Source organism: Sphingobacterium puteale (assembly GCF_050986225.1).
Lineage (GTDB): Bacteria > Bacteroidota > Bacteroidia > Sphingobacteriales > Sphingobacteriaceae > Sphingobacterium > Sphingobacterium puteale.
Genome location: NZ_CP158959.1, coordinates 1,614,798 through 1,672,468 on the forward strand (window position 1 = coordinate 1,614,798; position 57,671 = coordinate 1,672,468).

Here is a 57,671-nt window from a genome sequence, read left to right on the forward strand (position 1 = left end):
TATAGTGAAAAAGAAAAGTAATGATGCAATATACCTACTCCCTGATCCTATTTTTTACAGTATTTATCTGCTTTATAGCTTCATTTGATAAGCGAATCCGATTTGATCGAGCGTTTGCCCCTTTTTTAAAAGCATCAATAATTGTGGGGATATTTTTTATTGCTTGGGACGTGTGGTTTACCCATCGTGGTGTTTGGTGGTTCGATACTCGGTATACGGTGGGATTAATTATTGCGGGATTACCATTGGAGGAATGGTTGTTTTTTATCTTTATTCCTTTTTCCTGCATATTTACTTATTTCTGTATCGATAAATTTTTCGAGTTGAAAGTTCTCAGTGCGTTCAACAATATTGTGGTTTTTGTAAGCATTATCGTTTGTGCCGTTGTTGCACTTCGGTACAGCGATCGCATATATACGTTAGTCACCGCCTTGGTTACCATATTGACGTTGTTGGTTTTCCATTTTTTCCTTCGAGTACAATGGATTAGTCAGGCCTCATTAGTCTTTACAGTTCTTATGCTGGGATTTTTACCCGTTAATGGCATTCTCACTGGAACTGGATTGGAATCGCCTATCGTTAATTATAATCCAGCCGATTTTATAGGCTTTCGGGTATTTACCATACCCATTGAGGATGCCGTATATGGATACACGCAGTTTTTACTGGTTCTTTATTTCTTTAAAAAATTTCAAAACAACGCTCATGTTCAAAATGCATAAATGGTGGATAACCATTATAATGATTGGTTTTACCTTGGTGATTATGGTCGCATGTTCTTCTATTCCTCCCAATACTCATCCCGTTAAGAAATTTGATCTGAATCGTTATCTTGGCGCATGGTATGAGATCGCACGATTGGACTCACGTTTTGAAAAAGATCTCAATAATGTTTCTGCCCAATATAGTTTAAATACCGATCGTAATGTTGTGGTATTGAATAGTGGATATAATACGGTCAAGAAAGAGTGGGTAAAAGCGGATGGACTGGCGAAATTCAGAGGCAATCAAAGCGAAGCAGCTCTGAAAGTTAGTTTTTTTGGTCCTTTCTACGCAGGTTATAATGTCGTTGCTTTAGACACGAACTATCGCTATGCTTTAGTTGCGGGAAAGGATTTAAATTACCTATGGATATTATCAAGAGACAAAACCATTCCTGAAGATGTAAAAACAAATTACCTGAAAATTGCGCACGAGATTGGCTACAATACCTCGAAACTGATCTGGGTGAAACATGATCGGAAAGACAATCCGTTTCTTCCTCAATAGGAGCGATGGGGGCGCAAATATTTATTCCACCTATTACACCAAATCTACACTTGTGAATAGGGATAATTCATCTGAATAGGGATAATTCATCCGAAATGTTACTCAGGAATTAATAAGAATCTGTCAAAACATAAATTTTCAAAAAAATATAGGAAGAAACAAATCCGTTTAAGCTTATACTTTATTTCCTGTTAATGCACTGAATTTATTTCCGTGTTTGTCTTTATAAAAATCTCCATCTTTTTTAAAGCTTGAAGCATCTACGTCTTTGAGTAGCTGTTTTTGATAGTAGACATTTCTTGTATCTTTTCCAAAATCACTGCCAATGAGGATAAATGTCTTCACGTCAGCGCCAGGAACTACCTCCTGATTATAGTATACATTGTTCTTGTCCTTTGAATATGGGTTACCTGTATAGAAATCAGTTTTTTCATCAGCAGTAAATAGCTGAAAGGAGGGAACATCGACGTGATCATATTTAAAATTTTTGCCCCGGACTAATACGGTTTTATTGTTTACGCAAATCACATCTAGATCAAGTACCCGAATTGTCTGTATGCTATTAAATGATTTTGTTACACTAGCCGAATCCTGTTGAAAAGGAGGATAATAAATTGTGTTCCCGATTCTCATGTAATACTTGTTGATGGCTTCGACATTTCCCGGATTAGCTACAACCGACTTAAAGTTTCCGATATTTGGAGAAATATAAACGGAATCTTTATCCTTTAGAAAGTAGTCATTGACGAAGCTAAAAGTTTGTCGATCAGCATGTATCATGTCATCCGCGTAGAAATAATGATCTTTGTCCCGAGCCCAATTCGTGTGATTTTTTATGAGTTCATATGTCTTTGGGTCCGCTCCAGTTATGATATTGAAGCCCAAGACCTGATCAATATAATAGACGTGAAAGCGATCTTTAGGAATCTGATTGTCGACATAGAAGGAAGCCTTGTCTACCAGCTTTTGGGGCATTCCACGAAAGTATACCGCGTTTTTGTCCTTTGCAATATCCTCTGCCAATACCTCAAAAGATTCCACATCGGCCTGCATTTGCGATACACCCAGACTAAACCAATTCCCATTCTGACAATAAACAATTTGTCCTTTTGAATCTATAAAATAAGAGCTCGATTTTTGTTTATTGACCAGTTTACCAATATCCCGGCAAGAGATAAAAAAACTGAGTAAAACACAAGCCAGAAAAAAAGTATATTTTTTCATTTTTATACCAGGGCGAAGTTGTAAAATATCCTTTGTAGCGCGCATATATAAATTTACGCTGTCAAAGTTAAAAAAGGGAATTTTCTTGTAAAATAGTAAATCGTCTTATCCCCACATTTTGCATCTTTACATTTGCTGTTGACTTTTTTCAGGAAAGAAGAGATGGACATTCGAGCTCGGTTGTACGGATACCCAGTTCAAGGAATGTAGGCAATGACAAACTTACTTATGCAGAATATAATATTTTTAATGGCCTGTATGTCCATTTTTTGATAATATATCTTTCGGCTGGCGATTTAGGAACCGTTATCTCCGTCATCAACGATTTTTAAATTTTTGGCTTAGATTTTTTACCCAGTTTATGGCTATTTTGATCGGAGCTGAAGACTCTGAAGGCGTTAGAAAGTGTCCCATTTCAGGAAATAGACAATATTCAAACGGTTTTCCTTCAATTTTAAGTAAATTAAGATGATCAATAGATAAGCCGACAGGAACTTGCACATCTTGTCCGCCAAAAAGCCAGAGTCCCCGTGCCGTTGTTTTGCTAAGAACCAGCTGAGGGTCCGTTGTAATAAATTTATATTTATCTGGGGCATTTAAAATATGCGTCCTTACTTCTTTCTCGGTATGATTCGTCCAGAAATCTACCTTTCCTTCAGTGAAAAACTGAAAACGGAGCTGTTCTCTGGTTGGAACCACTGCCCCACTAAATATGACCATAAAATCCACTTCTTTTGACTTATTTGAAGCCAAAGGAATAATCCATCCAGCCTGACTGAACCCTAAGAGACCAGTATGGGTTAATTTATGTCCGAAATAATTTTTGAGCGCTAAAATTGCTTCCTTAGCATCCTCAGCCAGGAGATCGAGATTTGCTGAGTCAATATTATTTGTGCCTACTTCCGGACCCGCATATTTCCCCCCGGATTTACCAACACCCCGCTTATCATAAGTTAATACAGATATTCCATTTTTTGCCAGCAAAGTTGCAAATGCATTCAATCTGAGCTCCTGTCCGGATCCATGCACTATTACAATTCCGATTTTTGAATTTGGAGCGCTAAAGATTGTCCCTGCCAACTCTACCCCTTTACTTTTAAATTTTATATCTTTTGTTGCACATTCCGTAGTTTGAGCTATTATATTGGTCGTGAATACTAAAAAAAGTAATGACAAAATTGCTTTTATATGTAATCTTTCTTTAACCCTTTGATATGCGGGCTTATTGCAAGAATATGCTATACTTAAATGTTTTTTCATCAGATTCAATTTTCAAAGTTAGGGCGCTTAAATGCTGTTGCGGTAATTTTATTTTCAGCATCTAACTTAAATAATTTTTGGAACTCATCCTGATGTTATTTAGGTGAAGTGCTTGTTTTTATCGGTGAAAGTGCTAACGGATCGGTAAAAAAATAACATACTTTTTCTTTTCTTAAAAAGAGCAAGCATATTTTTCTGTTTGGTAAATTAGTACAATTCATCATAGTTTATCTTTATGCTTTTACTTATCGGAGCAGAAACACAGGCTAAGATTAAACCTTGTCGGAGGTGAACCTCTGACAGTACAAAATTCCTTCTTAACCGTACCTCTCCTTCCTCTAATTTGCATACACAAGTGCCGCAGTTGCCCCTGCAGCAGGAGTACGGAACGTCAACTCCAGCATTGAGCATAGCATCGAGCAGAGGTATCTGTTTGTTCCATTGGATATTTTTTGTATTGCCGTTCAATGTCAATGTTACATGTACATAATCCGATTTCTCAGCTTCGGTGGGAGGTGTTTTTTCTTTCATGTTCATATGTTTTTGGATTTATTTAAATTATTGCTGAAACATTTATGCTTAAAGCCCGAAGCTTATATTGCTTTGGGCTTTGATATTGTGTCTAAACGGCCAATTCACTTTGTATTGCAGAAAGTATTCTGTCCAGTTCCGCTATTTCGTTTTCACCAAGTGGTTTTAGTGGGCTTTTAAAGCCACCTCCACCTACTTTTAGTATGTCCAAACCGGCCTTTATAGAACGCGGAAGACCTTTTGCTACGATGAATTTCAGCAAATCGACCTGTTTGTAAAATATTCTTTGTGCCTTCTCGAGATCATTTTCCTGTACGGCATCGTAAAGTGCAATATTAAGTTCGGGTATCAGGTTCGGAGCGGCTGTACACCAGCCTCTGGCACCAGCCGAAAATGCGGATAGGGCGAGCGGATTGGAACCATTAAAAAACGCGACGCCTTCGCCTAGCTCTTTTCTCAAATAATGCATACGTTGAATATCGCCCGTGCTTTCCTTTATCATCGTTACATTCGGAATTTCCAATAAGCGTTTCAGCAAGGCGGGCGACATATCGACACCAGCGGTAGCAGGATTATTATAAGCCATGATTGGAATCGAAATTTTGGAAGCCACCGTGTCGTAATGTTTTACAATTTCGTCATCGGTCAATTTCCAATAGCTCATCGGGATAATCATTACCGCTGTTGCGCCTGCTTTTTCGGCAAATTGTGCGTGGTAAACAGTTCTTTCCGTGGTCAGGTTTGAAACACCCACCAATGTGGGTACCCTGCCGTCCACCTGCTGCATGGTGGCTTCAGCCAATGCTTCTTTTTCTGTGTCGTTAAGATAAGGCATTACCCCCGTACTTCCCAATGGTGCAATACCATGAGAGCCTGATGTGACTAGGCGCTCTAACTGTTTTTTGAATAACGGAATGTCGATGTTTTCGTTGTTGTCAAATGGTGTAACCGGATAAGCGATTACACCTTTAAAAGGGACTTGATTCATAGATACTGTTGCTTTTAAATATTAAAAATCTCTACCTTCTTCTTCACGCAATGCGACCCCCAGGTTTTGCAGTTGTGGGGCATTTTCACAAGCGATGTATTTCGCAGGTTCGTTCTCACTGCGGTTCTGGTGCTGGTGCCAAGCCCAAGAAGGGATATAAACGGCGTCACCTGCTTCCCATTCCACAATTTCATCTTCTACCCTGGTCCAGCCTTTGCCTTCAATGACATACAATACAGTTTCATAGGTATGGCGGTGAAGGTGAGTCTTCTGCCCCGGCAACAGACCGCCGATGGTTAAACTGACATTTTTACTGGGTAAATCCACGAAGAAGACAGGATGCTTTCTTTCTTCTGAAAATTGATTATGTACACCTGAATTTTCAACGTTTTTGTGGATAAGGTGCGCGGGTTTTATGTACATTGGTCTTGCAAATGTTTGATGGAAGTCTTTAGAGCTGAATTGTTTTTGCTCTGCATGAATTGATTTTTTAACTTCTGTAGGTGATTCCAATTTTGACATAACTGATTTTTTTATTGTTTTTTGCACTATTGCATTACAAAAGTATGGTATCTTTGGACTATTAAAATAATACAGTTTTTATAAAAACAAATAGTCCAGATGTTAAGGGATTGGAATTTTGAAATACAGTTAGATGAACAATCAGATAAAGCTATTTATCTGCAAATAGCGGATGCTATAATAAAAGATATCCATTCGGGTAGATTAAAGCCGGGCGACGCGCTACCCGGCAGCAGAAACCTTGCGCAATTGCTGAAAATAAATCGAAATACGGTTGTGGAGGCCCTTAATGTGCTGCTTATTGAGGGCTGGCTGATTTCCAAAGAAAGGCAAGGTACTTTTGTCGCAGACACATTACCTGATTTCAACGATATCCAAGAAAGCAACCTTATCACTTCTATAGCAGAAAGTACTTTAGATAGGTACTGTCACTTACAGTTTGATGACGGATATCCTGACAGTAAAATTGCACCCATTACAGAACTTGCAAGGGCATACCGCCAAATATTCAGCCAAAAAGCGAGGTGGCAGATGATGGGTTATGGCAATGAGCTGGGCGATCTGGAATTTAGGAGAACTATCGTTCAAATGCTCAACCATCAACGAGGGATGCAGGTCGATGAGCAAAGTATTTGTATCACTCGTGGGAGCCAAATGGCCATGTACCTGACAGCACAACAGTTATTTACTGATGGTGATCATGTGATCATTGAAAACCCTGGGTATGCACCAGCATGGAGAGCCTTTGAAAGTGCAGGGGCTACACTATTGCCTGCAGCTGTGGATAAGGATGGTTTGCTGATTGAGGATGTTATTTCTTATTTGCAATCTGGAAAAAAGATTAAGGCAATTTATGTTACACCACATCGCCAATACCCGACTACCGTAACGATGAGCCTGAAAAGAAGATTGGAATTAATACGGCTTTCTAATGAATATGGTTTTACCATTATGGAAGACGACTATGATAATGAGTTTCATTTTGGATATCGTCCTGTCTTACCTTTATCAAGTTTTACTGAACTGAAAAATTACGTTTACATTGGCACTATGAGCAAGGTTGTCGCACCGGCTTTACGTGTTGGTTATTTGGCGAGCAACGACCGAATACTGCTTAAGAAAGTAGGGGATCTACGGAAGATTATTGATGTGCAGGGGGATAATATTATGGAACAGGCTGTTTTGCAACTTATCAAAGAAGGTACAATTAAGCGGCATATAAAAAAGGCAACAAATTACTATAGAGCCAAGAGGGATTTTACGGCAAACGTGTTAAACAAATATATCAAAGATAAAGCAAGATATACTCTTCCCGATGGTGGTTTAGCTTTTTGGCTCGTACCCAATAAGCCCGTGGATTGGTTTCATATTTCCAAAAGGTTGCAAGATAAGGGGATCAAAATCATCAATCCCGATGTTTATAGTTTTGATGAAACCGTTAATGGTTTAAGATTTGGCTATGGATCGCTTTCTGAAAAAGATCTGGAGGAAGGTATTATCGCTTTGGCAGAAATGATTTGATAACAAGTATTCTATGTTGAGCTATATCAAAGACTTTAAGAATGGACTAGCTTCTGAAGTGTAGAATATGGGGGCAGTCGTTTAAAAACATTTGTTTTCATAGTGGATGTGAATTTGTGATTAGCCAAATATTCAGATATCTTTATAAAATGAAATCTGTTTTTCCTGCTACTTATTCTACACTTTGTCCAGTTGCATTGTCTGCGCTGATATCGGTGAGATATAAACTGGAAAATGTGCGGTGTAAGTTTTTGGTTCGTGGTGTTGGCGATACGTACGTGGTAGAAGCATCTGGAACTCAGTTTATACTACGAGTCTATCGTTCCACACATCGGAGTTTACTACATATAATAGGAGAGATCAAATTATTGCAAGCTCTAAAGGAGGCCAAGGTCTCCATATCCTATCCGATTACAGATAGTTTGGGAGAAGCGATACAGAAACTTGAAGCCGTAGAAGGAGAGCGGTATGCTGTACTTTTCAGTTTTGCACATGGTCGGGTCATTCGATCATTGAATGAAAATCAACTTCGCGTTTTGGGAAATGAAATGGCGCGTTTTCACAATATCTCATCTACGATTAAGTTAGAAGAAGAAAGGTGGAATTTCGATCTTGATACAACAGTCTTTAAACCGTTAGCACAATTAAGATCCGCCTTTAAAGAAAATGTCGAAGAATATACGTGGCTGTGTGAAATGGCCTACCATGTTGAAAAAAAAATGTCACAAGTTAATACATCAGAATTTTCGAAAGGCTACTGTCATTTTGATTTTCTCCCCAAAAATTTTCATTTCGACAATGATACGGTGACTTTCTTTGATTTTGATTTCATGGGATATGGTTGGCTGGTCAATGATATAATGTCCTTTTGGCAGCATCTCATGTTAGATGTATATACCGGAAGAACTACACAGCAGGCTGCTGATGACTCCTACCGCATTTTTTTGGAAGGATATCGTTTAAATCGTGCTATAAGAGAGCAGGAATTAGCGGTAATACCCTATCTTTCATTGGGATTTTGGCTTTTCTACATGGGATTTCATACCACTCATGATCAATTTTCCGTATTTAGCCAGCCTCCACATTTAAATTTCTATATCGGATTTTTGAAGCATATCACAGAGAAGTATTACTCCGAGTAATGAGTTTTCTTAAGGTCATTTTACGATCTCATAAATTTTATCATCTCAAAATAAAAGGCTACTATTTCCTAGAAAATATCCTAATCCAGTGTTCTTAGTACTTTTGAATTCTGTAATAAAAATACAGATTGAAAATAATATGCCGTATGTGCTTGTCGCTGGGTATAATATGTTCACAAGACATCCGTGACTTCACCGTTATCAGATCTCGGGAATCTGAGTGCGGTAAAGTCTGGGCGTCAAGTTTAAATAATGTAATGCAATAGCTGTTTTGACAATGTAAAAGATAGTAAAAATAGATTTTATTGTTCCTTTACAAACTTCATTTCAAAACCGTTTTCTCGCCTTATCACCTGTTTCAAATGTGGATTAAATTGCCATTCTATTCCAAGACCCATTTTGAAAAGATCGTTCCCGACATAATCTAGGTGGGTGGTATCTTGATCAGAAGTCTGTAAAATTAATTTCCCATCTTGTTGAATGAAGTTCAGTTTAACTGTCGGGGATATTTCAGCTGTGTACACCCCTAAATACCGTTCAATATTTTCGATGGCTTGTTTTTTCTTCTCGTAAGGTTCTATTGTTGCAATTCCCTCTAGGTTTTCCAACCTCGCAATTATTCCCCAGCCATAAAAGTCATTGGATACACCTATTAATAGTTGATTTTCGCCTTTCTTGAGCTTTAATTTAGTGCTTCCGTTTTGTAAAGATATCCTCCCGTCCGGATACTTTTTCATATTCTGTCTAAAAATATTTTTGTCTGTATAGGTGATCTGATCATTTAGATAAAGCCATATTTCATCTGAGAATCCCAGTTGAAGATTAGTCTGAGTAGCTTCTTTTGCATTGATTGTAGCTTTTAGCCAGACTATCCTACGTTTTTCGCTGCCACCAAAGCGTCGTGTTAAGTTGACGAGCCCATATCTTTCGGCTGCTATTTTTTCTACAAAAGAGTCATCTTTCGGTAGGTCGCTGACAGTGGTTGGCTCCCTTCCTTCGGCTAAAAGTGCGGGTTGAGCTACCGACCAGTTCCTGATATAATTTGCTTCGTGTCTGCTCAGGTCTGCGCCTTCAGTTTGCGCTAGATTTTCGGTCTGACCGGGTTTTATCTCGATATTGCTAATATATGAGTCACCATCGAAGGCGATACTTCCTGAGCGTTCACGCCCTTCCAATTTAGGGATTGTCAGCCTAAGGCTATTATTGACAAAGACCTGCATTTGCATACCGGAAATGACCAGCTTAATATGATTCCATTCGTCTGTTTTGGCGTGTGCAGCAGTCTGATATTGCGGATACATGTCCCACATATTTATACCGTCTAAAATTGGGCAATACTGAATGCCTTCATTGGCGAACGGATCAGTCATTTTGGGAACACGCAGATAGACGATTTCCTGCTCTTTCTCATTTTTTCGATGGAAATAGATTGCACTCGCAAATTCTGTTTTTGCCGGAATTACATCATATTCGATGATGCCATCTGTGAAGATCAGATCTTTAATGACTATCGGTCCCGATGCCGGTGAAATTTTCATCGCATTACGTCCTTTGAACTTTAAGAAATCAACTTTTCCGGACTGAAATTCCCATTTTTCCGCGATTAGTGCAATGTTTTGTGTTCCGGGTATTTTACTTTTCTTTTCTTGGGCATAACTTTCGAACAATATCGCCAAAAGTGCAGCTACTATCAAAATTATTTTTTTCATGTTAATAAAGTTTTTTGATAAATTTAGTGCTTAGACATCTTGTCCCTGAAGTCAACCTAGTATCAAGTTTGTTCAAGTTTGTTCAAGATGGTTTTTTGTTTTTAAGTCATTTGTATATAGTGAATTATGATAAATGTAGACCAGTCTGAATTATTTCATTACCTTAAAGAATCAATTCAAAATCAACTTGAATGGGGCGAAACTTCGACATGGAGTACCGTTGATTTTGAAAAGCTTTCGGGTAAAGTTCAGGAGAGAACGGGAGTAATGCTTAGCATCTCTACCCTAAAAAGGATTTTTGGAAGGGTCGACTATCAAAGCGCGCCATCGCTGACGACCCTGAATACCTTGTCACAGTTTATCGGTTATGAAGACTGGCGGGCATTTCGCAATACATATTCTCAAAAGCGGCCAACAAAAATGGATGTCCCGAAGGAAGCTGTTTCTGAAAGTTTTGAGACTGCCCGAAAAAAAACTGGACATTTGTTTTTTAAGATTATTTTCCCTGTTCTAGGGCTGGTCCTGATGGGGTTTTTGACCCAAAAATTTGTCCTTAGTAGACATTCATTTCCTACTAGCGCTTTCCATTTCTCGTCGAAGACTATATTGACGCAAGGCTTACCCAATTCAGTCGTATTTGATTACAGTGCTTCAGAAGCGAATACGAAAGATACGATTTTCATTGCGCAAAGCTGGGATACCCGCCGTAAGGTCGCTGTAGATAAAAATGGTAAACATCACTCTTCTATATATTATTACCCCGGTTACTTTCGGGCCAAATTGATGGTCGGAAATAAAGTTGTCCGTGAACATGATATACAGATTAAAACTGATGGCTGGTTGGGGCTGATAGAGGCGGATTGGGGAAAAGAACCCCTGTATTTTAGAAAAGCTGATATTATAAAGCCGAATGAAATTGCGGTTGGCAAAGAGCTTTTAGAAAAATATAAAATTGACCTTTTGGCAGATGCTCCACCGGTCCGGCTTTACAACCAAAAGGATATAACCGGCGTAATGACGAATAATTTTAGTTTTGAAACGGAGTTAAAGACAAGAACGGCCAATGGGGTAAATAGTTGCCAGCGCGTGGAAGTGCTTTTGCAATCAAAAAATGATATCATTATCGTGCCACTTGTAAACCCCGCATGTATCGGTGATATCGCTCTTATTGCCGATGGTTTTTACACGGATAGTAAGCAGGATGATCTCAGTGGATTCGGCTGTGATCTCTCCAAATGGACGAAGCTGAAAATAGACTGTAAAAACCAGCAAATTAGATTTTGGATCAATGACAAACAGGCCTACATGGCCATGATCAAAAATGCGCCTACTGAAATTGTCGGTGTACAGTACCGTTTCAAAGGACCTGGTTTTGTCAGAAATACCCGTTTATGGGGATCGGGCAATAAAGAAATTGTTTTTTGATCTACATATATCACTTCCGGAGCAACAGCATCTTCTGACCTTATACAAAGATTATAGAATTCTAATTTTTATGATTTATAAGATCATCATCAACCGATTGGATATTTCGATATCCCGTATTTTGCCTTATAAGGTTTTAAATACAATAAACAAGATGTTCATTATCTTGGATCAATTATTTCTAAGCTTAATTCGTCAACTGTAATTTTCCGATAAAAGGCCGTTTGTCGATTGTATTAATAGCTTCTCGGATGGAATAACATAACTGGTAATTCTCGTTGAGCATTTTTTTGTTTGATTCGATTTTTTCATTGGCAATCTTGTCAAAGATCCATGTGGGATATAGCGGATCTGAATTGAACTTTGTAATTAATACAGTATACCCATCATTTTGAGCATCCTTTAACCTCTCTTTAGTTATATCTACCATTTTCATAGTGAGATAATATACGAAAAAAAATTAAGTGATTTTTGCGTAAAATGTGATATTTCCCCAACAAATGATTATCCCTTGGTCTTTCTAGGCTATTCCAGCCTTAATTTTCTAGTAGGTCATGGCTAGGGCGTTTGTTACAATTTATCCGCACTTTTAGCTTTTTACGGTAAATTTAATCGTAAAATACATTTGTTATAAGAGCCATACGCAATGAATATCAGGAAATCAAATGGCTTAAGCGGCCATATTCTCAGTTGGAGGTTTCCTGCTTGGTGTTGTTGTATACCTTCGAGAATAGAAACTCAGATGGTGTCCACAAGATAAAGCAATAAAGCTGTATTTCGAGCCTATCGCGAAGGCAGGGATACCATATTAGACGGAATCTTAGAATACAAAAGCTTTTTCCTATTTTGATCGAGACAGCATAAATGGATCGGCACCACCTTCCGCAATAGAGATTACAGGAACTGCTTGATTTTTATCTGTGTATCGATTGAAAAGATATCCGACGGCCAGGTCTCTATGATCCTGCTAATCCATAGGAAAAGCGTGATCCCAGGTTGAAGAAGAAATTTATGTTGCCTGGGGTTCCTGCTTTGTGTTCAAATGGAGGGCTAATGTGCTTCTTCATGTACGCTTTATGCTGTATTATCCAGATAAGATTTTAATGTTGTATCATACTATATTTACTTGATGTAATCGCCCCCGCCGCGGGAAAAGACAGGCTACATCAACAGCACTTTCCATGCATCCATAACACGGCCAGATGCAAAACATATCGGTCGGGGGAGCAATGGCCGAGTGCAGATAACCTTGTATTTCTTTCGGTGTAGCTGATGACACATCAATTGTTTTTTATTTCATTCGAATTTTTATTAACGTGAGCTGGAAATGGAAAAGTACACAAAACCAAGCTAAGAGTATCGCATGCTTAGAAATGAAATTAAAGAAATTTTTATAAATAGCGTTTTTTAGGGAAAAGATTGCTTATAAACGTGTAAGAATCGTTTTTTATATAGTTAAAATACTATTCATGTCGCGAATTGAAAATGCGCAACGTTTAAATATCTACTAAACACATAAATAAATTATGAAAAGTTGTCTAACAATGTTAATTCTGTCTATTGTTATTTTCATTACCTCATGTAAAGAGAAATTGGTGGCTTGCCTCGATATATATCATCCCATGGTAAGTAACATAAATTATAAAGATTCGAACGGAAAGGAGCTTATCTTTGCTGATACTCCACTCTACCCGGCAGCTGACATCAAAATTTATAAGATAGATATTAATGACCGGGAGACCCCTTTATCATTTACAATAAATAAAGAATCAAAATTTATTTCGATCAATTTGGATAAAGTTGAGAATGGCACTTTCTATATTCAACTTAAGTCCGATGTGCAGGACAAAATTACCTATACAGCTAAAATTGATGCGAATGATCCCTGTAGGGATTATAAACTTCAAGAAATCAAACAGAATGATATCATTGGTCAATATGATCCAAAGAATCAAATTTGGATATTAAAGAAATAAATTAATGCGGAGTTCAATCCTACATACTTTTGCTCGGAAATCTCCAACTGATCCTATGTCTCGGCCATGCGTTCTTTGTTAGGATTTCCTTCAAATATAGAAAATGGCAAATAATTATTTTTTAGCCAATAATTACAGCTAACTTATAGAATCGTTTTTGTTAGCTGTACACTAAAATTATAGTATTTTTTTGCGTGTTTCCATTATGCAATTTAAAACTGTCCCTGTCTAATAATCTGGCAACTAATTGAGGCTGTTTTTGAAAAAAGTGTCTAGATTTTATTCATAAATTAAAGACTGAACGAATACCGGAGAGTAGCCGGAAATCGACACCTATTATACGACGAAAGATTTTCGCTTTGTTTTACCGTAAATGTCCGCGGTTAGACAAAATGAAGCATATTATTATCGTGCAGATCCCAAAGTGATGCGCTATGTCCTGGATACCATTCTTTTATTAGCTGCAATAGTTCATCATTCTTTAACCTACTCAGTCTTTGACCTTCTCTATCAATAGACTGGTCTTTTCGATTTTTTTTTGGACATAACGTAGGATAGCAATTCTCCAGTTAAAATACAGTTTATTTCTTGATTATTTGTTTTTCCTGATCTGCTACTGGCTTTCGATATGTCAAATCCCTATTTTAATTAAAAATATCAATTCCCGTCCACAATAACTTCGATTAAGCTATCGAGCAATGAAATTTTGAGTTGCTGTCCAGTATAAACTTTACACTCATCATCTATATGCAATTCTTTTCCGTGCCATTCCATAGTTAAGCGGCTTGCTCTGATAGGCTTTATATGAAATATCACATTCTTTTTATTCAATAACCCATCTATATAAGCAACTAGTTTCTGGCGCTGATCGGCAGTTACCACTATGATATCAAACTGACCATCTCCCGGGTCAGCATCTTCAGCGAGTACCAATCTGGGGCCTATGCTCGAAATGTTCATGACTTCAACCATAATACAGTCTTTTTCAATGCTACCAGTAGCAGTTACTAGTTTGAGCGCTTTGGCTGGAAATGTCAGCGCTAGTTTTCGAAGTTGCTCGAGCGCGATCCTAATCTCATCATCAGCGCTATTGTCTTGCCTATTTTTTTTATCCATTTTTTCCATCAGTATAGGGAATACACCAAAACCAATCGATTCGATAAAATGCAAAGGCTTCCTCTCAGGCCAGTCACCATCCCTACGTCGAAATTTTTAAGCTTGAAATATTTCCACAGGCTCATGGCCTGTTTACAGTCCAACGGAATACCAAGAGAAATGGCTATGTTGTTTGCCGTACCTTGGGGCAAGATGGCTATCGGTCTTTTAAATCGTAGTTTTTTTTCCAGTAGCGCCATAATAGTCATTTTTACGGTTCCATCCCCGCCGGCTAAGGCAATGAGATCGGTCTCCGGATCTATCTTTTTGACTGCATCTTTTTTTGCTACCACCGTGCAATGGTGTCCCAGGTCTTCAATCAGCTGACAAAGTTCGTCTTTGTCGTCATTGTCTTCATTCCCAGCAGCTGGATTGTGTACTAATCGCACTTTTTTGCTCTGTTCTTTCATATCAGCTGAACAAACCCCGCTTGAGATTGGTTTTCTTAGAAAAGACACAACTATGAACATACTTATCACCAATGACGACGGTATCTATTCGCCCGGTATAGCAGCGCTAGCAAAGACGGCTAGGCAGTTTGGTACTGTTAGGATTGTTGCGCCAGATGTCGAACGGTCGTCGATGGGACATGCTATTACGCATTCTCGTCTCCTAAGCTATCGGAGTGCCCCTATTACCTTTGAAGGAATTGATGCGTTTCGGGTGAATGGGACACCTGCAGACTGTGTTGAGCTGGGCTTACACATGTTTCCCGATACGCAGGTTGTTCTTTCGGGCATTAATATGGGACCCAACTTAGGTAATTCCATGTGGCATTCAGGTACCCTCGCGGCCGCAAAACAGGCCATGCTTCTAGGTATTACCGGTATAGCTCTCAGTACACCAGTCGGAAAAACGGAACCGGATTTTGAAAGACTATCTCAATGGACAAGCGATGTACTCAAGATTTTACTCAACGATAAAGGTTCTGCGCTATATAATGTGAATCTTCCTCCAAAACCAGAAGGAATTTTATGGACAAGGCAATCGGTACGGCTTTATGATGGGAATGTAGTACCTAGCCAGGATCCCATGGGAAGAAAAAACTATTGGATAACAGTAATACCGCTTGAGCCGGCGGAGGAAGGGACGGATCGCTGGGCGGTACAAAATAAATTGGTATCCATTACGCCTCTACGTTTGGATCTGACTGCACACGATGAACTTTCAGCTAGACTGACAATCGAGAGGAAATGAGACTTATAGGACCGAGTATATGAAAAGAAGTGAATTTTTAGCAGATACAGCCCTTGTGGGTACAGCTCTCGCATTGAGTGCAGCAATACCTGATATTTTATTAACAACGTTAAAAGAACATAGAATGGCAACACCTCAAAATTTAACAGAAAAGATGCGATTCCGTCCCGCTGATAAAGCTGGATTTGGTGGAGTCGCATTGGGTAATGGATTCCAACAGAACACAGATCTTGAATGTCTGCAAGCTGTGGAGGCGGCATGGAACTCAGGGATACGATTATTTGATACCTCTCCGTGGTATGGTCTAGGGATAAGCGAGCGTAGAATGGGTCTGTTTTTAAAAGACCAACCGCGTGACAGTTTTACACTTTCGACCAAAATAGGGCGCCTGATGGAACCAAAAGAAAACTTTACGATGAAACAAATATTATGGAAGGGAAAACTAAATTTTGGCTATACGTATGACTACAGTGCGGCCGGTGTCAGGAGAAGTGTGGAGGATAGCTTGCAGCGTTTGGGCTTATCGTCTATTGATATTGTTTTTATCCATGATCTTTCGCCAGATAATGGCGATATGAAAGATAGTTATGCGCGCTATTTCGAGGAAGCAGCAAAAGGGGCGATGCCAGAACTTACTAAAATGAGAGCGGAGGGGATTATCAAAGGCTGGGGGCTAGGTGTCAATACCATTGAGCCTATACTGCAGACATTGGACGTTGCAGACCCCGATATCTTTCTGTCTGCCTGCCAATATTCATTGATTAAACATGATAATCTCAGCAATGTATTTCCGAAAGTAGCTAAAAGAGATATATCCATAGTCGTAGGAGCACCTTTATGTGCTGGATTTCTGTCAGGCAAAGACCGTTATCTGTATGATGGTAAGTTTCCTGCTGGAGTTAAGGAAAAACTGAGTGCTCTACAGCGCGTAGCAGAAAATCATGCGGTGGACCTACGTACAGCGGCTTTGCAATTTGCTGCTGCGCCAGACGAAGTTTCAGGCGTTATACCCGGGGCACATACTGCCGAACAGGCCGTACAAAATGCATTGTCTTTCAAGGCCAAAATACCCGCAGGTTTTTGGGAAGAATTAAAACATGAAAAGCTGATCGCGGAAAATGCGCCAGTACCAAATTAAAAGAGGGATGGATTTAAATGGGGGCTTCGAGTGTTTAAGCCGGTTAAATAAAAAGTATATTACTTTATCGGAATTAGCAGTTTGAATGTGATCTTCTTACCATCAGTTAGTATATCAATATCCCCTTGGTGAAATTTCGCTATTTCTTTCGTCACATACAATCCCAGACCGAGTCCCTTGCTATCAGAACCTCTTACAAAGGGCTTAAATAGATCCAGACTATTTAATGGGTGGATGGCAGCGACATGATTTGTTACACTGAAAACAAAATTGTCTTTTTCTATAAAAGCATTTATTTCAATTTCTTTATGAGGTTCTCCATGCTTTATCGCATTACTGATTAGATTAACAAATGCCCTTCCTATTTTATTTTTATTACCCTGCACATGGAGGGGGAGTTGCATATTTGTTATGACGGTGCTCTTATGCACTACTTCAAATTCTCCCAATACTTGTTTTATTAAAGGTTCTATATTCACAAGCTCAGTATATCGTTCAATATCACGCCCGAAACGAGTATTGCTAAAATCCAAAATATCATCTATTACCCCCTTCATTCGGATGGACGCATCCTCTATTTTTTTTGCCAGACTTTTTTGTGTTTCATTTTCAAGGTTCTCGCCCAAATATTGAGATAATAGTTTTATTATACTGACCGGATTGTGCAAGTCATGACCTAGAGAAGATAAAATAAGGTCTCTGTTTTTGGAGTAGTTGCGTTCCTGTTCAAGGGTACTTTTAAGGTGGCGCCATTCAGTTGTTGAGCTGAAGTCAAGGACAATCATATCACCGCAAAAGGGGAACATCGTTTCAAGTTTAATTCGGTCAAAATCAACCGGCTCATCGTTCATAAAACTTAAGTGGCCGACAATAGTGTTGTTTTTGTTAAGTAAAGGATAGGAAATATAGCTCTTTAATCCAAATTTTTGAAGAAGTTTGCTCCAATGCTGTTCTGCGCATTGGTCGGTATTGTCGATGAAAATTGGTGCAACACCTCTTCTTATTTCCCGATAAATTTTTACATAAATATCACTATTTTGAGCGATGAACTGTTGAGACTGATAATCATAAACACACCAATTGTTCCATTTATTGCCCTCTTTTTTGCGTATCATTCCGTACCTCATTTGGGTATGGTTACACATCGTTTCCAAAATTTTTTTGCTAGAATTAATCTCTCCCAAGTCAGTATATTTTTTGTTCTGTTGCTTTTTCCGTCTTCTGGACTGTCCTTTTTTGTAGTCTTTTTATTTGTTCGAGAAGCACAATATCCTAGCCTTAACGATAGGATGATAAAGCTTAAACTATTACTTTTACGGCACGTAAAAGAGTAGTTATCGTGGCAGCGGCTAAAAGAATATGAATTATCTCGCACGTAACAAATCCACCCAAACAGCTAATTACTCTGATCAATACAAAAAAGCACAGTGATTGAGTACACTAAATCTCTCATATATGCTTATTATGATAGCTATTTACTGAATAACAGTATATAGCCTCAGATCGTTTCATAATTTTTGATTTAATGAAAATTTTAAGACTATACTATTTTTGTCAGGACAAAGACGCCTTGAAAAGTGTCGGCCTCCTGAGTATCCAAAAAAAAATACTAATGCCCGGATTTCCGGGCATTAGTATTTTTTTTTATTACACTGATTCATTGACCGCTGAGATAGCTATTTCAGTAAGCAAAGTATCTGTTTGCTTTTCCTCATCAAGTGTTTGTCGTAGCAATTGTTCTGCTTCGGTATGCTCCATCAGCTTTGCAAAAGTGGTCAAACAGCCATAGCTGGCAATTTCATAATGTTCGACTTTTTGCGCTGCAGAAATTAGCGCAGCATCTAAGGCTGGATCTCCTTCAAAATTTTCAATAATCTCGTCAGCTTCTTTTAGAAGTCCTTCCATGGCTTTACATGTTTTACCTCTGGCAGTAATTCCCAAGGAGCCAAATACTTCCTTAAGCCGCTCGATTTGCCCTTCAGTCTGATTGTGGTGCTTATCGAATGCCTTTTTCAGTTGGCTATTTTCAGTAGCTTTGCTCATTTTTTTTAATCCTTTCAGGAGTTGTCTTTCAGCCCCCAGGATATCTTTTAACTCGTCCAAAAACAATTCGTGCAAATGTTCGTTCGGCATTTGTTGGTTATTTTGCTTTGATTTTACCATAATTCTTTTAATAAGGGACATATATCAAATGAATATTGTTTGTTAAATTTACACAGGATGACATTTTCCCAAAAAATAATAAAAGTTTTAAATGCATAAGCTTTTAAAGTGGCACAAGTCGTTATTTCATTTCAACCATCGATTGGTCATCTCATTAATGAGCGCCCATACATTACTTAAGCAAAAAGTAAATCTTTTCTTTTGGTCGGACGCCCTTCCGGGCAAACAGACCTATCGGCATCTTTTCGCCACTGATTTATGGATAAATTGAATAAGGTTATTTTCAGATGTCTTCAGATAATGAGGCATTAACCTTGCGATGTTTCATAAAATTCATGAAGAAAATCATTGATGGACAATGTGATGGAGAATCAATTTTGTCAAGGAATACACTTGCCAGAATTTTATCTCGGGAACGATTGCGTGAAAAATTGGTTACAATTAAAGCAAAATGTGCTAATTTCAATATTGATGCAACCGGTTGCTTGTACTTTCGGTTGCACCCCTGTCTTGTTCCCCGGCTGGCGAGGTCAGTACGATTGGTCAAAAACGACGCTCAAAGTGACAGGAACAATGCATAACACGTTTATAAAGGGACTGTTTGACTATATTGATCCGAATAGTGAACTGGCAAAATCTTTGGAATCAAAACAGCACAGGGCCCGCCGCGCTATTTCTTCCCGCTTCCCTTTGAAACGGTTAGCAAATCAAAAGGAAAAATAACCAATGGCCATGGGCTGCCATAGCAGTAAATTGCCAAAAATGAAGTAGCTGATTGAGACGGCAAAACATGTGAATTGAGCGCAAGATAATTGAAATAAACCTTATAAATACAAAATTTATGTCAAATACATGGAGAAATGCCTGGAAATATTCCGCATTGGTGGTTTATCTCGCCTGCGGCGAATCATTATCGACATTTGGACAAAATTATCATTCTCAGGTGTGGAATCCTGACCTGGGAAATGGAAAATTTAAAAACCCGATCATCAATGCTGATTATTCTGATCCGGATGCGATCCGTGTTGGTGATGATTATTATATGACCGCCTCGAGCTTTAACCACAGTCCGGGATTACCGATTTTACATTCGAAAGATATGGTCAATTGGACGATTATTGGGCATGCATTGCTGCGGCAGGTCCCTGAAGCCGTATTTAGCAAAGTGCAGCACGGTGGTGGAGTATGGGCACCTTCGATACGGTATCACAACGATGAGTTCTACATTTATTATCCAGATCCGGATTTTGGGATCTATCAGATCAGAACGAAGGATATCCGTGGACCATGGTCTGCACCTACATTGGTATTCGAGGGAAAAGGCCTGATCGATCCCTGTCCTTTTTGGGATGAGGATGGACGTGCATATCTGGCCTATGCCTATGCTGGCAGCCGTGCGGGGCTAAAGAGCGTGATTGGTATAGCCAGGATGAATGCCGAGGGGAACAGCGTGCTGGACCGGGGAATCATTGTCTATGATGGGCATGAACTGGATCCTACGATTGAAGGTCCCAAGGTATATAAGCGAAATGGGTATTATTATTTGTTTGCTCCGGCAGGTGGTGTCGCAACAGGCTGGCAATTGATTCTACGCTCGAAAAATATCTATGGCCCATATGAACGCAAGGTCGCCATGGCCCAGAATAAATCTACCGTCAATGGACCCCATCAGGGGGCCTGGGTAGATACACCTACTGGTGAGGATTGGTTCTTCCACTTTCAGGATAAGGAAGCCATGGGACGTGTCGTCCATTTACAACCTATGGTTTGGAACGCCGACTGGCCTGTCATCGGAGAGGACAAAGATGGGGATGGAATAGGGACACCCGTGATGAGTTATAAAAAACCGAATGTGGGAACTTCGGTACATCTCCGGACCAACCCACAGGAGTCGGATGAGTTTGATACACCACACTTGGGATTACAGTGGCAATGGCAGGCCAATCCAGACGGTACTTGGCTTATGCCCTCCCAAGACGGAAAGCTTCGGCTTTATAGCCAACAGCTCCCTGAAGGAAGTAAGAATCTGATGGCAGCCCCTAATATACTCACGCAGAAATTTCCGGGCGATGATTTCACCGCGATAGTAAAAATACGACTACGCCCCAATGAAAAGGATCTTGGCGAAAAAGCCGGTTTTGCGGTGGTGGGTGAAGATTATAGCCAATTATTCATCTGTAAGGAAAAGGGCAGTTTCCAACTTTATTATGGCAGCTGTACAGGGGCCTATTCTGGGACCAAAGAGCAGGTCAGGCTCATAGCTATGCTACCAGAAGACTTTATCTACCTTCGTGTACAAGTCAAAAATGGAAAGACCTGCAGTTGGGCTTATAGCTTGGATGGTAACAAATATACAGTCGTGGAAAATGGCTTCCGGGCAAAACCGGGTAAATGGATCGGCGCTACATTAGGACTTTATGCCAGTCGCGAAAAGCATATCAATGATAGTGGCTATGCAGAAGTGGATTGGTTTCGAATAGAGAAATAAAACAGTTTGGGCCATGCCGTTACGTTTAAAAAGCCATGAAATTACTGCAATACGTTGATTTATGAACCAAGTTTTTATATAACTAAACGAGTTAAACAATATAATTATTTATTGATTATGAAAAAAATAGATATGATAAAAGTCTTGGCAGCCTACCTACTTGTCAGCCTGCTGTTGTTGGGTTCGGGATTACGGGCAGCCAGTCTGGAAGTGATTACTGTAGACCAACAAGGGAAAGGAGACTTTACAAGTATACAGGCTGCAGTGAATGCCGTGCGAGCTTTCCGTGGGCATTATGCTGTCCGGATTTGGATACGTAAGGGGACGTACCATGAGAAAGTGGTCATTCCCGCTTACCTGGAAAATATTCAGTTGGTGGGTGAGGATGCTGTCAGTACGAAGATTGTCTTTGATGATTATGCTGGTAAGTTAGCCAGCTGTCCAGATGAGACAGGGCAAACGAAGCTCGGAACGTTCAGCAGTTATACCCTGCTGGTACGTGCCAGTAGGGTACTCATTAAGGATTTGACCATCGAAAATGCTGCCGGACCTGTAGGCCAGGCTGTGGCCTTGCACTTGGAAGGTGATCAGATCGCCCTAGTGAACTGTCATCTAATGGGCTTTCAGGATACTTTGTACCTTGGAAAGAGCAGTGGCAGGAGTTATTTTTCCAATTGTTACATTAGCGGGACAACAGATTTTATTTTTGGTCCCGGGACCGCTTTTTTTGCGGCATGCAAGCTGATCTCATTGCGAAATTCGTATATCACCGCAGCTTCCACAGCGCAGGGACAACCTTATGGTTATGTATTTGATCGTTGTGATTTTGTGGCCGCGGACGAATCCGTCAATAAGGTGTTTTTGGGGCGACCATGGCGACCTTATGCTAAGACGGTACTTTTAGATTGCCTTTTGGGAGGACATATTGTGCCTGAGGGCTGGAATGAATGGAAGGGCGACAAGATGTTTCCTGATAAGGATAAAACCGTGTTCTATGCTGAACTGGGGTCAAAAGGAGCAGGTGCGGCGGATCTTTCCGGGCGGGTGACCTGGTCCCATCAGCTGTCTACTAATAAACGCAGTATGTATAGTCTTGATAAAGTTATGGGCGATTGGAACGTTAAATTGATGCTTAATGAAATGGAAAAATAAAAGGTTTCATTACCTGCGGCTTAGTTATATTTTTATACTTCTTTTTTACGGTGGCACGGTGTGGGCACAACATAAGGCTATTCCACGGGATACAACGTATAATACCATGCGTGTATGGCGGCAGATTAAGAAAAACTACCCACAAGCGAGACCTGCGGTGGACAGCACAGGAGCGGAGCTCAGGGTAATCCGCAATGTAGTGTATACGCATCTACCCCACACAGATTTTGGGTCACGTGATCTACACCTGGATATTATTCGACCCAGTGATAAGCTAACGCGTGCCGCAGTGCTGTGGATCCATGGTGGTGGCTGGCGTTCGGGCCACAAAGAAATGGATATGCCCATAGCTCAACTGTTGGCCAGAAAGGGGTATGTTTGTATTCCAGTGGAGCATCAATTGTCTTTGGAAGCGAAGTACCCACAAGCGATACTCAACATCAAATCGGCGATTATATGGGTCAAAGAGCATGCTGGACGATATGGCATTGACAGCAGCAGAATCGTTGTGGCAGGGAGTTCAGCAGGGGGACAATTGGCAAGTTTGGTTGGATTGACAGGAGGAGTGGGCCGTTTTGATCCTCAAGTCGAATCTAAAGCGAGTACGCATGTACAGGCAATTGTGAATATGGATGGTGTGGTAGATTTCTTGGCACCCCTTTCGCTCAATATGGAACGAAAGGCCGACTCCCCGGATGCCTTTTGGTTGGGTGGAACTTTCGCCGAAAAACCGCTTGTCTGGAAGGAAGCATCCCCCATATTCTGGGCCAGAGAGGATCAGCCGGTCCCCATGCTTTTTATCAATAGCGGATTTCCGAGGTTTCATGCAGGGCAGGATGAACTTGTCGGCATGCTGAAGCGCTGGGGAACACCCCATGAAGTGCATTGTATTGATGTGGAAGTACATCCCTTTTGGCTTTTTCACCCGTGGGTAAATCACTGTGTAGACATGATCGACCAGTTTTTGAAACACCTACAGTTAAAAGAAGACAATGCATAAAAAATGTAAAGCTACTTTACCAGGATATAGTGAGTCAGCTGAGTTTCGCTTCACTTGTTAGTTTTCTTTTGTCTATGCCTAAGTCACTATTTATACTTAACACGGATTCAAAAGAACTGGCCAATTTTTCAAAGGACAGTTCCTTCGTTTCGTTATATATCTGAATAATCTGTTGGCCTACAAAGGATAGTTACGTTTTTAGAAACGTTATTCTGGTATTGTGGAAGCTCAGCCATTGGTTTATACAAAGGTCCAAAAGCTTTCCAATGTGCTTCACGCTCTGTCATGTTTTCGAAAGTCGTCAGATAAATTAAATTAGGCATGGTACTCCCTGCAATAACCTGACCATAAAAAACGGCATTAAAATTTAGTTTTTTGAAAATATCGATCTCACCATTATTAAACATGGAAATTTTATTTGCAGCTAACTTTTCCGTTGGACCTTCATAGCTCCTCAATTCGTAAATACGTTCACTTTTATCGGTGCTTAATTTTGGAAGGGAAAGCAATGGCATCCCAACAAAGGCTTTCATTAAAATCGTTTCGATCCTAGAATATGGCGGGTGGCTATGTGCGGCATCCAAGTACTCCTTTCCCGACTCTAAATACCGTTTATCTTTTAAGATATCTACATCAAGACTTGCATATTTTTCAAGATTTGGCGATGAACTGAATACGTAAACCAATTTATCTGCTTTGTCCTTATTGTCAATCGGTTTGAAAACACCAATCTCTTTAAAGCCTAATTTGTGCATCGCCGGCAGATAGGCTTTTTCAAGAAAACGATCGATCACCTCTTCCTGGTCTGTGGTCTGGAAGTGATAAACTTTCAATTGAAAATAAGTAGTTGCTGCGTGGGCAAAACAGCTGGATTGACTACTGATAAAAATAAATAGGATTAATATCCAATGTCCCGGATTCATACTTCTGACCATGTGTAATATTAGTTTTATAGATTTAGATTATTATTTACTGTTTTCTTATTATTATCTCATTTTTCTGGGCAAGATTGTTGCCTCTACTTATGTCCGCCTTCTCCATAATAAAGCGAGCTATTATTCGTGGAGAGTCGACAAAAACAATAGTATTTATTGATTGGTATTATCGTCAACCGTTAATTTGCTTCCACAATATCCTGTAATGCTCTGAATAAATTTAACGGATATTCGGCCAATCTGTTGCAGAGGTACAGATACCATTCCTGACCATACACGAAATACAGTTTTGTGGGATAACCCTCATTTCTCAATTGGGCCAGCTGTTCTGTTTGGATACCAAATAAACTTTCAAATTCATACAATTCCTTTTTAGGACTTAGTCGGTCTATAAGTTTTTTTACTTCCATCTGAATTTCGTGATGATGCGTTGCAATGGAACATAGGTGGCCTCTTGAAAACAACTGTTCGACATAATAGAGATACCGTTCATTGAGTTCCTCTCCTCTTGGCAGGGATAAACTTTTGGCTGTTTCAAAAGCTCCTTTGACGATCCGGATACGGCCCCTTTCCTTGCACATGGCCTCAAAATCATCTGCGGTACGATGGAGGTAAGCCTGCAGCGTAATGGAAAGATTTGAGAATTCTTTAGAGCCCTTCTGGTAGAGTTTTAATATCCGGTCAGTTCTTTCAGTGCCCTCAGCACTGATGATCACTTCCTTGTCATTCGCTATTTCGCATATTTTGGAAAGGTTTTCATAACAGAGGTTTTCAGAGATTTCCAGTCCAATGTGCGAGAGGTCGAGTGAAATCGTTGAATTGAGTTTTTTTTGATTTATTGCGTTACAAATATTTAAAAACTCATCTGTCGCTTTAGTCGCTTCCTGAACGGACCGCGTGCTTTCCCCCATGTACTCGATGGAACATTTAAAACCTTCATCATTTGAATTCTGTGCCTTTTTTAGCGTTTCAGTAAGGTTTTCTCCTCCGATATAGCGATCTGCGGCTTTCTTCATCAGCTTATAGAGTGCTTCGTTATTCAAAACATAAGCTTTGGCATCTTCATTTAATGCAGCCTTCCTTAGTGCTTCAGCACCAGCTGTTAATAACTGTTCCATTTTGCAATCTTAAAATTTACCATGCAAAATACATAAATTAAATTATGTTGTGTCAACATATACTGTTTAATATTATTCATATGTTCTCCATCTATGGGGGAACCTGTTTTCAACCTTTTACGCTCAAAAACTTATATTTCGGACATATTATTCTTATTGGGATGTTACTTTCCTTGTCTATTGTTTAATCCAATAAAAAGTTTTTGAAAAAATGCCTTTATGGGCTACGATTTTCAGCTTTTAAAAGCAGGGATACAAATACAGAGCCCATCGAGTTTGCTGTAAGGGATGGTACGCAAATCGGTTTTTTCCAAAGCCTGTTTGTCATAGGTATGGAGGCGGTAAAAAATACACTTTCAGGCTGTGTCAATATGGTACCTTTCGCAAAAGTTTTCCTGGTAAAAGCGTTGTCGATGGCTTCGCATTCAGCCCCATTAATTTTGTTTGCGTAAGTAGATAAGGTATGAGTTCCATTTAGTTCAAACTTATATAAAAATCAATGGTCCCGTGACCCGAGATAATTAGTCTCGTCATTATTTTGGAAAATGCTAAATTACTCGTTAAATAAATAGAAGGCATTATTCGGATTTTTGGGTTTCCATCCATGTTTTGTATCGATTTTATCTTCGTAATAAAATTTCATGGTAATGCTTTTGGGGGTATAACTGTTACGAATGGTAATTAAATTTACGAGGCTATCTTTGCCATGCTCACCAAATACTTCGTAAGAAATATGTTCATTACTGAGATATATACGTAATTCTTCAAGAATCTTTAATTCCTTCTGCTTAGATTGCGCAGTTGTCAACTCCTTCCAGTATCTATTAATAGATTCGTTTTTGTCACCTGTTGAGATGCACCCGATTATCAAAGCCAAAATACTAGCCATTATTATCCGTTTCATAGAACAAAGTTAAATTCTGTCAGCTAAACCCCATTTATAACTATAGCATTCACGATTGTAATTCTACTCCGCCCATAAATCTCTTACACTACATTCAATACGCAATTTGAGATCATTAAGCGCTAGAATCATACGGTTTTGACAAAGTTAAAAATCTATATTGAAAAAACTGATATATGTAAGACTGTTGTATTTTTTATCCAGATCATTAACTTCCTAAACGTGTATATTCAGCTGGGCTAGGTAAGCGGTCGCCCGTACCACATGGATCCAATGGAGCTTTTACAGGTGCTGCTGCTGTAAGCCCGTTTTTGGCGTATCGCTATGTACGCATCTCCGGTGGGGGCATGGCTAGCCTTAAAAGAAAGGAGGCGACCTAAATAACAACCTGACGATAGAGTCGGCCCTAAAAGAGGGACAGTGATAATGGTATGGCAATCAAAAAAAATAGCGCTATAAGGAGCAGTTATTGCTTACAAATTGTTGATGAAAATTTAATGTTATGATCCATCTCACGGAAAGGTTGTTTGCCACAACGGATCTATAATTTCAGCCATTTCATAGGCAGGGAGCACCTGCCTGGCGATAAAATTAGGATGCGGCAATGGACCCGGACGACCTGTTCCGGATGGCCACCGCGCTGGACCTCTGTTAGTTTTACGGGAAAACATTTCACCTGGTCAGTTTTGACCAAAAAGAAGATTTTTCTTATGATCTCGTTAGCATCCGTATCGGCGAAGGTAATAAAATATAGGTCACAAGCTACAACAGGGGCCTGTTGTGTTACGACAGAAGCAAACCATCGGCTTTGGCCCGGACAAATTATGCCGCCAACGTGAATCAGGGTAGAAAAAACTTACAATAGATTTTTAATATTATATAGTTTTATTTGCTAGATAGTGTGAGTATATTTATATTTAAGAAATAAAAGCCGATATATGAAGTCTGAATTAATAAAACAAGTTTTGATTCTGCTCTTTTTAATGATGATATTAATATTGGTTGAATTTTATGTTTCTTTCAAGGATTTGGTGCTTTCGGGCTGGAATACCTTAATTATCCCCGCGCCGATAATTAAGCGCTCCATTATGACCATGTTATTGATTTCTTTGATGTGGCGGGGGAAACTTTTCTTTTCAGGTATAGCAGGGACTTGAACCTGATACATAATAGTTGACAAAATGGTTAAGGGAAATAATTTGATTACCAGATTAAGTCTGATGCGGTTTTTATTCATCGCATTAAGTTTTTTTTGCATACAATTAAGTGCCCAGGATCTGCTTGGATATAAGGCAATTCTTGATGGCTTCCCAAGTAATGTAAGCTTTATCAAAAATCACCCGCCTAGTGATCGAATATCCTTTGCCCGTATAACTGCTAAGGATATTGTTCTTTTAAAAGATCTTGTTGATAGCTTGCCTCAGGTCCGTTACCTTGGGCTAGAATTTGAAAACCAGCGCCAACTGGATAGTCTATGTCGATCGTTATTTCTATTTCCCAATTTGGAGGCTGTTGTTTTCAAGGAATTTAGTTTTCGAATAGACACTTTAGAGCCTGCAGGGACATTACATCTAGACAATGAATTTTATAAACAGAAACAATTAAGGGCCCTGGCATTCGAAGGAAACTCCAAGATAAACTTAGCAGCGGAAATTGCTAAGCTAAATAAGCTTCCAAGGTTAAATTATTTAATTTTCAAGGCTTTCCCCGCTCAGCATATCCCGAAAGGTTTGAAAGATAATTGTCAATTGAGGGGTATCTCGTTTGAATATAAACCCTTGATGGACCCATTTGAATTTCCGCCCCAAATAAGTGAAATTGCGATCAGCTCCACATCGCCAAGTGATCGCATTGATCATATATTGGAAATACTTCCCAATAAAAAAAGAATAGAAACGCTAAGTTTAAGCTCTTTTAAAAATAAAGATGCGGTAACGTATTTTGATAGGGGATTCAAGTCCCTAAAAAATTTGGAATTATATTTCAATGATATCTATGATCTAGGTCAGTTTATGTGCAATTTTAGCAGCAGTGCCAAACTGGAGAAACTATCATTTATATCTGGTTCTCTCAAGCAGATTTCATCGGGCCTGTTTCAATTTAAAGAATTGACGGAATTGCGGATTACAAAAACAAAATCGGTATTTTATTTTCCTGCGCAGCTTTCGCGATTGAAAAAACTACGTGTGCTTGATCTTTCTGAAAACGCAATTGACACCTTACCTTATGGTCTATTCCGGTTAAGTGAATTAACTGACTTAAACCTGTCAGGTAATCAGCTTACTGGACTTTCCAATAAAATAGGAACGCTTAAGCGCCTTAAAACATTAGAACTTCAAAGTAATAAATTGCATGATGTTCCTGCAGCTATTGGCAACTTTCATCAATTGCAGCAGTTGAATTTACAAGCTAATCCGTTAGATACGTTACCACCGCTAGGGGGATTGAAAAAGCTCAAAACATTAAATTTATCGTTTTGCAATTTGGTATCGTTGCCGGAAGATATCGGGGCCTTATCCAGTTTAAAGAGTTTTGATGCAAGTGATAATTTTTTAACAGCGCTACCAGAAAGTATAACCAAGCTCTCTAAGCTTGAAAACTTACGCGTTTCAACCAATCTCCTGCAAAAACTTCCAGATCACATAGGCGTGTTAACTAATCTTCGGGAGCTTTATGTCGACATCAATCAGTTGAAAAAGCTGCCAATTTCTATCGGCAGTATGGATCAACTCAAAATACTAAATATAAGCCATAACAATATAACTATTCTGCCTGAGTCCTTAGGTGAACTTTCCAATTTAACGGAGTTTTATGCAATCAATGACCGTCCTTCACATTACAATGTATACGATTATACTAGGAAAATTTTGCGTAAAGATAATCCGAAGACCGATAGGCAACTTGCAAGTACCGCGCTGCGTGAGTTTCCAAGTGATCTTAAAAACTGGTCAAATATTAAGATAATACGAATTTTCAATAACGATTTTTCATCTTTTGATATTCTTAAATCATTATTCACAATTCCCTCGAAATACTACGCTGTTGATCTGTCGAGCTGTAATATTTCTAATCTCCCATCTAGCGGATGGGATCGTTTTTTAGGTAAGGAGCTTCGTTTGGCATCAAATAATATTCAAGAGGTACCCCGGGACATGATCAACAGCCCCCTTTTGGCAGAATTGAATTTCCGACAAAATAAACTTCCAAAATCACCTAAAAATCAGAATAGCCACGCGGAAAAGCGAGGTGGCGTGCTGCTTTACTTCCAGCAGATAGGGCTGATGGATATGGATGATCTACCTCATGATAATGATATGGTACATGCTTTAGCAGACCGGAGCAACCAATGTTTTATCTATGATCAGGATTATAAGACGACAGTCGAATTGGCGGATAAAGCTATTGAAATTAATCCCGATTTGGCTAAAAAAAGAGTCAGCTTTGGAAATCTTGGTGAAGCTAGGTTTAGATTGGGTGATTATAGAGGGGCGATTTCTGATTTGACCCAAGCTATTCAACGTGATACAGTAGGTCCGATCCGTATAATGAATGTTGTTGTCCCTGCATTCGACAATAGAGCGCAAAGTTACCTTGCCATCCAGGATACCATAGCGGCTTTGCAGGATTATCTTACCTTATCCAAGCGGTTTAGACCTGAAAGCTGGACCGATGTTGGAGCGTTGTATCAGAAGATGAATGCGGATGAGAAAGCGCTGGAAGCATTTCAAAAGAGCATAGACTACTATTTTGAACGTATTGTCAATGAAAAGGAAGGCTCAGTAAACAGACAGTTGTTTCAGCTCTGTATTCTGGAAATTTATATCATATCCAACCAGCATGAGAAAGCGGCAACATATGCCCTAAGTATTGGTGCCGACATGAAAACCAAAGATCTGATTCCAATATACCTTTATTTAAATTCCGTGATAGACATTACCGGAAATAAGAAACCCAATTTTAATCCGTCAATGGTCGAAGGAAAAGTGAGTAGGAGTTGGGGGTATGATCTGTTGCGTCAGTGGATTGATACTACTGCTTTAAGTAATTTGCAAAAACAAGCAATAAGAGATTTGACATTTGCGATGGAAAAACTACGTTAACTGCTATGTCAAGGGCATCTATATTAATAACGCTTTCTGGGCATATGTAACACGGTTATTGATTCAATGCTATAACGGCAAGTATCACAGGCCTTCCAATTGATGTATTGTTGCTGGTCTTGTGTTATGATTATTGTACCGAATTTATCTCATTTAACTGACTGTAAAGCTATTCAAGTGGCATTTTTTGATAAATTCTATTTAACCTTTACGATAGAGGAGGAGATCGATAACCTATCATTCTCCTGTACCTGCTGGAGCGCTTTCATCAAAAAATCTATTTCTTTTTATCCAATATAGTTCGCAATGGCCTGAATATTCCTAAAAACAGGATGATCAGGCGAGTCAATGTAAGGCCAATATATTGCACGGCCCAACCGATAAGAATTGCAACGATATGGATTTTGCCGTTTTCAGGCCTGAACATCTCCCCGTGAAAAGTTAAAATGAAAAGGTGACGAATGTGCAGTGACCAGCTGGAGGTTGACTTTATCCAAATAGCTTCTTAGCATGTTCATAAATGAACATACGTTGTTCGATTTTGAACATGCTCTAAATATATCGTATGTGTAATTGATTCATTATAAGTTTTTTGTGTTTTTGGCGAACGAGTTGATTTAGTAATAAAATGAAAATTAAACTAAATTATAAGTTCTACGTTCTCCTTGTTTTGTTTCTGTTTTCAGTTAAGTTCTTGCCTGCTCAAGTTACTCGTTCCGATTACGATTCTTTTATGCAAGAGTTCCAAGGGCTTCTCAATGAAAAAAAATCGGGTGAGATCTACGGGCGATCATCTGCCATCTATCAGGCTAAAATCTCAAAAGAAAAGTTTTCACTGGGGATGAAGAAGTTTGTGGCAAATGTGGGCACAATGGAGCAGTTTTCTTTTGTTGATTCGACTATCAGCGGATACAATTATACCATTAAGTTCGAAAACTCTGACCAATTATTTTCTGTTCTGCTCAATAATGAAAAGCAGGTCCTAAGGATGAATTTCAAAGAAATACCATTTGTCGTACAAGATAAGAATTTCATGGTCGAGAGCAATAATCCATTAAAAGACTCCATAGATTTACTGGTGGAAAAATTCGTCAGACCGTATATTCAAAAGGGTGCTACCGCAGGTATTATGTTAGCGGTAATTAATGGAAAGCAGCAAAGAAAATATAGTTATGGGACTATCGCTAAGGCAAGCTATCAACTCCCGCACGCTTCTAAAAGTATTTTTGAGATTGGTTCGGTTACAAAAATTTTCACCTCACTTTTATTGGCAAAAGAAGTAGTTGGTGGCAATATGCAATTGGACGATCCGGTCAGTAAATATCTGCCAGATTCTCTTCCTCGTTTAGCATGGCGTGGTCATCCGGTTTCACTTGTGCAACTATCCAATCATACCGCGGGATTTCCTCGGCTCCCGGAGAATATTTTTACGACCAATGTCATTCTGGCTGATCCATATAGTCATTACACGGTTGATTCACTCTTCCATTTTTTGAAAAAATATAAAGCTTTGTCTCAAACGGGAATTAAATTTTCTTATTCAAATTTAGGCGCAGGTGTATTAGGTGTAGCATTAGAACGCTATAATAATAAAAGTTTTGAACAATTGGTCATTGATAATATTTGCTTGCCGCTTGGAATGAAAAATACATCATTAAAAGATGCCGGTGCCGTACAAGGATATAATGAAAAAGGAAGGCCAACGTCGTATTGGCACTTGGGATCTTTAGCGGGATCTGGGGCCATTAGATCGACACTGGATGACATGATTACTTTTATGAAGGCACAGTTAGGTTTCGAGAATCAACTGACAAAAGCCATTCACTTGACTCATCAGGTAACTTTTGTGGACAACGATCAAAGTATGGCGTTGGGCTGGCGTATTAAAAAAGCTGGAAACAGGAGGATATTTCATCATTCTGGAGGTACAGGCGGATTTAGGTCTTTTGTTGCATTTGATGATAAATCCCAAAAAGCAATTGTTATTCTGTCCAATGCTGCCTTAGATGTCTCGACTATCGGATTTTCGATATTTGAACATCGCTTATTGTATAACTAAGCCCAATGTACCGGCACATAAGCTTTTTTTTCAAGTTTATAGTGCTAGTACATGGACTTTTTCGTTACCTTGTTTTTAGAAATCAGCAATAATGATCTTTTTCATTCCCATCATTTTTTTGAATGCACCGGGTCTTTTGTTGAGTTCCGCCCAATTTTCAGGAGAAACCTGCCAGCTTAATCCGTATCTGTCTTTCAGCCAGCCACAGACGCTCTCTTGTCCCCCACCCGACGTAAGTGCTTCCCAATAGTAGTCTATTTCAGTCTGGTCTTTGCAGGGGATCATCAGCGAAATAGCTTCGTTAAATTTGAATACCGGTCCGGCATTGATCCCGATGAAACGCATTCCCAGAATCTCAAATTCAACGGTAAGTACTTTTCCCGCGAAATCCTTCTGGAAATCGGCCAGTCCTTCGGTTTCTGAATTCGGGTAATAAGTAATATTGATGATCTTACCATCTTTGAAAACCGACAGATAATATTCGGCGGCTTCCTGTGCGTTGTTGTCAAACCAGAGGTTTGGAATTATCTTTTGCATAGCTTTTTCATTATGGTTATTTTTTTATTTTCTTAGGACCTGAAAAATCGACTACCCCCGGCTGTTTAAATTTATGTCAGGCATCTTCCGTCGATTTTTTAATATCCTTAAACAATTGAGGTTCTTCTATACATTCTATCTGAATTTTGATCATTTACAGTCTTACAAATTTAAACGATTTGTTTTTTGGTCAACTTGGCATAGGAAAAGAAATTGAACAAGCGGCGGATAGTTGGCCAAAACGTTTAGTATTGCGATCATGTCAATCTTGGAAGATTTATTTGTTGAGTAGATGGACAATGGTGTTTGCATTTAAAAAGTGGGTGGGGCTGTATTTAGATCTGAATCCAAAAAGTCATTGATCATAGGCGTAAGCCAATCCATTCTATACATTATGCCAATATGTGTTGTACCGGGCACAATCGCTAGTCTGGACTTTGGTAGCCCATGTATATCGCCCATTTTACCACCTCCCAATGCTGTATATAATTCCAGTGCATGCTCATACCGTATTCCATCGGCGTCGCCGATAATTTGAAATAACGGCGCTTTTATCGCTTTTACTTCTTTAGACCAGTCATAAGGTTCGAGATCAATCTGGATTACCTTTTTTACAAATTCCGGAAAGTGTTTGGGATCATTGCCGAGACTGTCGTATTGTTTCTCAATCGGAGATCCCTTGAACATATCGGCATTTATAGTGGAATACATTTTCTCTACATCCGGCCACCAGCCATCATGCCTATAGCTCCCTGATAGAACAATGAGGCGGCGAACCTGATCAGGATGTCTTATTGCTAGCTGATAGGCAATTCCACCACCCATGCTGTAACCTAGGATGTCAGCACTGTCAATTTTCAGATGTTTTAACAACCAAGAGACATCGTCTGCCATACTTTCGTAGCTGATTTTGCGTGAGATATCCCTCGTGCGACCATGCCCCTGCATTTCGGCGACAATAACCTTCCGGTCGGCGAAATACGGAATTATATTTGACCAATTTAATGGAATCGTCATATAGGAACCGTGCAGTAGCACCAAAGGTTTACCCTTACCATAAACTTCGTAGTACATTTTCAGCCCATTGACATCTGCATATCCGGTTGCCGACGCCGGGAGAGCTTTTCCACTCAATGAATCTTTTTGACTTAATTCCTGTGCTTGTTTCATAGGCGTGTGCACGCAGGACACTAAAAGTCCAAGAAAGATGGTAGTTGTAAACCACAATAGCGTTATTCTTTTCATATTCTTGATTTATTAAATTGTATATTACAAATATATCGACACAGCTGCATTCATCTTAGTCTATATATACGACAATTTCAGGGGGGAATAACGACAGCGTGGTAACTTTTTCACTTCTCATTTTATGAATTAATTAGATATTGGAATTCATGAATGCTGTAACGGTTGTTTTGAGATAAAGCTCACAATAGCGGTTAAAGTGTCTGCTCAAAAGCTATATAGCGAGCTGCGGGAGGTATCTCATCGTTGCGAAAATAAACACTTTGGCAGCATTAAAAAAACGATTTGCAATAGCACCTGCTCGTTCCTCTTTATTGACTCAATTCTGAAATATGTTAGGATATCCGCTAACTGGTCTTGCGTGAAAGATACTGGAAGAAAGCTAATTTTCCAGAATTGTCTTTTTCATTTCTAGTATCTTTTCTATCCACTATGCCAAAATCCATTCCATTATAGGGTTTGTTTTTTTTAATTTCTGTACATGAAGTTTTTGTTTTTTTTGGGGCTATTAGACGCAGATCCATTCGGATCGCAAATTCTATAGCCATATTGTCCAAAAAGGTTAATGAATACTCCAATTCCGGCGATCCATGGAAAGATAACCTGGAAAATAACATAGATCCGGTGATCCAAGGCTGTGACTTTGGCTTTGTTATGGTTTCGAATAGGACAGCAATGACATTATTACTATTGAAAAAGCAGAACCTTTAGTAAATATTAACTATTTTAGTTGATAAAAAGGAGGTCGAATAACCTTTTGTTAATTGTCATAAAAAACCTTATTGTATAAACATTTTGAAGACTAATCATTCTGGCCATGAACAATGAATTGTTGGAATCTCCGAAAAGAGATCTGGATTTAGAAGGATCTATTACGAATGAGCAATTTAGAGTTTATTTCGATTATCGGGAAAGGGATGATTTATACGTTTTAAAAGCGAATAAATCGGGATTAAAACTTTTTGCTTATCAGCTTTTATTAATTATTTTTTTTCTATTATTCGCGGTTCGCGCGTCTGCACAGGCCATCTATTCCACCGATCCAGACAGTGCCAGTCTGTTTCCGGCAAAATATGGTCAGTTTGAAAACTATGCGTTTGTACTGAATGGAAATGTTATTGAACAGGATTCTTTGATGAATTATCCCGGGACGAAATTAAATAATGTATTTCCTTACCCTATTCAGCTGGAAGGGCGCTCTTACAAAGGAGCTGTATATTTCCATAATAAAGAATACTATGCTCCGGCTGTCCGTTATGCTAATGATCCAGCCTATTTTGTCAATGGCAGACAGGTGAGCTCTTATCATATTCGTTTGTTGAAAGTCGAGGCTTTTAATAAAATCTCGAAGACCATACGTGACACGACAATAGATGGTAAATTATATAAAGGCTGTATTCAGGTCGATACGGATGAAGATGCTTTTGCGGATCGCATTTCCTTGGCGGACCTGATTGAAGGATATACCCATTTACCACTCGGAAAGGTCATCGTGCATTGGCGAGGCACAAGATACCGTTACACCTATGAAGACGATATCGGTACTATTATTGACAGCCATTTTCCGATTCATTCATTCAGTATCGCCAAAATAGATCATAACACAAATTTAGGGGTTCGCGCTGTAGAGATCGATCGTGTCCGTTTTGCGGAAGGTGAACGATATGTTGTTCATGTCGTCGATAATGCCTATAAATGGGGCAATGCCAAGGCAAGTTTAATTTTTAGCAATCCTTTAACCGTAGATACATTATACCCATGTTATTTGCCTGATTTTGATGATGGAGGTTATTCGATTTTTAACCATACTGAAATTCTTGCGCAGCCCTATAAGGGGGGTAAAGACTACTTGAAAAAACTCTCAGCGACAATGGGGCTATCCTCAAAGAAAGATCATACAGCTATCTCGGATTCAATCAAGGTTGAGTTTGCTGTACTTAAAAGTGGGATGATTTCAAGACTTAAAAACTTAAGTATTGAAAGATCCTGTCATGGAGATATACTAACGGCGATCAAAAAAAATGCTTGTATGTGGTTACCTGCAATACAAGGCAGCCGTCCGGTATATTCTTGGGTGAAAATGAAAATTTTCTATAGCATGGATCCTAAGGGGAATATTTTATCACTGGATCGTATTGTATATCGATATCAATAACCTCAATTAAAATGTATGCAGATAACGAATGCTAGTTATTATCTATTCATGTTTCTTTTGGTGTTAATAACATCTAGGACATTATCCCAAGTAAATAAAAACGTGCAGGGTAGTTCTGCATTATTTCCAAAGAACTATGGTCAGTTTGAAAATTATAAGTTTATCCTGAATGGTGAAATCATCAAGCATGAAGATCTGGTCAATTATCCGGGAGCGGTATTGGATAGGTCATTTCCATATTCCACTACAGCAAAAAGTAAATATCAAGGTGTTGTTTATTTTCATACCCCTTGGTATCCGCCTTCACCTTCTGATAAATACGCTGAAGATCCGGCGTATTTTATCAACAACGTACAGGTCAATCCCTATACGATTCGCTCATCAAAGGCGGAATACTATAAACAGATCCGACGGTCAGCACAAGATACTTTGATTGATGGTATACGCTATAAAGGCTCTATACATGTAGATACCGATGAAGACTTTTTTGCTGACCGTATTGCCCTACCTGAACTTATCCGGAGATATACGGGATTACCTATGGAGCAGGTCATCGTACACTGGCATGGTAAATATCTTAATCAGTTGAATCCCGGTGTTACCATTCATCATAATTTCAAGTTGTATTATGTTGATCCCAGGGGGCTTGGGCAGATTAAGGTCGACCGAGTTCGTTTTGCCGAAGGCGAACGCTATTTTGTAAATTTAGTAGATCAGGGGTATCCGTTCAGCTATTTTACAGAAAAAGGTTGGCGTTCGCCACAGCATACGTATTTGGTTTTCAATGAACCTCGTGTTTTTGATCCTGATGCGCCTTGTTATTTAGCTGATTTTGATACGATAGGCAAGAAAATTTACCATCGTGCGAAAGAAGAACCTAGACCTTTAGGGGGAGAGGAGGTCTATTTGAAAAAACTATCGACCATTATGGGGCTGTTTAATGGCAAACTAAAGGGAACAACGCACTTGGATTCCATGATGGTCCAATTTATTGTTCTTGGAAATGGCCAGATCACGGGACTTGAATCCGTGGGGCTGCAGCAACCTGACCATATAAATATGTTAAAAGCAATCAAACAACATTCATGTGTGTGGCCTGTTGTGTGGGAAGATAGGCGAGTTTTGTTATTTAGACGAAAAATGATTATTTTTTTCCATAGAGACAAAAAAGGAAAGATGAAGTCTTTAGATAGACTAGAATATCGGCACGATAGGAATTACTAAATCTATTAGGACCAAAAGAATATGATTAAGTATTTATCATTCAGATGGTTATGTTTGTTCTTGCTTTTTTATCTTGAGGCGTTTATTGAAGGTTAAAACGCACTAAAATAGCTGTTGAAAATGAGAATGAAAAAGTTTTGATAGAAAGATACTATAGGATAATTAAATGGACAATATAAACTCAAAATTTATCTATCTAGACTACAATGCGACTACCCCGGTAGATGAGCGTGTTTTGAATGAAATGCTTCCATTTTTTAGGACGGGATATGCCAATCCAAGTGGTTCACATCTATTTAGTTTAACCATACAGGATGCTATGGACCAGGCGAGCGAAGACATCGCTGATAGACTGGGTACGCAGCCCAAGAATATCATTTTCACTTCGGGTGCCACAGAATCAATTAACTTGGTCCTAAAAGGACTCCAGTTTTCGTCCAGGAAACATATCATCAGCATTTCCACAGAACACAAAGCTGTTTTGGAAAGCTGCGCTTTTATGGAGCGATCGGGATTTGAAGTTTCCTTTCTAAAGGTAGATCCTCAAGGCATGCTCGATCTCAGATTGCTTAAGGAAAGTATTCGCGAAGATACGCTGTTGATTTGTACCATGCTCGTGAATAATGAAACGGGTATTATCTTACCCATAAAACAGATCAGTGAAATAGCGCATCAAAGCCATGCACTTGTTTTATGTGATGCAACACAGGCAGTTGGAAAAATGCATATAAGTCTTCAGCATCTGGATGTGGATTTTATGGCTTTTTCAGCACACAAATTTTACGGACCTAAAGGGATAGGGGGGCTGTATATTGCCAGTCAAGTTCAAGAGCACGTGATACCTCAAATCCATGGGGGCGGACAGCAACAAGGCTGGCGTAGCGGAACTGTCAATACAACCGGCATCATTGGGATGGCAGCAGCTTTGCGAATTGCGCTGGAAGACTTAGAAGCAGATCAACTCCATATAAAACAGCTCCGAGATCACCTCGAGAACGAACTCCTCGCTATTCCAGATACATTCATAAATGGAAGTACGTCCCATCGGTTATTCAACACGACAAACATCTGCTTTAAAGGTGTACTGTCAGACCAGCTGATTACCCGATTAGGAACAATTTCGGTATCCAGTGGTTCGGCCTGTTCTGCGGTGACCTCAAGGCCTTCACATGTGCTCAAGGCTATGGGTTTGTCAGATTTGGATGCCTTATCATCCATTCGATTTAGTCTGGGCCGATTTACGCGTGAAGTGGAAATCAGCCAGACCATTATGCGGATCAAACAGCTTGTCGAAAAGCTGAGGACTTAATGTCCAACGTTTGCCCTCACTTGAAAGACATGCAGCACCTGTGGAAATAATGCGCTTATACTTTCACGTACACCATTCGGTGATCCGGGCAGGGTAAGTACCAACATGCGATCGGCAAATCCAGAAATACCTCTGGACAACATAGCCGTTTTAACACGCTGCTGTCCGTATTGTCTTGCCGTTTCCATAATTCCGGGAATATCTTTGGTAATATATGGCGCAACAGCATCTGGCGTAATATCTCGATCCGAGAGTCCTGTGCCTCCCGTGAATATCAGAAGATCTATACCAGCTTGCCCATAGTGTTCCAGACGTTCTTGTACCGCGGTCGTTTCGTCAGCAATTACCGCATAGGCAATATCGTGTAAGCCTTGCTGTTCCAAAAGATCGCACAGAAGCTTGCCTGAGATATCTTCTTTTTCTCCTCGGGTTACCGAATCGCTACAAACTACGACGGCAGCTTTAAGCGCTGCGATCCAAGGCAAGGATTCATTGCTCTTACCACCTTTTTTCTCAAGTAATCGGATACCACCTATTTCCACCTGTTTGTCTATGGGCTTTAGCATATCATAAATAACGAGCGCTGCAACAGAGGCGCCGTGCATGGCTTCAACCTCCACACCAGTTTTATAGATCGTATGTACTTCAACTTCAATATGAATTTGTAAGCCCGCTACGGTATATCGGATCGCAGCATATTCTACTGGCAAAGGGTGACAATCAGGGATCATATCGCCAGTTTTCTTGATCGCGAGTAATGCAGAGGCACGTGCAAATTCAAATATGTCGCCTTTCGGAACCTGTCGCTGTTCAATAAGCCTGACGGTATTCTCAGAAGAGACAAGTACTGTGGCCATTGCTATTGCTTTCCTCAAAGTCGCACTTTTATGTGTAATATCAACCATATTATCTATTAATTTTCCATTGATGCGTATCGTCTTCAAATAGTTCTTTACCCCAGATGGGCATTTCTTTTTTTATGCGTTCAACAAGTTCGTCACAAGCATCCATCGCTGCACGCCTATGTACTGACGATGTGAATACAAAGAAGCAAATTTCGCCAACCCATACTTCACCCTCACTATGATAAACATGCATACAGGATAATGGATACTTATCAAATATTGCTTCGCGAATTTCCGCCATTTTAAGGAAGGCCAGTTCCCGGTTTGTCGTATAATCGATAGATTTTACGATCTTTCCATCAATCTTATCAGCCCTAATCTGTCCGAGGAAGATGCTATGTGCACCAATTTCAGGTTTATTATGGTGCTTTGAGATCGCTTCCGCAACCAAAGTGGCCGGAATTGGTCCTTGAAAAAATATGTCGTTTTTTTGTTTAGTCATTTATATAGTTTTCTAAGGCGACCATGCCGCCGTCCAGATGGAATATTTGTTGTCCGGCATCTGTCTGCTCGTAAAAGTACTGGGCAGCCAACAGGCTCCGTTTTCCGCTTTGACAGATAAAAACAACGCGTGTATTATCTATATTTTTGATTTGCGCGGGTAAAGTTGAAAGCGGAATGGATAGATGTGGATATGACAGACGCGGAAGTTCATTTGGATCACGCACATCGACAAGGACAACATCCCCTGTGGACCACATTTCAACAAACTCTTTTGCATCTATGGCCTGTATAAATCGGCTCTCCGAAGCACAGTATTGCTCATAATTAAAGGTACTCAACTCTGCTAGCGTTTGTGGGCAAATGGTTTCTGCGTATGCCGTTAAGGGGATTTCAAAGATATAACTGCTATTGTCAAGCATATTGACCGTCATTAATTTATTAATCAAGGCGCTACCGATGCCGGTTAATAGCTTGATGGCTTCGGTTGCTTGTAATATTCCGATCATACCGGCCAATACACCCAATACCCCCGCTACATTACAATCGGGAGCTTCCAAGGACGTGGGAGGTGTCGGGAACAAATGCCGATAATTTGTCTTTATCCCTTCTTTGTCGGCTACATTGAATGTAGCTATTTGTCCTTCATATTGGTAGATCGCAGCAAAAACCAAGGGTTTATCCAATAAACGGCAAGCATCGCAAAGCAGGTATCGTGCAGCAAAATTATCTGTACAATCCATGATGAGGTCGTACGAACGGATCAAATCTGCGACATTGTTCGAATGCAATTGTTCCACCCAGTAATGGATCTCAATATCAGGATTCTGCTGCTTGAGCTTATTCGCTGCTACCTCAGCTTTAGCTCGGCCGATGTCGTTGGTATCATACAGAACCTGGCGGTGCAGGTTGCTCAACCCGACATGATCATGGTCTATGATACCAAGTGTTCCAACCCCTGCTGCTGCCAGATATTGTAGTACAGGGCAGCCAAGCCCGCCAGCGCCAACGACCAGTACGCGGGCAGCTTGCAGCTTTTGTTGGCCTAATTCACCAAAACCGGGGAGGACATAATGCCTCGAATACCGTTCCTTCCGCATTGCTTATCCTCCAGAATAGGGTGGCATTAAGGCAACGATATCATTTTCCTGAAATGTCACTGGTGTCTTAACAATGGTATTGTTCACGGCTATCAATAGGCTACGCTGTGCCAATTCAGCATGGTCGTGCGATAATGTTGCCAATAATTCTGTCGTATCATTGGCTGTTATATAAAACTCCTTTGCCAATATATCTGTCAAGGAGCCAAAGGTCTTTACTTGGACTTTCATATTTTAATTCATTTTTTTCAAAGTTTCGCCTTTTTTCATTCTTCTTTGCTCATCCTACAATCGAAAGACGTGTTAACTATGCTTATTTTATCCAATTCGGAGAGAGCCATATTGTTTTTCAAATTTATTACGCCGAGGTAAACAACAATTTATAGGCTGCAACAAACAGAACTGTGGCAAGCACGTATTTTAAAGCATCCTGTTTTAGTTTTTTTGATCCGAGATAAGCCCCTAACAGGCCCCCAAGGAATGCAACCGCAATATACGCCCACATATGGGCATTGAACGATACACCTTTTGTCAGCATACCCCCAAGTCCCGACAATGAATTTACGAAAATAAATGCAGCACTGATAGCCGCAGTTTGTTTTTGATCTGTCCATTTAAGCAGGATCAGAAAAGGGGAGAGGATAATTCCACCGCCAATACCGATCATGCCTGACAACAACCCGACAGCCCCACCGATTGCCAAGGCGCCAAAACTATTATAAGGTTTGAGCTCATCTTCGGCTGGACTTCTGAAAAAGAAAAAACGAAAAATCGGAAAGAGAAGCAGTAGCCCCAGCAATCTCTTGTACAAATGATCTTCCAAGGCAATCATACCGCCTATAAATGCCATGGGAACAGAGGTGACGGCGACCATCAAAAACAAATTTCGTTTGAAATAATGACCCCTATAGTACTGTATAAAGGATGTTAAAGAAACAAAGAGGTTAAGCACCAGTGCTGTAGGTTTCATTTCCTGTGGTGCAATTCCATAGAGTGCCATCAATGCCAGATAACCACTTGCACCACCGTGCCCAACCGATGCGTAAAGAAAAGCCAGAATAAAAAGGAAAAAATAAAAAAGCTCAAATTGCATGGCTCGATTAGGTTAAAAGATGGATAAAAACTTCATCGCCAGCGGCACAACCATTGCTATCCTCTTCGAGAATCAGCAGGCAATTGGCCTGTGCGTAGGATTGGAGGCGATAAGATTCTTGCTCGTGTAATGGTTCAACAGCATGTCCATCGTATCGTGCCTTAAGGAAATGAGTTAAACCGGGCTTTTTACTATAAGCATGTGTTGTATAGGTTTTGATGGAGCGTGTTCGCTCTGGAAGTTGCATGATATGCTCTAATGCAGGAGCGACGTAGAGGTAAAAACAGGTTAGGGCAGAGGACGGATTGCCGGGGAGCCCAAACACCAACTTTTCATTTCGAGTGCCAAAAAAGAGGGGTTTCCCCGGTTTTTGTCGGATACGATGAAAACGCTGTTTAATACCGCAGGCCTTAGCCACATCTACGACATAGTCATAATCGCCTACGCTGACACCACCAACTAAAAGAACAATATCAGCTGTATCCAATGCATTCTCCAAAGCTGAACGGAGTAGGTTTCTGTCATCCGGCACATGCCGACTCTCGACATGCAGTATGCCTTGCTGCCGCAGGGCGGCTTTTAGCTGATAGGAGTTAGACTCATAAACTTCTCCATATCCTAGTGTCGTACCAATAGGTTTCAGTTCGTCTCCGGTGAGAATAAGCTGTATCCGTGGTGGCGCAGTAACAAGAACATCCCTGCATCCAATGCCTGCGAGATAGCCAATAGCAGCCGGAGTCAATGATGTTCCTGGGAGCATGGCGATGCTATCAGCCTGCACTTCTGACCCTTTGGGACGCACATTGTCCCCCAATTGGAGCGCTTCATCGCGAATCTGGATTGTATTTGTATCGCTCAAATCTACTTTTTCCTGCATCACTACCGTATCTGCACCTCGAGGCAGAGGGGCTCCAGTATAAATGCGCATCGCCTGTCCTTCTGTCAATATTTTTTCGACCGTGGTGCCTGCAGGAATTTTGTCCACGACAGGAAGTTCCCGCTCTTTGTCGCAATATCGAATGGCATAGCCATCCATCGATGACTGCGGAAAAGCAGGAATTGACTGCTTTGCAACAACGGTTTGGGCCAAGGTATAGCCTAAAGCTTCGTCGAGGGGGAACCGTATCTGTTTTGGCGCAGGCAGATGATGATGGATAATATCTTTGGCCTGCTGAACACTGATAAACTGATGGGGGAGATTGAAATAATCGTCTAGCGTATCGATATCATACTTTGCGTCCTCATAAGAAAATACAACCCGATCGTCAGGAAATTGCTCGGCTACCTTTTTGGCCCCCTGTTGTCCCTCCAGACACATCAGATGCTTAAAGTATTTTCTGTCAAAAAGTACGGGAGCGCCCCATATTCCTGAAAAACCGGTTGCTACAATACCTTTATCGGTACTATCGGCCAATTGAATAAGCTGCTGAAAGACATGTCGGTCAACGAAAGGTTGATCGCATAGACTGATTATACAACGGTCCAGATTGGGATGATGTTTTAGCAGATCCCTTAAGCCTATACCAATAGAGGTAGACATTCCGGTTGCCCAATGCGGATTGATTACTACAGCGACGTTACTGTCCTTTAACGCCGAGTTGATGGGGTTGGGGTAAGCACCTATCACGACAGATACCCTGGCATCGGGTATCGCCAGCGCTTCCCTACTGATACGCCGCAATAAAGTCTCACCTTCAAATTCGAGCAGCTGCTTCGGGAGGCCGAGCCGCGAAGAATTTCCGGCCGCCAATATGACTATACCTGTTTGCTTTATCATCCACCAATCGTTATCATACTCCGATTCTTGAGAAAATCGGTGTCTATATGTTCAAAATCTGTTGTTAATTGTCCCCCTAATTCCTTTGCTTTGGCACTAATGGTAGCTTGGATCAATGGAAGCACGTCATCGCCGGCCCGTAATGCTTTCAATAGATCGGTTTCACTTGAAGAGAATAGGCAATTTTTAAGTTTCCCATCCGCTGTAAGCCGTATCCGGTTACATCCTGCACAAAAAGGGGCCGTCATTGTACTTATAATAGCGATACGTCCAACATGTCCGGCAATCGAAAATGCTTTAGCGGTATCGTGTGGACCTGTAGGGATCGGTTCTATGGGATAGCTCCGCTGAATAGTCGCTAGAATATCGGCCTGTGTATACACCTGGTTGCTGCTCCATTTGTTCCCACTGAATGGCATAAATTCGATAAAACGGATTTCTATTGGCTTCCTCGCTGTCCATGCAACAAAATCTAAGATCTCATCGTCATTGATGCCTTTCATGACCACCATATTGATCTTGGTATGGATTCCATGTTCGAGCAGAAGGTCTATATTGGCACGTACGCGGTCAAAATAATCCCTTCGTGTGATCTGAAAAAATCTTCCGGGTTGCAAGGTGTCCAGGCTGATGTTGATACTTTTGAATTTTGCGTCCACAAGCTCAGGCAACATGTCGTTGATACGGATTCCGTTGGTCGTCATATGAAGTTCAACCGGAAGTTTGGACAAACGCGCTATAATATTGGCTGCATCCTTGCGAACCAAAGGTTCACCCCCTGTAAGGCGGATTTTGCTGATTCCTTGATCGACAAACAATCGGGCCAATTGCTCAATTTCGTCCACCTGCATCAATTTGTTATTCGGTGTAAAGCTATACTCTTCCTCCGGCATGCAATAGAAACAACGGAGGTTGCAATTATCGGTAAGCGATATGCGCAGGTAGTTGTGTATCCGTCCAAATGTATCCGTCAGCGTCATGTCTTCTAAATTATTGTGGGGTATTCAGTATGTATTTTCGTTTTGAGGAACTTTAATGAAGTTGCTGGCCTATTATTCAACACAGCCTTGATCTCTGCTACGATTGCTATAGCGATCTCTTCCGAAGTTTCAGCTCCGATATCGAGTCCTACTGGGCCGTAGATAATGCTTCGTTGACTTTCGGTAATGGTCATACCAGCCTCTTGCATATCGTCGAACATACGTAGTAATTTGATCTTCGGGCCCAATGAGCCAATATAAGGTGTCGACGTGTACATCAAATCTTTAAGGAGTGTGAGATCGTAAGCATAGTTATGTGTCATTAACACAAAAACAGTCCATGGGTCTATGCTTAGACTGGTCGCGATCTCATGTGCCGGAGATACAAGAAGCTTAGTGGCTTTTGGAAAGCGTGAGGCATTGACATGGCTGGCACGTCCATCAATGACCGTAGTTTCCCAACCGAGTACATGTGCTATCTCTACGACAGGTTTTGCATCATTACCAGCACCGGCAATAACCAAGTGCACGGTAGGAACGAGGTATTCAATGAGCACTTCGTTGTTTTTCCCTTTCTCCTGAAAGGAAGTGAGAACCGATTTTCGTTCTCTTTTGGCAAATTGGATATGCTCGTTCAGTGGTGAATAGTGAGCATCTAGGGCAAAAGCCTGCTCCTTCAGATCTTTAATAAGTAAGCGGGTTCCTTTTTGTTCTCCTTGTCTGTCCGTAGAAAAGAACGTAATCAACAAGCCTTCTTCACGCTGTTGAAGCAAGCGTTGCAGCAACGCGATGGGATGATCCGTTCGTTGTAGGTTTACATATTCAAAAAGGATATGAACTATACCGTTGCATCCCAGTTGTAACCCGATCGACGAACCCTCCTCCGTATTTGTATCATAACTGACGAGTCGATTTTTCTGTTGATGGATAGCTAAGAGGGCTTTTTTTAGGGCATCTCCTTCAAGGCATCCGCCGCTGATGGCTCCCGTCATTTGACCGTCTTCTGTTACAAGCATGCGGGCCCCTGGTCTTCGATAGGAGGAACCTTCAACCTTAACCACAGTGGCAAGCACCATCCTGATATTTTCGGAAGCAGCTACATCTGCAGCTAAAACAATGTCTTTAATCTCTTTCATGCAAATACGGGCAAGACAGTGGAACGCGGATACAATGATTAAATCGACAGCAATATGATACAATGCCGTTTATCAAATTTAATGAATTACACGTTAAAAAACACCAAAACTGTAATAATGGTAAAAACATCCGTGAAATGTATAATTATTTGATTAATTTAATTAACGATTTTGTACCACAGAAAAAACTGAATGCTAGCGTATAAGTGGGAAAGCTTATCTCATTTGAACCGATAAATATCGCTTACATAAACAAGAAAAAACAACGATTATGGCAAAATATTCAATTTTAGTAAATGGCAAAAAGCACGAAGTTGATGTGCTTGAGGATATGCCCTTGCTTTGGGTACTCCGTGATATCATTGGTCTTAAAGGGACCAAGTTTGGTTGTGGAAAATCACTATGTGGTGCCTGTACCGTACATCTCAACGATACTGCAATCCGATCCTGTTCATTTCCGGTCTCTGCGATCGGTGAGGGTAAAATTACAACAATCGAAGGGCTTTCAGAGGAGGGTGATCACCCTGTTCAGGAAGCCTGGGAAAAATATGTCGTACCTCAATGCGGCTATTGTCAAACCGGACAGATCATGAATGCGGCAGCTCTTTTGAAGAAAAATGCGAAACCTTCGGTTGCCGAGATCGAGCAAGCTATGCAAGGCAATCTCTGTCGCTGCGGTACATATAATAGGATTAAAGCAGCCATTTTAGAAGCAGCCGGTACACCCGTGACAAACGGCTAGGTATTATCAAAAATATAAACAAGATGAAAATATTAGCTCCTTTTCAAAAAAGAAAAACCGATCAGGTCGATTCGGAGATTTTTTCTGTTTCTAGACGCGACTTTTTAAAAGCCAGCGGCTTGCTTACTGGTGGCTTGGTTCTGGGTGTAAGCTTCTTTAGTTGTGATGACAAAGGAAAAAAAGTGGCTACTGTGGCTCCAAATGTGTATTTAACGATTGGTTCAGATAATAAAGTCACCATTGTCGCACATCGTTCAGAGATGGGGCAAGGTATCCGCACCTCTCTTCCTCTTGTTATTGCCGATGAATTGGGGGCCGACTGGACTAAGGTGGAAATCATCCAGGCTGAAGGGGATGAGAAAAAATATGGTAACCAAAACACAGACGGTTCCTTTTCTGTGCGGATGTTTTATAAACCCTTGCGGGAAGCCGGTGCTATAGCGCGACTACTCCTTCTCCGTGCTGCAGCCAAAGAATGGAACGTTGACGTAGACCAATTGGATACCAAAAATGGACAGGTTATCCAACGGGAATCTGGCAAGAAAAAGGATTTTGGAGATTTGGTAGAAACTGCAAAAACTCTCCCTATCCCAAAAGCCAGCGAAGTGAAACTAAAAGACAGGCAGCAGTTCAATATGATCGGCAAAGAAACACCGATCATTGATTTGCACAATATTGTTACTGGAAAAGCCGTGTTTGGAATTGACGCAGTTGTCGAAGGGATGAAAATTGCGGTCATTAAGCGATGCCCGGTGGTAGGCGGTAAAGTAAAATCCGTAAACGACAGTAAAGCCCTGGCCGTTCCGGGCGTTCTCAAGGTAATTACGATTAAGGGTGCCGGATTGCCAGTCACCTTATCCAAACCATTGGCTGGGGTAGCTGTCATCGCCGAAAATACCTGGGCTGCTATAAAAGCCAGGGACTTGCTGGAGGTGGAATGGGAAATGGGGCCCAATGCCGGCTACGATTCAGCCAAGCAGATCGAAGAACTTAAGCAGGTGGTGGCGCAGGCGGGAACACTCCGTCGTAAACGCGGCGATTTCAACGCCGCAAAAGCGAATGCAAAAAAAATTATTGAACACACTTATATTGCACCTTACCTGGCGCATGCAACCATTGAACCGCCCTGTGCTTTGGCTGTCGTGAAAAACGGAAGCTGCGAAGTGTGGGCCTGTACACAGAATCCGCAGGGAGCACGTGATGCGGTAGCCACCGAACTGGGGATAGCAGTGGACAAGGTGAAAATGAACGTAACCCTCCTCGGGGGCGGATTTGGCAGAAAGTCAAAACCTGACTTTATCCTGGAGGCAGCCATATTGGCCAAAGAATCTGGTCTGCCGATCAAGGTGCAGTGGACACGTGAGGATGATATTCGTCATGATTACTACCACGCCATGAGTGTACAGCGTATTGTCGCCACCATCGACAGCCAAAATAAACTAAGTGGCTGGGCCCATCATATTGCTAATCCGTCTATCTCTGCAACTGAGGATCTATCTGTGGTACAACCCAGTGATGGTGAATTAATGTTGGGAGCCTCGGATTTCCCTTACAATGTTCCGGCGATCAATATTGCCACGCATGATGCAAAAGCCCATCTGCGGATTGGCTGGTTGAGATCTGTGCGCAATATTCCACAGGTTTTTGCCGCTGCGACAATGCTCGACGAAATTGCTGAAGCAAGAGGTATGGATGCTGTTTCGAATGCCCTGGAGCTACTCGGTGAAGACCGCCACATTACTTTTGAGCAGGAACTGATCAAGACAAGCTATCCCAATTATGGTGAAAAGATCGAAGATTACCCTTGGGATACAGCACGCATGAAAAAGGTGATCGAGCAGGTAGCTAAGCTTTCTGGATGGGGTAAATCCATGCCGGCAGGGAGTGCACTTGGCTTTGCGGCACATAAAAGCTTCCTAACCTACGTTGCCTGCGTGGTGGAGGTAAATGTGGATCAGAACAAAAAAATCAGTATTCCCAATGTTTACTATGTGGTCGACTGTGGGCAAGCCGTCAATGTGGACCGTATCAAATCGCAATTTGAAGGTGGTGCGCAATTTTCGGCAAGTCTGGCACTCAAAAGCACGATCACGGTAAAAGATGGTCAGGTAGAGCAGGGTAATTTTGACGGTTATCAGATCATTCGAATGCCTGATTCCCCAAAACAGATCCATGTGGATATTATCGATAGCGACGCAAAACCGACCGGAGTAGGAGAGCCTCCTGTACCGCCATTTACACCGGCACTCTGTAATGCGATTTATGCGGCAACAGGGAAGCGGATCTACACCTTGCCAATTGATCTAAGTATTTAAAAAAAAGAATTTGAACAAAAAATATAAAAATGAAAATAAGGATTAAGGATAATTCCGTTAGACTGCGATTGACGATGTCTGAAATCGATAAACTTGGCAATACTGGTGAGGTTGACTGTCGAACCGAATTTATCAATCAGCCCTTTGTATATCGTATTGTGCAAACGGATACTGCAGAACTCATTGCCTCTTTTGTTGAAAATGAAATTGTGATCGGATTACCTACCAATATGATAAAGGAATTGGTGGACACAGAAAGAATAGGTTTCGAAGGTCAGTCAGGACCGGTTAAAATACTCGTCGAAAAGGATTTTGTTTGCATCGACAATACCATGGAGGATCAGAGTGACAACTTTCCGAATCCGAGTCTCAAATGCTGAGCATGTCGACAATACAGCGACGTATTTTCCGGAGGCCAATGTATTTGCGTCAGTCAGCAATGTAGTAAAAAAAAGCAATATGCCGGCGTCTAAATATGTGAAGATCAAAATTGAAAAACAAAATTCTGAGAGATACAAAAAGGTAGACGAAATGCTTATTGCGAGGCACTTCAGCTGCTTTGACTTTTCTTTGTTATCATTGCCTCTGCAATTTTGGCTTCAGTAGGTGTATTAACGTTGGTAAGGGTTTGCAGATCAGGTGCTTGAACGCATAATGCATAATATTCTATCAGAACCTGGCGTGGAGATAATCTATTTTGCGCAAACATCTGCTGGATTATAGGCAGACTATAGGGTTCCCAAATCGCAAACAATGGCTCAGGCAAATTGTCCTTTGAGCTTATAAATGCAGTGGCAATCCTTCGAGGGTCACGTTTTTGGATTAAGTAATCGACTGCTTCTGGTCCCAGTATGGGTAAATCACAAGCGACGACAAGCCATGCTTGCTCTGACTGAAATTCAAAAGCGGTCAAAATACCGCCCATAGGACCTATATCTTTATAACGATCGGGAAGCCACGCGTAGTTTGACGCCATCTTTTTACCGACGGCTATTTCATCTAACTGTTCTGGACGACAAGAAATGTAAACGTCTTTACAGTAATTCCGTAATAAATCGGCTAAATAATATACTTGTTCTTTACCGTGCCATTTGATCTTTTCTTTTGGACTCCCCATGCGTTGACTTCTGCCGCCGATAAGCACCAGGCCATTTAAAGGATGTGTTCTATTATCATTAGGAATTATCATCATTGTTTTTAATGGATCAATCTTATTGAAGATACATATTTTACCGCAAATTTGAAACGCTTCCATCAACGAGGCAGTTGATGATTTTGTTAAACTTGACGGCATGAAATCCGTTGCAGCATTTTTTAAAGTTTACAGTGTATTGACTGATCGGCGATGTGAAACGGTCGTCAGGAAGACGATGTGCCTTTACTGGCTATTTTATCAATTTGCTGAAAGTAAACTTTTCGCTTTCACAAATACTACAGCAATATGTCGCAGGCAGATCTTCAAATGAGGTCCCTGCGGCGATACCCTGTGTACTATCCCCCCAAATGGGGTCGTAGATTGTCTGACAGGCTGGACATTGATAGGTAATACTAATCAGGTCAGATTTTTCCGTGGTAGCCGGAATAGAGATATTAGAAAATTCTCGAACTGCTTCTCGACCTTGAAGCTGATAGAAATCTTCACACAGCGCCAAAATTACACCTGTGAGTTCTCCGCGCTCCACGCGTTTACGGTAAGTGACAAAGTCTCTTGAATTGGGGTTAAAATCGTGCGTATGTTCAACTTGGAACCAAGATTTATTATCGCTGGAGTCAATGAAACGCAAAATTACCGAGCCCCAAATCCCGCTCTTGGGATGCATTTTAATTCCAAAACACAGTTTATAAGTACGAATGTCCAACCAGTTCAGATGGTGCACCAATTCCTGCTTAAGGGCTAATGCTGTGGGATCAAAATCTTCCGTCATCCAATTGAGCTCATTGAGGGCATGACGCAAGTTAATCCGATGTCGATCCAATACGACGTCCCAGGATGGTCTTGTGTTAACTTGAATATCTTTGATAATGATTGACTTCCATGGTGTAGTATAGAGTTGGCCAATCCTGTGTTGCATACAGAGGGCACATATATCGCGCAGAAAAATGATTGGGAAAGTTTCAGAGCGCCGATATACCCCCAACCAAAGTCTATCTTGATAAGTGTTAAATCCTTCATAATAAGGAAGTTTAAATGTGGTTTCCGAAAAGGGTTGCCCTATGGGCTGAAAAAGAAATTTTCCAGATGCAGCGGCTAATCCCTCCAATTTTTGACCAAGTTGTTGTCCTTCATCTGCTGTTGTAACCATTGTTTCAATCATCATCGGTTCCAAAAATTGACTGAGTCCTGCAATATCGTCAGTATTTACTAAAGTTGACCAAGAATGAAATAACGTGCTTTTGGGAAATCGAAGCTGTAGATGCCAATAATTACTAAGTTCGGAAGTGATGAAATTTAGATTTCCAGTATAGTAGGGTACAAGAGATTGAGTAGAATCCACAATATTCACCTTTAACCTTGGGTTGAAATCAAAACTATCCAGCACATCTTTATATACCCCTTCACGTATCCACGAACTTTGATTGAAAAGCCCGTCTGAGACATAAGAACTTACAATATTTGGATATACCTCCTGGCAAATTTCATAAGCAAACTCCTGATTGAGCAATGTGTACTCCAATTCTTCAAGTTGTACATCATTTATCCGAAAATACATTTGCTGCCTACTACCGAATTTAACCTCTGTTATACCCGCTTCTTCCAGCGGGCTCAATAGGTTGGTAAGTTCTCCTGGAGAGATTGCACCCCCCGAGAGGTTAATCTTAACAAACTGTTCGTTTTTCATTGTTTTACTTTGTATAGGATTTTATCTCCTGATCCTTTTCTATTCTATAGTTTTCCAGAATGCGCTTAACCTCGGGTTTACAAGATCCACAACCCGTTCCCGCACCAGTCAATGTACATAACTCCTGAAGATCGATACATCCATCGCTCATACGTCGCTGTAGGTTTCCTTCTCCAACCTGACTGCATGAACATACCAAACGACCAATGACATCTTCTTTTGCGGCACCACCTCGTAGCAACTGCAGACGTTTCTCGCTTAATTCAATCTTGTTTGCTATCAAGTTTTTAAATTCGAGAAATTCATTTTTGTCTCCAATTAAAATGGCACCGACAAGTCTATCCTGATAGATAATACATTTTTTATAATAACGCTTAGCCTTGTCGATAAAAATAATCTCTTCATAGTCTTCATTTGGCGCTTCCGTCAAACCAATGCTACAGAGGTCAAAACCTTGTATTTTGATAATATTCATAAACAGGCTTCCCTTGTAATGGCTGCTGATATCACCTTGATGGTAATGGGCTACAATAGCTGCCTGTTCTTCGGCCGCTGCAGTAATACCATAGAGTGTTCCCTCAAATTCAGCAATCTCACCAATAGCATAGATTGCAGAGTCACTGGTTTGCATATGATGATCCACAACCACGCCACGCTGGCATATGAGATTAGCCTCTTTAGCCAACTCAATATTGGGAGTAGTGCCAATTGCCAAGATAACAGCATCGCATTTTATCTGTCTTCCGCTTTTTAATTCGATCTTTGTTAGCTTATTTCGGCCACAGTATAGCTGAACTTCATCATTGTAGAATATATCACAACCGAGATCTACCATTTGTTCATGAAGCAATTGGCTTCCCAGAGAATCAAGCTGCCGGTTCAGAAAACGCGAAACGCGTTGCACAATGGTGATTTTCGTTCCATTCTCACGGAGTGAAGCTGCCATTTCAAGCCCCAATAGACCTCCGCCCACGATAACGACATGCGCCTGTTCGGGAAGGTACCGTTTCAAAAGATCGGCATCCGTACGACGGCGCATTGTAAAAATACCGGGCAATTGCGGTACATGCTTTGGCAGACTGGGGCGGCTGCCTGTCGCAAGAATCAAGACATCATACTGTGTTTTAATTCCCCTGGAATCCCAGATGCACTTATTGTCTCGGTCAATTGTGTTAACCTGCACACCACGTATATGTTTTATATCCAGTATGGGCTCCTCGGCATCTTTCATCTTGACCAATTGCTCCCATTTAAGTTCTCCGCTCACATAATGTGGTAACATAACACGATTATAGAAGGGCAGATCCTCATTGCTAAAAATGACAATTTCATCGGTCTTGTTTAACTCCCGAAAGGAACGAACAAAGCCATGTGCTCCAGCACCAGCACCAATAATAACAATACGTTCTTTCTTCTTCACATGGGCTTCAACACGTACAGCACAAAATTTAAAGTCAGGTTCCTTGGAAATAGGATCCACTAAATCGTTGGTCAGGTTATTGGCTCTATGAAGATCAGACCCCAATAGCTTGCCCCAATGCATCGGCAGAAAAACCACTCCGGGCTTAATCGTCTTACTAACCCGTGTCCTGACACGAACTTCCCCTCTTATGGAATAAACATTTGCCAATTGTCCGTCAGCCAAGTTCAGCGTTGCTGCATCGTTTGGGTGAACTTCCAAAAATGCAGCCTGGATATGCTGATTAAGCTTACTTACCTTGCCTGTTTTCGACATCGTATGCCATTGGTCACGGATTCGTCCTGTTGTCAGGATAAGCGGAAAATTTTGGTCAGGCAGTTCGCTGTAATGCTGATCAGGAGGGCTATGTAATTGTGCACGACCGCTCGGAGTAAGAAATTCTTTGTCTTGAAAAAGACGTGTTGTTCCTTGTTTCTTTTTCAGATCAAAAGGCCATTGTACGGTTTGCAGGCTGTCAATAAGTGTATAATCTAAGCCGGAAATGTCAATACTTGTCCCAGAGGTTAACTGTGCATGTTCTTTATAGATATCCTCAGGTGTAGGATATGAAAAACCTTTAAAACCCATTTTCTGTGCAAATCGTGAAAAGATTTCTGCATCAGGAAGAGCTTCGCCCGGGGGGGGAATAGCCTTATGCAGGTGACTGATCCTGCGTTCTGAATTCGTCATTGTGCCTTCTTTTTCGGCCCATCCAGCTGCGGGAAGAATAATATCTGCAAAGTCCAGTGTCTGGGGCTTATTTGATATCTCCTGAACGACGACGAATTTAGCCATTTGCAATGCTTTTTCCACAAGCCGTGCATTGGGAAGGCTGGTGAGGGGATTGGTGCAAATAATCCAAATTGCTTTCAATCGCCCGTCGGCTAATGCCTCGAACATTTCGGTGGCTGTTAGCCCCGGTTTGCCGCTCAGAGTAGTGCCAGACCAGAACTGTTGAAGTTCATCGCGATGTTTTTTATTATCTATATCACGGTGAGCGGGCAGGAGATTGGCAAGTCCGCCAACTTCTCTGCCTCCCATAGCATTGGGCTGCCCGGTTAGTGAAAAAGGACCACTTCCCGGCTTCCCAATTTTCCCTGTGATCAGGTTGAGATCAATTAGGCTCAGGTTTTTGTTAACACCTACCACACTCTGATTCAGGCCCATTGTCCACAAACTCAAAAAGCCTTTAGATTCACCAATATAGCTGGCTGCACGCTCAATATCCTCTGCTGGGACACCGCATATTACAGCAGATTCCAATAAAGTGCGTTCGAACACCCGCTCTTTGTACACTTCATAACCTTCGGTATGATCGTTTATAAAACCAAGATCTATATCTCCCTGTTCGATAAGCAATCTTCCTAGCGCATAATTGAGTACGATGTCCGTTCCCGGATTAATCTGCAAATGCAGATCAGCCAATGCACAGGTATCCGTAATACGAGGGTCTACAACAATAATTTTGGTTCTTGGATTTTTAGCCTTGTGCGCCTCAATACGTCGCCAAAGGATCGGATGGCACCAAGCGGGATTGGCTCCTTCAACCAGAAAGCAATCAGCAAGCTCGATATCATCGTAACATATCGGCACGCTATCTTCTCCCAGCGTTTTTTTGTAAGCAGCAACAGCACTGCTCATACAAAGACGAGAGTTGGTATCAATATTATTTGTGCCAATAAATCCCTTGACCAGTTTATTGAGGATATAATACTCCTCCGTAAGGCATTGTCCGGAAGCATAAAATGCCACCGTGTCAGGGCCATATTTTGCAATCAATGTACGAAAGACGGCTTCAGCACGATCCAACGCCTCATCCCATGAAACGCGTTGAAGCGGACTGGATCTGTGATGGCGCATCTGCGGATAGAGGAGCCTGTCTGAGCGATCGTTGACTGTATATTGCAGGTTCATGCCTTTGCTACATAATTTGCCTTGATTGACAGGGTGTTCGGTATCACCGGTAACGGAAATCAGCTGATTTTTCTCGACCGATATCTTCACCCCACAACCTACACCACAGTAGCAGCAGGTACTTTTATACACACTGTTCGACTCTTTATTCATAGGGGAAGGATGCTAATTTTACACTTCTAATGACACATTCTGAACGACAGTTTCAGTTCGGGGGTGAAAGCGAACGAAGAGGACAGTGAGGCCTATGACAAAAACACCGATACCAATGTACTTAAAAGCATCAGCGTAACTAAGCGTTTCAGATTTGAAAAGAAATCCGACTAACATGGCTCCTATATTTCCTCCGGCACCGACGATTCCACTCACACTGCCAATGTTATCCTTGTTAATGAATGGAACTATACCATACGTACAGCCGTTCGCCATCTTAAGGAAGAGTGCAAAGAGCAACATCGTAATTATAGCAAGAAGTAAGGTATTGGAAGTGGCGAACAGGCTGATACCAATTCCTTCAAGAAGCAACAGTATGCCCAAAATCAAGCCTTTACCTTTAATACCGTAACTTCGTCCTACTTTATCACTTACGAGTCCGCCAAGTGCACGGGCGAATAGGTTCATGCCGCCAAAGATACTAGCCAGAGCTCCAGCCAAGATAATCCCTGTATCAAAACGATCCATGAAGAATGTAGCAGCGACGTTGTCTACTGTGATCTCTATTCCGAAACAAGCTGCATAGGCGAGTGTGAGGATCCAGACGCGATAGTCCTTTAATGCGAGCAAAAAAGAACCATTTTTCTTTTTGTTTGTTGCCTGACCTGCGGATAGTTTATTGAAATTACCTTGTGGTGTATCTTGTGTGTACTTATAATAGATATATGCCATAATGAGTAGGATAGTACCCGGAACAACCATGGCAATCCGCCAAGAATCAGATTGACTAACGAAGCCCATGCCAACGAACGCTGCAGCAATAAGCGGCATCACCAGGTTGGTGACCCCGCCGCCAAGATTGCCCCAGCCTCCCGTAACAGCATTTGCCGTACCAATAATGTTGGGCGCAAACATCATTGACGTGTGAAATTGCGTAATCACAAAAGATGCACCGATAATACCGATGAAAAAACGGAATAACAAAAATGACTCGTAACTATTACTTAATCCAATTAGTAAAACAGGGATGGAGCCTGCAACTAGGAGGATTGTGTATGAAATCCGTGGCCCCAGTGTATCACACATCTTCCCGACAAATAATCGTGCGATAATGGTTGCTGAAACAGATGCAATAATGATATTTCCGATTTCATTTTTAGTCAATCCGAGTTCCTCTCGCACCAGTGGCATAAGTGGGGCAATACCAAACCAGCCAAAGAAACAAAAGAAAAAGGTGATCCATGTGATGTGAAAGGTACGCATCTGTACCCCCTTAAAAGAAAAGATACGGAGCTTGTTAAGAGGTTGATCTTGTAGGTTCATGATTTAATAAGTTTATGGGTTGATGATTGAAATAATTAGCTAAATTT

The 57,671-nt window shown here is 40.8% G+C and carries 50 protein-coding genes (1 of these 50 only partly in view); 22 read left to right on the plus strand and 28 right to left on the minus strand.

Features of this window, described 5'->3' with window-relative positions; translation table 11 throughout:
- The 3 genes in view from ABTV71_RS06705 to ABTV71_RS06715 are tightly spaced (each overlapping or abutting the next) and all read left to right on the plus strand, a layout consistent with a single transcriptional unit that may run on beyond the window.
- Positions 1 to 21: the 3' end of a beta-carotene hydroxylase gene (locus ABTV71_RS06705; RefSeq protein ID WP_433902600.1), read on the plus strand. The gene continues 435 nt to the left of window position 1, outside the view; 21 of the gene's 456 nt are visible here — the last part of the coding sequence; its start codon lies beyond the left edge, outside the window; it ends in the stop codon at positions 19 to 21.
- A complete protein-coding gene (locus ABTV71_RS06710) occupies positions 21 to 722 on the plus strand; it encodes a lycopene cyclase domain-containing protein (RefSeq protein WP_433902601.1) in 702 nt (233 codons plus the stop codon). Before ABTV71_RS06705 ends, ABTV71_RS06710 begins: the two co-directional genes overlap by 1 nt.
- Complete coding sequence (locus ABTV71_RS06715; RefSeq protein WP_433902602.1) at positions 706 to 1,269, plus strand: lipocalin family protein; 564 nt, start codon at positions 706 to 708, stop codon at positions 1,267 to 1,269. The genes ABTV71_RS06710 and ABTV71_RS06715 overlap by 17 nt, the downstream gene beginning before the upstream one ends.
- A 174-nt stretch (positions 1,270 to 1,443) precedes the next feature.
- On the opposite strand, the gene ABTV71_RS06720 is transcribed toward ABTV71_RS06715, so the two are convergent.
- The 5 genes from ABTV71_RS06720 to ABTV71_RS06740 form a co-directional block, all read right to left on the minus strand.
- Positions 1,444 to 2,493 (minus strand): DKNYY domain-containing protein, encoded by a 1,050-nt coding sequence (locus ABTV71_RS06720; RefSeq protein WP_433902603.1) that lies wholly within the window; start codon positions 2,491 to 2,493, stop codon positions 1,444 to 1,446.
- Positions 2,494 to 2,811: 318 nt separating this feature from the next.
- Positions 2,812 to 3,669 carry an alpha/beta hydrolase family protein gene (locus ABTV71_RS06725; protein WP_220700191.1) on the minus strand — a complete coding sequence of 286 codons (858 nt, stop codon included), beginning with the start codon at positions 3,667 to 3,669 and terminating at the stop codon, positions 2,812 to 2,814.
- Between the two features lie 291 nt (positions 3,670 to 3,960).
- Positions 3,961 to 4,284: a 2Fe-2S iron-sulfur cluster-binding protein gene (locus ABTV71_RS06730; protein WP_183078864.1), complete on the minus strand. Its 324-nt coding sequence runs from the start codon at positions 4,282 to 4,284 to the stop codon at positions 3,961 to 3,963.
- 91 nt (positions 4,285 to 4,375) lie between these two features.
- A complete protein-coding gene (locus ABTV71_RS06735) occupies positions 4,376 to 5,272 on the minus strand; it encodes a dihydrodipicolinate synthase family protein (protein ID WP_121127310.1) in 897 nt (298 codons plus the stop codon).
- Between the two features lie 21 nt (positions 5,273 to 5,293).
- Complete coding sequence (locus ABTV71_RS06740) at positions 5,294 to 5,794, minus strand: cupin domain-containing protein (protein ID WP_121127330.1); 501 nt, start codon at positions 5,792 to 5,794, stop codon at positions 5,294 to 5,296.
- A gap of 99 nt (positions 5,795 to 5,893) precedes the next feature.
- Between ABTV71_RS06740 and ABTV71_RS06745 the strand changes: the two genes are divergently transcribed.
- Both ABTV71_RS06745 and ABTV71_RS06750 read left to right on the plus strand, forming a co-directional pair.
- On the plus strand, positions 5,894 to 7,315 hold the full coding sequence (locus ABTV71_RS06745; RefSeq protein ID WP_433902604.1) for a PLP-dependent aminotransferase family protein: 1,422 nt from the start codon (positions 5,894 to 5,896) through the stop codon (positions 7,313 to 7,315).
- 149 nt (positions 7,316 to 7,464) lie between these two features.
- Positions 7,465 to 8,457: a phosphotransferase enzyme family protein gene (locus ABTV71_RS06750; protein WP_433902605.1), complete on the plus strand. Its 993-nt coding sequence runs from the start codon at positions 7,465 to 7,467 to the stop codon at positions 8,455 to 8,457.
- Between the two features lie 302 nt (positions 8,458 to 8,759).
- Here ABTV71_RS06750 and ABTV71_RS06755 read toward each other — a convergent pair whose 3' ends face one another.
- Positions 8,760 to 10,166: a hypothetical protein gene (locus ABTV71_RS06755; RefSeq protein WP_433902606.1), complete on the minus strand. Its 1,407-nt coding sequence runs from the start codon at positions 10,164 to 10,166 to the stop codon at positions 8,760 to 8,762.
- Between the two features lie 126 nt (positions 10,167 to 10,292).
- On the opposite strand from ABTV71_RS06755, the gene ABTV71_RS06760 reads away from it, so the two are divergent.
- Positions 10,293 to 11,591 carry a hypothetical protein gene (locus tag ABTV71_RS06760; RefSeq protein WP_433902607.1) on the plus strand — a complete coding sequence of 433 codons (1,299 nt, stop codon included), beginning with the start codon at positions 10,293 to 10,295 and terminating at the stop codon, positions 11,589 to 11,591.
- Positions 11,592 to 11,778: 187 nt separating this feature from the next.
- On the opposite strand, the gene ABTV71_RS06765 is transcribed toward ABTV71_RS06760, so the two are convergent.
- Complete coding sequence (locus ABTV71_RS06765) at positions 11,779 to 12,027, minus strand: hypothetical protein (protein ID WP_433902608.1); 249 nt, start codon at positions 12,025 to 12,027, stop codon at positions 11,779 to 11,781.
- Positions 12,028 to 13,213: 1,186 nt separating this feature from the next.
- Here ABTV71_RS06765 and ABTV71_RS06770 point away from each other — a divergent pair.
- Entirely contained in the window at positions 13,214 to 13,567 is a 354-nt protein-coding gene (locus tag ABTV71_RS06770; protein WP_433902609.1) for a hypothetical protein, read from the plus strand.
- Between the two features lie 657 nt (positions 13,568 to 14,224).
- On the opposite strand, the gene ABTV71_RS06775 is transcribed toward ABTV71_RS06770, so the two are convergent.
- Both ABTV71_RS06775 and ABTV71_RS06780 read right to left on the minus strand, forming a co-directional pair.
- Positions 14,225 to 14,692 carry a hypothetical protein gene (locus ABTV71_RS06775; protein ID WP_433902610.1) on the minus strand — a complete coding sequence of 156 codons (468 nt, stop codon included), beginning with the start codon at positions 14,690 to 14,692 and terminating at the stop codon, positions 14,225 to 14,227.
- Positions 14,692 to 15,132 carry a diacylglycerol/lipid kinase family protein gene (locus tag ABTV71_RS06780; RefSeq protein ID WP_433902611.1) on the minus strand — a complete coding sequence of 147 codons (441 nt, stop codon included), beginning with the start codon at positions 15,130 to 15,132 and terminating at the stop codon, positions 14,692 to 14,694. The genes ABTV71_RS06775 and ABTV71_RS06780 overlap by 1 nt, the downstream gene beginning before the upstream one ends.
- 52 nt (positions 15,133 to 15,184) lie before the next feature.
- On the opposite strand from ABTV71_RS06780, the gene surE reads away from it, so the two are divergent.
- Positions 15,185 to 15,919, plus strand: a complete 735-nt coding sequence (surE, locus tag ABTV71_RS06785) for a 5'/3'-nucleotidase SurE (protein WP_433902612.1) — start codon at positions 15,185 to 15,187, stop codon at positions 15,917 to 15,919.
- Positions 15,920 to 15,938: 19 nt separating this feature from the next.
- Positions 15,939 to 17,057, plus strand: coding sequence for an aldo/keto reductase (locus tag ABTV71_RS06790; protein WP_433902613.1), 1,119 nt, complete (start codon positions 15,939 to 15,941; stop codon positions 17,055 to 17,057).
- Positions 17,058 to 17,116: 59 nt separating this feature from the next.
- On the opposite strand, the gene ABTV71_RS06795 is transcribed toward ABTV71_RS06790, so the two are convergent.
- Both ABTV71_RS06795 and ABTV71_RS06800 read right to left on the minus strand, forming a co-directional pair.
- Entirely contained in the window at positions 17,117 to 18,241 is a 1,125-nt protein-coding gene (locus ABTV71_RS06795; RefSeq protein ID WP_433902614.1) for an ATP-binding protein, read from the minus strand.
- A 463-nt stretch (positions 18,242 to 18,704) separates the two neighbouring features.
- Positions 18,705 to 19,220, minus strand: coding sequence for a ferritin-like domain-containing protein (locus ABTV71_RS06800; protein ID WP_433902615.1), 516 nt, complete (start codon positions 19,218 to 19,220; stop codon positions 18,705 to 18,707).
- 363 nt (positions 19,221 to 19,583) lie between these two features.
- Between ABTV71_RS06800 and ABTV71_RS06805 the strand changes: the two genes are divergently transcribed.
- The 4 genes from ABTV71_RS06805 to ABTV71_RS06820 all read left to right on the plus strand — a co-directional run bounded on the left by ABTV71_RS06805 (position 19,584) and on the right by ABTV71_RS06820 (position 23,860).
- Positions 19,584 to 19,943 (plus strand): hypothetical protein, encoded by a 360-nt coding sequence (locus ABTV71_RS06805; protein WP_220700192.1) that lies wholly within the window; start codon positions 19,584 to 19,586, stop codon positions 19,941 to 19,943.
- A 118-nt stretch (positions 19,944 to 20,061) separates the two neighbouring features.
- A complete protein-coding gene (locus tag ABTV71_RS06810; protein WP_433902616.1) occupies positions 20,062 to 21,708 on the plus strand; it encodes a glycoside hydrolase family 43 protein in 1,647 nt (548 codons plus the stop codon).
- Between the two features lie 117 nt (positions 21,709 to 21,825).
- Complete coding sequence (locus tag ABTV71_RS06815) at positions 21,826 to 22,860, plus strand: pectinesterase family protein (protein ID WP_433902617.1); 1,035 nt, start codon at positions 21,826 to 21,828, stop codon at positions 22,858 to 22,860.
- On the plus strand, positions 22,844 to 23,860 hold the full coding sequence (locus ABTV71_RS06820) for an alpha/beta hydrolase fold domain-containing protein (protein ID WP_433902618.1): 1,017 nt from the start codon (positions 22,844 to 22,846) through the stop codon (positions 23,858 to 23,860). The genes ABTV71_RS06815 and ABTV71_RS06820 overlap by 17 nt, the downstream gene beginning before the upstream one ends.
- Positions 23,861 to 24,012: 152 nt before the next feature.
- On the opposite strand, the gene ABTV71_RS06825 is transcribed toward ABTV71_RS06820, so the two are convergent.
- The 3 genes from ABTV71_RS06825 to ABTV71_RS06835 form a co-directional block, all read right to left on the minus strand.
- The gene (locus ABTV71_RS06825) at positions 24,013 to 24,795 is read right to left on the minus strand and encodes an NIPSNAP family protein (protein WP_121127323.1); all 783 of its coding nucleotides are present in this window, start codon (positions 24,793 to 24,795) and stop codon (positions 24,013 to 24,015) included.
- A gap of 179 nt (positions 24,796 to 24,974) precedes the next feature.
- A complete protein-coding gene (locus ABTV71_RS06830) occupies positions 24,975 to 25,913 on the minus strand; it encodes a proline dehydrogenase family protein (RefSeq protein WP_433902619.1) in 939 nt (312 codons plus the stop codon).
- Positions 25,914 to 26,466: 553 nt separating this feature from the next.
- A complete protein-coding gene (locus ABTV71_RS06835) occupies positions 26,467 to 26,817 on the minus strand; it encodes a hypothetical protein (protein WP_433902620.1) in 351 nt (116 codons plus the stop codon).
- 938 nt (positions 26,818 to 27,755) lie between these two features.
- Here ABTV71_RS06835 and ABTV71_RS06840 point away from each other — a divergent pair.
- From ABTV71_RS06840 to ABTV71_RS06850, 3 genes are all read left to right on the plus strand, one after another.
- Positions 27,756 to 27,974: a hypothetical protein gene (locus ABTV71_RS06840; RefSeq protein WP_433902621.1), complete on the plus strand. Its 219-nt coding sequence runs from the start codon at positions 27,756 to 27,758 to the stop codon at positions 27,972 to 27,974.
- 24 nt (positions 27,975 to 27,998) lie between these two features.
- Positions 27,999 to 30,917: a leucine-rich repeat domain-containing protein gene (locus tag ABTV71_RS06845; protein ID WP_433902622.1), complete on the plus strand. Its 2,919-nt coding sequence runs from the start codon at positions 27,999 to 28,001 to the stop codon at positions 30,915 to 30,917.
- A 628-nt stretch (positions 30,918 to 31,545) separates the two neighbouring features.
- Positions 31,546 to 32,976, plus strand: a complete 1,431-nt coding sequence (locus tag ABTV71_RS06850; RefSeq protein ID WP_433902623.1) for a serine hydrolase — start codon at positions 31,546 to 31,548, stop codon at positions 32,974 to 32,976.
- A 75-nt stretch (positions 32,977 to 33,051) separates the two neighbouring features.
- Here ABTV71_RS06850 and ABTV71_RS06855 read toward each other — a convergent pair whose 3' ends face one another.
- Together ABTV71_RS06855 and ABTV71_RS06860 are read right to left on the minus strand one after the other, a co-directional pair.
- Complete coding sequence (locus tag ABTV71_RS06855) at positions 33,052 to 33,513, minus strand: VOC family protein (protein ID WP_121125769.1); 462 nt, start codon at positions 33,511 to 33,513, stop codon at positions 33,052 to 33,054.
- A gap of 312 nt (positions 33,514 to 33,825) precedes the next feature.
- Positions 33,826 to 34,758: an alpha/beta fold hydrolase gene (locus ABTV71_RS06860; protein ID WP_433902624.1), complete on the minus strand. Its 933-nt coding sequence runs from the start codon at positions 34,756 to 34,758 to the stop codon at positions 33,826 to 33,828.
- 817 nt (positions 34,759 to 35,575) lie between these two features.
- Here ABTV71_RS06860 and ABTV71_RS06865 point away from each other — a divergent pair.
- From ABTV71_RS06865 to ABTV71_RS06875, 3 genes are all read left to right on the plus strand, one after another.
- The gene (locus tag ABTV71_RS06865; protein WP_433902625.1) at positions 35,576 to 36,913 is read left to right on the plus strand and encodes a hypothetical protein; all 1,338 of its coding nucleotides are present in this window, start codon (positions 35,576 to 35,578) and stop codon (positions 36,911 to 36,913) included.
- Between the two features lie 15 nt (positions 36,914 to 36,928).
- Complete coding sequence (locus tag ABTV71_RS06870; protein ID WP_433902626.1) at positions 36,929 to 38,137, plus strand: hypothetical protein; 1,209 nt, start codon at positions 36,929 to 36,931, stop codon at positions 38,135 to 38,137.
- 166 nt (positions 38,138 to 38,303) lie between these two features.
- The gene (locus ABTV71_RS06875) at positions 38,304 to 39,446 is read left to right on the plus strand and encodes a cysteine desulfurase family protein (RefSeq protein WP_433902627.1); all 1,143 of its coding nucleotides are present in this window, start codon (positions 38,304 to 38,306) and stop codon (positions 39,444 to 39,446) included.
- On the opposite strand, the gene moaCB is transcribed toward ABTV71_RS06875, so the two are convergent.
- The 8 genes from moaCB to ABTV71_RS06915 all read right to left on the minus strand — a co-directional run bounded on the left by moaCB (position 39,443) and on the right by ABTV71_RS06915 (position 46,878).
- Positions 39,443 to 40,351, minus strand: a complete 909-nt coding sequence (gene moaCB / locus ABTV71_RS06880) for a bifunctional molybdenum cofactor biosynthesis protein MoaC/MoaB (RefSeq protein ID WP_121125765.1) — start codon at positions 40,349 to 40,351, stop codon at positions 39,443 to 39,445. The genes ABTV71_RS06875 and moaCB overlap by 4 nt on opposite strands.
- A 1-nt stretch (position 40,352) precedes the next feature.
- On the minus strand, positions 40,353 to 40,793 hold the full coding sequence (locus ABTV71_RS06885) for a molybdenum cofactor biosynthesis protein MoaE (protein WP_433902628.1): 441 nt from the start codon (positions 40,791 to 40,793) through the stop codon (positions 40,353 to 40,355).
- A complete protein-coding gene (locus ABTV71_RS06890; RefSeq protein WP_433902629.1) occupies positions 40,786 to 41,892 on the minus strand; it encodes a ThiF family adenylyltransferase in 1,107 nt (368 codons plus the stop codon). Before ABTV71_RS06890 ends, ABTV71_RS06885 begins: the two co-directional genes overlap by 8 nt.
- Before the next feature lie 3 nt (positions 41,893 to 41,895).
- The gene (locus ABTV71_RS06895; RefSeq protein ID WP_121125762.1) at positions 41,896 to 42,123 is read right to left on the minus strand and encodes a MoaD/ThiS family protein; all 228 of its coding nucleotides are present in this window, start codon (positions 42,121 to 42,123) and stop codon (positions 41,896 to 41,898) included.
- Between the two features lie 127 nt (positions 42,124 to 42,250).
- Complete coding sequence (locus ABTV71_RS06900; RefSeq protein ID WP_433902630.1) at positions 42,251 to 42,985, minus strand: sulfite exporter TauE/SafE family protein; 735 nt, start codon at positions 42,983 to 42,985, stop codon at positions 42,251 to 42,253.
- Positions 42,986 to 42,992: 7 nt separating this feature from the next.
- A complete protein-coding gene (locus tag ABTV71_RS06905; protein WP_433902631.1) occupies positions 42,993 to 44,762 on the minus strand; it encodes an NTP transferase domain-containing protein in 1,770 nt (589 codons plus the stop codon).
- Positions 44,759 to 45,742 (minus strand): GTP 3',8-cyclase MoaA, encoded by a 984-nt coding sequence (moaA, locus tag ABTV71_RS06910; protein ID WP_433902632.1) that lies wholly within the window; start codon positions 45,740 to 45,742, stop codon positions 44,759 to 44,761. The genes ABTV71_RS06905 and moaA overlap by 4 nt, the downstream gene beginning before the upstream one ends.
- Positions 45,743 to 45,747: 5 nt before the next feature.
- Positions 45,748 to 46,878: an XdhC family protein gene (locus ABTV71_RS06915; RefSeq protein WP_433902633.1), complete on the minus strand. Its 1,131-nt coding sequence runs from the start codon at positions 46,876 to 46,878 to the stop codon at positions 45,748 to 45,750.
- Between the two features lie 271 nt (positions 46,879 to 47,149).
- Between ABTV71_RS06915 and ABTV71_RS06920 the strand changes: the two genes are divergently transcribed.
- The 3 genes from ABTV71_RS06920 to ABTV71_RS06930 are packed head-to-tail and all read left to right on the plus strand — an operon-like array spanning position 47,150 to position 50,315.
- Complete coding sequence (locus ABTV71_RS06920; RefSeq protein ID WP_121125757.1) at positions 47,150 to 47,620, plus strand: (2Fe-2S)-binding protein; 471 nt, start codon at positions 47,150 to 47,152, stop codon at positions 47,618 to 47,620.
- 23 nt (positions 47,621 to 47,643) lie between these two features.
- A complete protein-coding gene (locus tag ABTV71_RS06925; RefSeq protein ID WP_433902634.1) occupies positions 47,644 to 49,935 on the plus strand; it encodes a molybdopterin cofactor-binding domain-containing protein in 2,292 nt (763 codons plus the stop codon).
- A 29-nt stretch (positions 49,936 to 49,964) separates the two neighbouring features.
- Complete coding sequence (locus ABTV71_RS06930; RefSeq protein WP_433902635.1) at positions 49,965 to 50,315, plus strand: DUF7009 family protein; 351 nt, start codon at positions 49,965 to 49,967, stop codon at positions 50,313 to 50,315.
- A gap of 170 nt (positions 50,316 to 50,485) precedes the next feature.
- On the opposite strand, the gene ABTV71_RS06935 is transcribed toward ABTV71_RS06930, so the two are convergent.
- The 4 genes from ABTV71_RS06935 to ABTV71_RS06950 all read right to left on the minus strand — a co-directional run bounded on the left by ABTV71_RS06935 (position 50,486) and on the right by ABTV71_RS06950 (position 57,624).
- Positions 50,486 to 51,190 (minus strand): NTP transferase domain-containing protein, encoded by a 705-nt coding sequence (locus ABTV71_RS06935; protein ID WP_433902636.1) that lies wholly within the window; start codon positions 51,188 to 51,190, stop codon positions 50,486 to 50,488.
- Positions 51,191 to 51,320: 130 nt separating this feature from the next.
- Entirely contained in the window at positions 51,321 to 52,775 is a 1,455-nt protein-coding gene (locus ABTV71_RS06940; RefSeq protein WP_433902637.1) for a rubredoxin, read from the minus strand.
- Positions 52,776 to 52,779: 4 nt separating this feature from the next.
- Positions 52,780 to 56,301, minus strand: a complete 3,522-nt coding sequence (locus ABTV71_RS06945) for a molybdopterin-dependent oxidoreductase (protein ID WP_433902638.1) — start codon at positions 56,299 to 56,301, stop codon at positions 52,780 to 52,782.
- Between the two features lie 18 nt (positions 56,302 to 56,319).
- A complete protein-coding gene (locus tag ABTV71_RS06950; RefSeq protein ID WP_433902639.1) occupies positions 56,320 to 57,624 on the minus strand; it encodes an MFS transporter in 1,305 nt (434 codons plus the stop codon).
- Between the last annotated feature and the right edge of the window lie 47 nt (positions 57,625 to 57,671).

Coding starts and splice junctions, on each gene's coding strand:
- ABTV71_RS06890 (WP_433902629.1), bottom strand. CDS start 41,892: ATGCGGAAGGAACGGTATTCGAGGCATTATGTCCTCCCCGGTTTTGGT.
- ABTV71_RS06875 (WP_433902627.1), top strand. CDS start 38,304: ATGGACAATATAAACTCAAAATTTATCTATCTAGACTACAATGCGACT.
- ABTV71_RS06815 (WP_433902617.1), top strand. CDS start 21,826: ATGAAAAAAATAGATATGATAAAAGTCTTGGCAGCCTACCTACTTGTC.
- ABTV71_RS06920 (WP_121125757.1), top strand. CDS start 47,150: ATGGCAAAATATTCAATTTTAGTAAATGGCAAAAAGCACGAAGTTGAT.
- ABTV71_RS06735 (WP_121127310.1), bottom strand. CDS start 5,272: ATGAATCAAGTCCCTTTTAAAGGTGTAATCGCTTATCCGGTTACACCA.
- ABTV71_RS06895 (WP_121125762.1), bottom strand. CDS start 42,123: ATGAAAGTCCAAGTAAAGACCTTTGGCTCCTTGACAGATATATTGGCA.
- ABTV71_RS06860 (WP_433902624.1), bottom strand. CDS start 34,758: ATGAAAAGAATAACGCTATTGTGGTTTACAACTACCATCTTTCTTGGA.
- ABTV71_RS06720 (WP_433902603.1), bottom strand. CDS start 2,493: ATGAAAAAATATACTTTTTTTCTGGCTTGTGTTTTACTCAGTTTTTTT.
- ABTV71_RS06770 (WP_433902609.1), top strand. CDS start 13,214: ATGGTAAGTAACATAAATTATAAAGATTCGAACGGAAAGGAGCTTATC.
- ABTV71_RS06825 (WP_121127323.1), bottom strand. CDS start 24,795: ATGGTCAGAAGTATGAATCCGGGACATTGGATATTAATCCTATTTATT.
- ABTV71_RS06835 (WP_433902620.1), bottom strand. CDS start 26,817: ATGAAACGGATAATAATGGCTAGTATTTTGGCTTTGATAATCGGGTGC.
- ABTV71_RS06800 (WP_433902615.1), bottom strand. CDS start 19,220: ATGGTAAAATCAAAGCAAAATAACCAACAAATGCCGAACGAACATTTG.
- ABTV71_RS06760 (WP_433902607.1), top strand. CDS start 10,293: ATGATAAATGTAGACCAGTCTGAATTATTTCATTACCTTAAAGAATCA.
- ABTV71_RS06930 (WP_433902635.1), top strand. CDS start 49,965: ATGAAAATAAGGATTAAGGATAATTCCGTTAGACTGCGATTGACGATG.
- ABTV71_RS06740 (WP_121127330.1), bottom strand. CDS start 5,794: ATGTCAAAATTGGAATCACCTACAGAAGTTAAAAAATCAATTCATGCA.
- ABTV71_RS06950 (WP_433902639.1), bottom strand. CDS start 57,624: ATGAACCTACAAGATCAACCTCTTAACAAGCTCCGTATCTTTTCTTTT.
- ABTV71_RS06870 (WP_433902626.1), top strand. CDS start 36,929: ATGCAGATAACGAATGCTAGTTATTATCTATTCATGTTTCTTTTGGTG.
- ABTV71_RS06805 (WP_220700192.1), top strand. CDS start 19,584: ATGGAGAATCAATTTTGTCAAGGAATACACTTGCCAGAATTTTATCTC.
- ABTV71_RS06915 (WP_433902633.1), bottom strand. CDS start 46,878: ATGAAAGAGATTAAAGACATTGTTTTAGCTGCAGATGTAGCTGCTTCC.
- ABTV71_RS06755 (WP_433902606.1), bottom strand. CDS start 10,166: ATGAAAAAAATAATTTTGATAGTAGCTGCACTTTTGGCGATATTGTTC.
- ABTV71_RS06865 (WP_433902625.1), top strand. CDS start 35,576: ATGAACAATGAATTGTTGGAATCTCCGAAAAGAGATCTGGATTTAGAA.
- ABTV71_RS06810 (WP_433902616.1), top strand. CDS start 20,062: ATGTCAAATACATGGAGAAATGCCTGGAAATATTCCGCATTGGTGGTT.
- ABTV71_RS06765 (WP_433902608.1), bottom strand. CDS start 12,027: ATGAAAATGGTAGATATAACTAAAGAGAGGTTAAAGGATGCTCAAAAT.
- ABTV71_RS06885 (WP_433902628.1), bottom strand. CDS start 40,793: ATGACTAAACAAAAAAACGACATATTTTTTCAAGGACCAATTCCGGCC.
- ABTV71_RS06900 (WP_433902630.1), bottom strand. CDS start 42,985: ATGCAATTTGAGCTTTTTTATTTTTTCCTTTTTATTCTGGCTTTTCTT.
- ABTV71_RS06820 (WP_433902618.1), top strand. CDS start 22,844: ATGAAATGGAAAAATAAAAGGTTTCATTACCTGCGGCTTAGTTATATT.
- ABTV71_RS06750 (WP_433902605.1), top strand. CDS start 7,465: ATGAAATCTGTTTTTCCTGCTACTTATTCTACACTTTGTCCAGTTGCA.
- ABTV71_RS06840 (WP_433902621.1), top strand. CDS start 27,756: ATGAAGTCTGAATTAATAAAACAAGTTTTGATTCTGCTCTTTTTAATG.
- ABTV71_RS06715 (WP_433902602.1), top strand. CDS start 706: ATGTTCAAAATGCATAAATGGTGGATAACCATTATAATGATTGGTTTT.
- ABTV71_RS06855 (WP_121125769.1), bottom strand. CDS start 33,513: ATGCAAAAGATAATTCCAAACCTCTGGTTTGACAACAACGCACAGGAA.
- ABTV71_RS06945 (WP_433902638.1), bottom strand. CDS start 56,301: ATGAATAAAGAGTCGAACAGTGTGTATAAAAGTACCTGCTGCTACTGT.
- surE (WP_433902612.1), top strand. CDS start 15,185: ATGAACATACTTATCACCAATGACGACGGTATCTATTCGCCCGGTATA.
- moaA (WP_433902632.1), bottom strand. CDS start 45,742: ATGACGCTGACGGATACATTTGGACGGATACACAACTACCTGCGCATA.
- ABTV71_RS06850 (WP_433902623.1), top strand. CDS start 31,546: ATGAAAATTAAACTAAATTATAAGTTCTACGTTCTCCTTGTTTTGTTT.
- moaCB (WP_121125765.1), bottom strand. CDS start 40,351: ATGGTTGATATTACACATAAAAGTGCGACTTTGAGGAAAGCAATAGCA.
- ABTV71_RS06790 (WP_433902613.1), top strand. CDS start 15,939: ATGAAAAGAAGTGAATTTTTAGCAGATACAGCCCTTGTGGGTACAGCT.
- ABTV71_RS06925 (WP_433902634.1), top strand. CDS start 47,644: ATGAAAATATTAGCTCCTTTTCAAAAAAGAAAAACCGATCAGGTCGAT.
- ABTV71_RS06845 (WP_433902622.1), top strand. CDS start 27,999: ATGGTTAAGGGAAATAATTTGATTACCAGATTAAGTCTGATGCGGTTT.
- ABTV71_RS06940 (WP_433902637.1), bottom strand. CDS start 52,775: ATGAAAAACGAACAGTTTGTTAAGATTAACCTCTCGGGGGGTGCAATC.
- ABTV71_RS06775 (WP_433902610.1), bottom strand. CDS start 14,692: ATGGAAAAAATGGATAAAAAAAATAGGCAAGACAATAGCGCTGATGAT.
- ABTV71_RS06905 (WP_433902631.1), bottom strand. CDS start 44,762: ATGATAAAGCAAACAGGTATAGTCATATTGGCGGCCGGAAATTCTTCG.
- ABTV71_RS06780 (WP_433902611.1), bottom strand. CDS start 15,132: ATGAAAGAACAGAGCAAAAAAGTGCGATTAGTACACAATCCAGCTGCT.
- ABTV71_RS06830 (WP_433902619.1), bottom strand. CDS start 25,913: ATGGAACAGTTATTAACAGCTGGTGCTGAAGCACTAAGGAAGGCTGCA.
- ABTV71_RS06730 (WP_183078864.1), bottom strand. CDS start 4,284: ATGAAAGAAAAAACACCTCCCACCGAAGCTGAGAAATCGGATTATGTA.
- ABTV71_RS06745 (WP_433902604.1), top strand. CDS start 5,894: ATGTTAAGGGATTGGAATTTTGAAATACAGTTAGATGAACAATCAGAT.
- ABTV71_RS06710 (WP_433902601.1), top strand. CDS start 21: ATGATGCAATATACCTACTCCCTGATCCTATTTTTTACAGTATTTATC.
- ABTV71_RS06935 (WP_433902636.1), bottom strand. CDS start 51,190: ATGGAAGCGTTTCAAATTTGCGGTAAAATATGTATCTTCAATAAGATT.